The following is a 56,192-nucleotide window of genomic DNA, read 5'->3' on the forward strand; positions in this document are numbered from 1 at the left end:
GCAATCGGCGAGGCTGCAATGATCTGCCTGGTTGGTCGCCTTGACGGGTCGACCACCCTCCCCCTCCAGTCCATCTTGCCGGTGGCAAAGGCACATGATGTGCCGATCCTCGTCGATGCGGCCGGTCTTTCTCCCGGCAAGCCGGATCGTTGGATCGATAGTGGAGCTGACCTGGTCGTTTATGCCGGCGGCAAATATCTGCGCGCGCCGCAATCGACGGCGATCGTCATCGGGAAAAAGACCCTCTGCCAGGCGATCTGGTGGAATGGTGCACCGCATCAGGCTTTCGGCCGATCCATGAAGATCGGAAAGGAGGAAATGGTTGGCGCGGTCGTCGCCATCGACCGTTGGATCAATCACCGATCTGCCAGGGAAGAACGAAGCCAGTGGGTGCCGCGCCTGGAGCGGATCCGATCATATCTGTCCGCCATCCCCGGCGTGTCGACCGAGATCAAAACCTGGCCAGGCTCGGTGACCGCAACCCGGCTCAAGGTTTCATGGGATTTCGACCACATCCCCTTCGACAGCGAGGAATTGCGGCTTGCGCTGCTGAGCCAGCGACCGCGCATCCTCATCCACGACTTCTGGTCAACGAGGACCTCCACAATCCTGGACCCAATCAACCTGTCCGACAAGGAAGCCGAAATCGTCGGCGCCGCTCTGGCTGCCGCTTTTGCCGATCCCGCCAGCATCGCCCCTCCAAAATCCGAGGTCATCCCCGAAATGGATGTGTCGGGTGCCTGGCATGTCGACATCGGGTTTCTTCGTGGAACGGCCAAACACCGCCTGCAGCTTCGGCAGGTTGGCCGTTCAGTGGTTGGCACGCATCACACGGAGAACCGAACCGGCGTCGTCAGCGGCGAAGTCCATGGACGCTTCCTGCGCCTGGAAGCGGCGCATGAACAGGTCCCGATCTGGCTGTTCTATGGCTTTGAGGGCGAACTGACCGAAGACGGGTCTTTCGTAGGAAAACTCAAGTTGGGCGGCACCGCCAAAGAGCATCTCGGGCCGGTGTTCAAAGGACAGTATGGCGACGCGACCTGGCGCGCGCGACGGGCGGACGCCAATCCGGCAGCACCAAAGGAGAAGGCATCATGACCGTTCACCAATCCGAGTTGCAGGTCGAAACGGCGTTCGGCCTGAAGGGCAAGGTCGCGCTCGTGGTCGGCGGCTATGGCGCGATTGGAACCAGCATCTCGCAAGCTTTGGCTGTTGCCGGCGCGACCAGCATCGTGGCCGGACGCGACGGCGAGCGCGCCGATATGCTTGCAGGCAGGCTCCGTGACGAGGGCTGGACCGCCGAGGGCATCGGCCTCGATGCCTGCGACACTGCAGACATTCGCAAGCAAGTGGCGTCTGTAGCTCAGTTGCATGGATCGGTCGACATTCTCGTCAACTGCCTGGGTTTCAACAAGGAACAGAAGCTGCTCGAGGTGACGGAGGAAGCCTTCGACGAGGTCTATTCCAGGACGCTGCGGCCAGCGATGTTTCTGTCGCAAGCGGTCGCCACCCAGCAGGTGGCCAGTGGCCGAGGCGGCAGTCACATCCACCTGCTTTCGGTGCGCTCGGCGCTCGGCTTCCGGGGCCGGGGGTACAGCGCCTTCTGCGCGGCCAAAGGGGGGCTGGCGACCCTGCTGAAACAGCAGGCGATCGAGCTTGCGCAGCACAACATCACCGTAAACGGGGTCGCGCCCGGTGCTGTCCGCACGCACAAGAACGACAAGGCGCTGGAAGATCCCGAAACCTTTCGACGAGCAGTGGCGGTCATTCCCATCGGCCGACTGGCGACACCGGCGGATGTCGCCGGAGCCGTGCATTTCCTGGCCTCCCGGCAAGCGCGATTTGTGACCGGACAGATCCTTTATGTGGACGGCGGACTGACAGCCAGCGCGTGAGGCGGTGAGCTTCTATTCTCGGAGAAGGCCGATGAAAATTGGTGTTGTCGGAGCAGGAATCGTAGGCGCCTCCATCGCCTACCATCTGGCGAAGCAAGGAGCGAAGGTTTCGATCTTCGATCCCCTCCCTCCGGGAAGCGCGGTCTCCGGATCGTCTTTTGCCTGTCTTAACGCTTTTGGCCGATCCGGCGAGGATCTTGCCTTTCGCTTGCAGGCCATCCGTTACCATCGCGCACTGGCACGCGAGATTGGGTCGGAACACCTCCTGCACCTATGCGGCACAGCGCGTATAGCATCGGCCGGCGATCCCGCAGCCAAACTCGCCAGGGATGCGACCACCTTCGCATCTGCCGGGGGCGAAGTCCGTTCCGTAGCTGCCAAGGAGATGATCGATCTCGAGCCTCGGATCCATGCCCGCTTCGCCACGGAACGATTTCTTGTCGCAGAAGAAGGCTGGGTCGACTCAGGCGCGTTGTGCAAGCAGCTTGTGAAGACCGCCGTTGAACGTTTCGGCGCGCAATTTCGCAGCGCGCGCGTAGCGGGGATCCAGGCGTCAGACCGATGGGTGAGGTTAAGTTGGCAATCGGACCTCGAAACCTTCGATCGGGTCGTGCTTGCGGTGGGCAATGACACCAACTCACTGCTCAAACTGGCCGGTCTGCGGGAACTGCCGATCAAGACGCTGCCTGGCCCGCTCCTCGTGCTCACCACGCAAGACACAAGTGTGATCAGGCATGTCGTCTATGCGGACGGATTCCATATCCGGCCCGGTCAGGGCGGATATATAGCTGGAGTGTCAGCGCTACCGGGTGAACTCGAACCATTGAAACGCCTCGAAGGGGAACGCCTGGACCTGTTGGCGGCCGGCGCGCGCTGGCTCGACGGTTTCCTCCATGTGCCGAGAAGCTGGACGACCTGCCCGCGGCCTGTACCCGCCAGCGATCATCCAATCGTAGGGCCACGAGAGGAATGCGCCGCGATCTCCGTGGCTGCCATGCATGGTGGCGTCACGCTTGCCCCATTGATCGGGAAGATTGCGGCATCTGAGATCGTCGCGGCGCTGGGCTGGCCCCGGAGCATCGGAAGACCGCCAACACATTCCTCGCATCTGTTGAGCGAACGCGAACAGTTGCCCTCAGCCTGGCTGGCTGCAAGCGTTTGAATCCCAAAGGACCACGCACATGCAAACATCGATTAGGCATGAACTGCAAACGGCAATTGAACCCATTAGCCTTATCCGCAGCACGCCACCCACGCCCCCATGGGTCGGCGAAGCATTGATCAGGGCGTTCGGGGAGATCAGTCGAAGCGCGAAGATCGAAAGTCTCATGCGATATCACACCTTCCGTGGCAGCGAGGAGGATCGGGATATTGCCCGCCGCTGGTTGAGCGAGCGCCTTGGCCCAGCTGTCGAGACTGATCGCATCATCATGACCAACGGCACCCAAAGCGCGCTTTTTCTGGCGCTTCGATCGGTCGTCGGCATTGGGGACCACCTGCTGACCGAGGATATCAGCTACTACGGGCTACGACGTCTGGCGGCATTGCTTGGCATCACGGTCAGCGGCATCGCCATGGACGCTGATGGGGCGCTTCCCGATGCTTTTGACGAGGCCTGTCGTGACCGCCGGCCGCGTGCGCTTTTCCTGCAGCCAACCCTGCACAATCCAACATCGATTGTCATGTCACGAACGCGACGCCTTGAGCTTGCCGACGTCGCACGCAAGTACGGCGTTCCGATCATAGAAGATGATGTCTACGGAAGCTTGCCGTCGATTGCGCCAGAGCCAATTGCTTCACTTGCGCCTGATATCTGCTGGTTCGCTACCGGCCCGGCCAAATGCATGGGGCCTGGGCTTCGACTGGGTTACCTTGTCGCGCCATTCAGCGCCGACGCAGGCAAGGCTGCGGCGGCCTTCGACACGATTTCAACCTGGCACGCAAACCCGCTATCGGCAGCAATCATGTCGCGCTGGGTGATGGACGGCACGCTTGTTGGCATTCGCGATGCCGTCCGTGCTGAGATCGTTGCCCGGCAAGCGATCGCCCGCGGATGCTTGTCTGGCTTCCCCCTCGCCACCCACCCTGAGTCCGTCTTCCTCTGGATGGAACTTGCCGCCACAACCAACCAGGATCGCCTTCTCCAGCAGCTTGCCGATGTCGGCGTGATCCTACGCCCTGGCCACATGTTCTTCGTCGATCCCCACAAGTCCCACAACAGCATTCGGATCGTGATCGGCAGTCCCGACACACAGGATGAACTGTTCACGGCACTCACCAGATTGGCAAAGACGGTCAGATCGTAAACGGTCAAAGACGATGCAAACGAGCACGCCAATTTACATTGTCATGGAGATGGCATGCTTCGTGCTTATCGCCACGCTCTTGCGCATCTCGAGTGCAGAAATATCGATCTACCAGCTTACATTCCTGCGGTACGGCTCAAGCTTTCTGTTGCTGTTGCCATTTTCATTTAAATTGTGCCCGCGCATGGAAATCACGGATGTTAAGAGGCACGCACCGAGATCCCTTCTAATCTATATTTCCGCGCTCGCCTGGACGTATGCGATACACTCCATAGACGTGGGTTTGGCGCAGGCTCTCCTCTACACAAAGACGATATTGCTTGGAGCCTTAGCGGGCCGGCTCGGATCTGCCGCACCATCCCGCGTCGAGTGGATTTGCATTACCACCGGCGTCGCAGGCGTAATTCTTGCCGTGAGCCCGTCCCTCAACTCGGCACCAGTGCCGGGCGCCGCCGCCGCGTTGTTGTCCGCCCTGACGGCTTCTGTGATTGCAAGTCAGACCAGGCTCATTGGCGCCTTCCAGGCTCCCATCATGGCGACCTTGATAACGAGCGCGTTGACATGTGCGTTCGCATTGCCGCTGGCCGCAATCTCATGGCGTCCGCTGAACCTGGATGAGGTAATCCTCGTCTGCGCCATCGGGCTGCTCACGACGATCTCCCAGGCACTGCTTTTCCGGGTATTCCCAAGATCCGGATTGCCAAGAATTGCAATAATCGATCTGGGAAGAATTATATTGGCGACACTTGCGGGAGTAATATTCTTCAAGAACGCCGTTACACCAAGCTACATAGTGGGAATATTGATTATTTCACTAAGTATATTTTCTGCAATCCGGTTTTCGTGACGAAACCCGGCCCGACAGGTCGACAGTGTTGGAAGGAGATGTGCCATGAATGTACTGCAGAGCGTCGGGGCAACCCGACAGTCGCAATCCAGCAGCATATTTCGACAGGTTGCCGGCCACTATAGATACCGGCCACGCTATCCGCGCGCCCTCATAGCACACGTATCGGGCCTCTCGTCGTCCCTCGACCACAGCCTTCCTGCGGTTGACGTCGGCGCAGGAACAGGTCTTTTCACGTTCGCGCTTGCGCAGTTTCTGGTTCCACAGCGTCAGGTGGTGGGTGTCGAGCCCAGTGCAGACATGAGAGCAAACGCCGTCGCGGTTTCCCCCGCATCCGGCAGCAACGTGACGTTCGTGGACGGCTCATCCACGCATCTTCCATTTGCCGACAGGTCGCTTGCCCTGGTCACAGCCGCCTGCGCCTATCATCGGTTCTCGCGCCAGAAGTTCCTGAACGAATGCGCCAGGGTTCTCTGCCCGCAGGGACTTCTCGCAATTGTCGACTACCAACTGGTGAGTCCGCCCGGTTCCGCTGGAGACGAGATATTCTGTCTCCTCGAGAAATTCGCCCCGGTCTTCGTTCGTGGCCACAGAACCAATGAACACGGCCAGTATGAGAGCATCGACATCTCCCGGGAGGTTCTTTCCTGCCGGTCATTTTCTTCCGGCCACGCAGCACATTGGTGCAACGAGCTGGAATTTTCCGAAAATGAATTCATTGGGTATGTGAGCACCTTGTCGCCCACGCTGATCGGGATGCGCCGATTAGGACGACCCGCGGTGGAGTCTCTGTTGCGGTCTATATTCCACAGCCATGAAAGCAGTGGGCGTGTCGCAATGTCGTTCGACACGCTGGGCGTTTTCTGCGTGAACGGTGCTTGAACATCAGGCGCTGTTCAGGCGCCGGCCGTTTCACGGATGGCGCTCAGCGCCCGCCTGAGTTCCTCTCGCGTTTCCGGGCTTCCCAAGACAATGCGGATCGCGTCGACGGGCCTGTCCGGATGAAAGGCAAACATCGAACCGGGTCGAAGGATGACGCCGGCCTTGGCAGCTGCATCGATGAAAGAATCCTGGTCGTGTTGAACAGGCAGCGTCAGCCAAAGATGCAGACCGTTTGGGTGGGCCGCGTATTGGCTGCCTGCCAGGATCTCGCGCGCAATCTCCTGCCGGCCCGATGCTTCGGCGCGTACGGCGTCGAGAATACGCTTTGCGGTCCCTCCGCTTATCCACTTATCTGCCAACGCCGATGAAAGCGGCGACATATGCCAGGTCGAGGTGACCTGAAAACGCTCGAAGACGGATGCAGCGTGACTTGTGGAGGGCGCAACGAGATAGCCAGCCTTCAGCCCAGGCGAGACACATTTTGCCAGACCGGTCGCAAACCAGCAGATATCGGGTGCCAGTGCCGCGATCGGTGGTGGCGCGTCGTGCGGCAGCGCGCCATAGACGTCGTCCTCGATAATTGCAACGCCGTACTTTCTCGCAATATCGATGATCTCTCTGCGCCGTTCGAGCGACATCACCAGCGTCGTTGGATTGTGGATGGTTGGCGTCAGGAAGAGCGCCTTCGGCGATCGCGTCCGGCAAGCGTCTTCAAACGCGTCCGGCAGCGCTCCATCCCGATCCATCTCAATGCAGTCGACTTCGACATTCAGAAAACCGGCCAGACGGCGAAAGCCATAGTAGCTGAACGCCTCGACGAGGACCAAGCCACCACTGCCAACAACGGCTGCGAGCGTCAGCATCAGGGCATTCTGTGTGCCGTTGGTCGCGATGATGCGACCGATCTCAAGCCCCCCACCCATGCGATCCGACATCCAGGACGCCCCCACCTCCCGGTCTCGTTCGGTACCCGCGAACCGGTGGTATCTAAGGAGCGTGGACAGGTCATGCGCCTGGGAAATCTCCAGGAGCGCATTTTTGATCTCGTCACCGATCCAGCCCGGCGTCGGCGGAGTCGTACGAATGAGACTGATGGGTTCTGCCACCGAGAAATCTCTTTGATTGATCGTCATTGCAAGCGACCTTCAAGCTGGAGTGACAAGCTTACCGGGAGTCGACAGCAGGCTCACATCAGCCCCTGGACGGCACTTGTTATCTGATCGAGGGCATCCTTTGGCTCGGTTTCCTGGAACAGGACCTTGCGCATCGCATCTTCGATCACGGGAGTAACTTTCAGGGAATTTTCGCCGGGAAACGAGAACCAGCTCGTCATGCTCGGCAACTGGCCAACGGCCACCATCAGGTTGGGTTCGCTCTTATAGTAGTTGCCGAGGAGGCCGGGATCCTTGATCGCCAGGGTGTTGACCGGAATATAGGACGTTGATTTCGCCATCTGCGTCTGCGCGTCTGGTCCGGTGAAGAACTTGACGAAGTCCCAGGCCACCTTCTGCTTCTCGGGGTCTTTCGTGTGGATCATGATGGCGCTGCCGCCGGCCGGCAGGATTCCATTCGGCTGTGTCGAGGGAAAAGGCGCGACGCGCATTTCGAAATGCCCGGCGGCTTGCTTGGTGTAGAGGGTGATGTCCGAGCTGGATGTAACGAAAATGCCGAGCGAACCGCCGGCGAATGCCTGCTTGGCCTGATCGCGCGTCATGTCCTTCATTCCGGAACGGCCAATCTCCTTCAGGGTTTTGAAGGCCTCCAGCCCCTCGGGACCATTGAAAGCCACCTGCTTCTCGTCCGGCGTCATCATGTGGCCGCCTTGAGATTGCACCAGCGCGATGAATGTCCAGTTGGCTGTCGGGGTATAGTCGAAGAAGATGCTTCCGCTGGGAGCATCGATCTTTTTTGCCAGGTCGGAAATTCCCTGCCACGTTGTCGGCAGCTTGTCCGGATCGCCCCCGGCCTTCCTGACGAGGTCGATGTTGAAATAGACGATCGGCACAGACAGTTGGTATGGAATGCCGATTGTCTCTTCGCCCTTTTTGGCCATGCTCATCACGGATTGCGAATATCCGCGGTTCTCCCAACCGTTTTCTTGCGCGATGAAACCCTGAAGCGGCACAGCCAGGCCGCGCTCGGCGAACAACCTTACGAAACTCAGCCCCTGGAACCCGACATCCGGTACATCTCCCGTCAGAGATGACCGCAACATCAACTGCGTCATTTCGGTGTAATTCTTGACGACATCAAGCTTTACCGCAGTGCCTTTGTTCTGCTCTTCGAAAAGCTGGACCAGCTTCTCCATCGAGTCTTTGTTCACATAGGCATTGGAGTAAAGAACCCTGAGCGTGGTTTCGGAAAACGCCGGGCTCGCGCCCATGGTGGCAACGAACAGCGCCAATGCGCACTTAGAGATAGACGGGATCCTCATTTAACTCTCCAAGATGATCGAGTATGTCCTAGGGCCGTGCGGTGACGCCTCTGGTCAAGCAGTCAGGCGTGCTCAACCCCTTTGTGATCAGTCCGATCGGCCGCCCCGCAATCAGCCGTCCAACAGCTTTGAACGCTCATAGGCAGCGATCGGCTTTTCTTCGCCTGCAGCGATGTGAACAACGACCCGCTCTTGGCCGCTGTCCCAGCCCTCCCGATTGTGAAGAACCGCCCGATTGTCGAAAATGACAAGATCTTCGGCTTCCAGCGCGATGCTGAATTGTTCGCCACCGCGGAACACCTCGGCCCACAGCCGCTCCATCAGGTTCCGGCTTTCTTCCGGTGATTTGCCTTCAATCAGGGCATCGCGGCGCCGCGGCAGATAAAGCAGTGGGCGGCGCGTCTCGGAGTGCAATCTCACCAGCGGATGCGATGTTCCCTCCGCGCGCCGTTCCACGCTCACCGAAGGTCCTTCCCAGAAGTCCCAGAGTCCCTGGGAACGGTTGTGGAGACTGTGGATGGCACGCAAGGGCGCAATCTCTCGCCGTAACTCCGCAGTGAGCGACTCGTACACATGGTATGCACTCAAGAAACCCGTTCTGGGCGGGTTCGCCGGCGCCTTCTTGCAATAGAGGATGGAGTAATTCATCGGCGCCGGTTTGAACGATCCATCCGTATGCCAGATCTGGGCGACTGCGCCCTTGTCGCCGATCGGAAGACCGTCGGGTCCTACGGCGTTGGACAGGACCTTCAGCTCTGCGGGTCCCGATTGGCTCGACTTGGGTTCTTGATGATTGTGGCGGTCGTTCTGCAGGGGGCCGAAGAGCTGGGCAAATGCGACAAGCTGGTTATCGTCCATCTGCATGTTACGGAAGCGCAGGACGAGATATTGGTTCAAGGCGCGCTTGAGGGATTCAGCAATCCAAGGATTGCCCGGGTCCAAAACGTCACCGGCAGATATGCCCTGCACATCGCCTCCGATCATCTCTGGCCCTGTGACGATTTCAAATGGCCTTTCAACATCCGCTCTCAACCTGGCCGGCATTGCATTGCTCCCTGAACTGATGATGTCTGCTTCATTTGATGGCTCCGCCGGTCAGGCCTTCGACGAACCAGCGCTGGGCGGCCAGAAAAGCGATTATGAGAGGCGCGACGACGAGGGTCGACGCCGCCATGAGCGGGCCGTAATCGCTGCCGGCCTCTTCGTTCTTGAACGTCATGATGCCCAAAGGCGGCGGCATCATTTCTTCGGAACGAACGGCAATCAGCGGCCAGAACAGGTCGTTCCAATGGCTGACGACCGAGAAGATGGAAAAGGCAATGATTGCCGGCAGGGCCATCGGCACCATGACGCGCCAGACGATGGCAAACTCCGAAAGTCCATCGAGCCGTGCCGCGTGGACCACATCGTCCGGTATTGTCTTGAAGAACTGCCGCATCAGGAAGATGCCGAATGGCGATACGATGAATGGGAAGATCAGCGCAGCATAGGTGTTCAAGATGCCGAGTTGGTATCCCATGATGAATTGCGGCAGCGCCAACACCTGGTGGGGGATCAAGAGACCGATCAGCACCAGCCCGAACAGCAGATTGCGGCCCTTGAATTGGAGTTTGGCGAGTGCGTAGGCGGCCGGCGCGCACACCAGAATCTGCAGTACCAAGATAGCCAGACAAATGCCGACGCCGTTCAGCATGAATTTCGGCAGTGGAGATGCCGTCAGTGCCCGACCATAGTTCTCAACCAGATTCCAGTGTCGAGGCAGCAGAGAGAAGGAGCCACGAAAAATCTCGCCCGGCGACTTCACGGACAAGGATACCATCCAGACAAAGGGCACCGACACGAGGGCGGCCGTCGTCAGCAAAATAACGTGGCGGGCAATCGCGCCGGGCCAATCTGTTCTCATGAGTAGTGCACCCGCCTGTCCATGACGCGAGCCTGAATAAGCGTGAGTGCGATCACGATGGTCAGAAAGACGATGGTGACCGCGGCCCCATAGCCGGTGCGCAGATATTCGAAGCTTTCGCGATAGAGCGTGTAGAGCAGAACTTCTGAAGCGTTGCCTGGTCCGCCCTTGGTGAGGATCTGGACGGTATCGAATGCTTCGAAGGCACGCAGTGCGACGACGATGACGACAAACATCGTTACTGGCCCGAGCATCGGCAAGGTAACGGTGCGCAGCCGGTCGAGCCAGCTGTCTGCACCATCAATGTCCGCGGCGTCGTAGAGATCGCGCGGGATGGACTTCAGCCCGGCAAGGAAAAGTACCATGGCAAAGCCAAGGTTCTGCCAGATGGCGATCACGGCCAGAACCGGCAGAACGGTCTTCTCGTCGCGCAACCAGTTGGCAGTCGGAAGACCGAGTGCTGAAAGCGTCTGGTTGACGAGGCCGATCGTGGGATGCAGCAGCGCTTCCCAGGCAATCGCCATGGCAGCCAGCGTCGCCATGAAGGGTATGAAATGGATGGCGCGGTAAAAGGCGCGAAGCGATTTTCCGCTTTCGATCAACAGGGCGATGAAAAGCCCCAGGAAAACGGATCCCGGCACCACCATCAACACGTAGAGGATTGTGTTGGCAAGCGACGCGCGAAAGGCCTTGTCGGAGAAAAGTTCGGAAAAGTTGCGTGTCCCCACGAAGGACATGGTGCGCGCGCCGAATTGCCAGTCTGTCACGGCAATGACCAACACGCCTCCAATTGGAAGGACAAAAAGGCAGAGCAGCAAAAAGGCAGCCGGCCCCGCCAGGCAATAAGCGGACAGAGCCTCGCCAACCGCAGAAGCGGGTTTGGGCACGGGCCGAGCGCTCGGGAAGACCTCGACACTGGCCGTCATCAGGCAATCTCCCTCAGGGGCGTTACGCTGGCGGCGGGCAGCAGGCGTTCACCGCCCTTATCGAAGACCAGAAACCGGTCAGGGCGCACGCTGAGATTGACGAGTTGGCCGTGGGCAAGATGCGGAGCCCGCTCGGCCAGAAGGCGTGCCACAAGTGGCTCGCCGGCGTTCAGCGCGAGATGCACAAACAGGTCGGAACCCATATGTTCGATCAGCCGGATGGTTCCGGCGATCGCTCCTGGTTCGTTGCGGTCGCAAAGATGAAAGGCTTCCGGCCGAATGCCCAGCGTGACCTCAGCACCAATGTCGAGAGCGACATTGGTGGCGAAGCTGACTCCACCCGCCTCGATATGACCGCGCTGGCGAACCACGCCGTCGAGCATGCTGATCTTGGGACTGCCCACGAATTCGGCGACCCGGCGATCGGTCGGATTGGCATAGATTTGCTGGGGCGGAGCCACCTGCAGCAATTCGCCGTCGAGCATCACCGCGACCCGATCCGAAAGCGTCATCGCCTCGGATTGATCATGGGTAACATAGATGAAGGTGACGCCCAGCCGCCGATGCAGTTCCTTTATTTCGGAGCGCATCTGGACGCGCAGTTTTGCGTCCAGATTGGATAGAGGTTCATCCATCAGGAAGACCGCGGGATGGCGCACCATGGCGCGACCTACCGCCACGCGCTGTCGCTGGCCACCGGAAAGCTGGCCGGGCTTGCGGGTCAGGAGATGATCAATTCCAACCGCGCCGGCTGCCTGCTGGACCTCTTCCTCGATTGCAGCTTTCGCCTGTGCCGTTCCCGGAAGAAAGCGCCCAAGCAGCGGCAGGCGCTGCAAGGATGACAGTCGCCGCATCTTGAGCGGCAGACCGATGTTTTCGGCGACGGTCATATGCGGATAGAGCGCATAGGACTGGAACACCATCGCGATGTCGCGCTGCTTTGCACGCAAACCGTCGACAACGCGCCCGCCGATCGAAACGCTGCCTTTATCTTGAGGCTCCAGACCTGCCAGTATGCGCAGGAGGGTCGACTTGCCGCAGCCCGACGGCCCGAGCAAAGTGAGGAATTCACCGTCTTCGACAGCAAGGCTCAGATTGCACAGAACCTGGCTGGTTCCATATGATTTCGAGATGTCGGTGAACAGCACGCCAGACATCATGCCACCTCTGTCGTTTTGATCACGCCGGCACCGGCAGCCTCAGCCCATCCGCCATCCAGGTAGACTGCCGATCCCACCTGCGTCCGCTGAATACGCTGCAGGAGGCCGCCGGACCGGATTTCGGAAACCTGAGTGACACTCGCCAAGAGAGGCGCGACAGCCGATCGCCGAGCTAGCACTTCCGAAAGCACGCGCCCCGTCATGCTCGAAGGTGGCTGCATATCGAGAGCCTCAAGGATGGTAGGGACGACGTCGCAAATACCGGACGGCACTTTGGAGACGTGTCCACCGGCCAGGAACTTTGACCCCGCGACAATGCCGACCGAGGCCAGTTCCTTGGAGTGCAAGCCGCCATGGACGCCAAGGCCAGGCATCCTCGCATTGTCGTAGAACGTCCCGCCTACGAGACCGAACCGATCCCTGCGGTCGTCCGCGCGAAAGGCAAAATAGACATCAGGGGCCCGTTCGTGGTTCGCCATGACCAGGCTGCTTGCAAAGGTTCCCGGGACGACCCCCTCGATTTCGTTTCCGGGCGCCGTGAACACTGGACCGACCCAGGGAAATTCGCTCAGCGCGCCGACGAGCCGTGTCAGCTGTTCGCTGCTGCGGTCGGCAAGGTAGAGAGCGCCGACCTGTCCGGGCACGACAACGACGTCAACGTCCGGCGCTGGCGCGGTTCCCGGATTGAAGCCGACGTCGGAAAGACAATCGGCAACGGAGACGCGTGTATGTGCGGTAATGTGGCCATGGTCCGACAGCGCGATGATCTGTACGCCTGCGGCCCGTCCCTCGGCTTCCCACCAGTCCAGAATACGCCCAAATTCAGCATCACAGTGTTTGATCACCCGGCGGGTCGCGGCAGCACCCGTACCATTGTGGTGAGAACAGGTATCCGGCTCGCCATAGGACAGAATGGTCACGTCCGGAGTCCGCTCGGGCCACAGGTAGTCGAGAAAGATCGTGGTGATCAGCGTCTGCGCATCGAGGTCCGGCTCCCCGACAGGAGGGACCGGCGGCAGGGGCCCGTAACGTGTAACAACATCGTCTAGGACATGTTTGGGCGTGCAGGCTTCGGGAAAATGGCCGGACAAACGGACATGGCCGAAGGCCTCGGCTTTGTGGTGGAAGAGCCGCGTCGTGCCGGGCGTGTTGGAGGCTAGGACCGCAAGGCTTCGACCGGCGCGCCCAAGCAGCTCGCCCAAAGTAGGTGCGCTCATAAGCTGGCCGCCGCTTTCCCGATCCAGCCGATCCAGCAGGACCGCATCAGCCGTGTCTATATAGCGTTGCGGGTTGACGCTGCGATCGACGTATTTGTTGCCGACCATCCCATGAACGGCTGCTGTGCTTCCGGTCACGAAACTTGGGAAAGCAGTCCTGGTTTCACTTGGATAGATCGTTCGCTGCGCCGCGAGCGTCGTGCCAAGCTTCTTGAGCCGGACGAGATTTGGTGTCTGCTGATCGTCGATCAGATCCGGCCGCAGCCCATCAAAACTGACGATTACGAATTTGGTTTCTGGCATCGGCCCGAGCCTGGTTGATGGAATTTGGGCTACCGGGCCGCTGTTACGCTCCTGTGACAATCATCGAATAATTCGAACCAAATCCGTCCCAATGTGATCCCCCCGTTTTTTAGAAAGGGAACTGTTTTGCCCGAGGGACATGAATCGCTGCCGCTCAACTCTGTGCGGGCCTTCGCCGTGATCGCGCGTGAGAAGAGCGTCACGCGAGCCGCAGTCGTATTGGGCATCGCGCAAAGCGCGGTGAGCCGGCACCTGGCCGTCCTCGAAGACTATCTCGGCTCGAAACTTGTCGAGCGGCGGGGACGCAACTCCGAACTCACCGCGTTCGGGAGGCTCTTCGCCACCGCCGTCAGCGAGCCGCTCGACACCATTTATTTTACAGCGCAGCGCATGAAGCGCAGGCAGACGGATCTGAACCGAATTCTCGTCAGGACATCGCTGCCGACCTTCGCCTCGACGCTTCTCATCCCGAACATCCAGGCGTTTTCGACCGAGGCCGGCGGCGCGGTGGTCGACGTTGTCACCACGCTCTCCCAACCGACGTCAGCCGACAATTTCGACGTGCTGATTACGCGCGATCTAGCCTTGGCCGAACCTTCCGACAGATGGGTTCTGCTCAACGAGGACTTGGTTTGCGTCGGCTCTCCGCGACAAGTTGCCGGCAAGGAGATCGATATCGTGACACGCGTTCCGATCGTCTCCATCACCTCTCGTCCAGATACTCTTCCAACCTGGTTGCGGGGGATGGACATCCGCCAGGAAGACATCAAGCTGGGCGCTCGATACGACCATCACTATCTGGCGCTTCCCGCGATAGCGCACGGAAGAAGCCTTCTGGTGACCCCGGAGGTCCTTGTCCGGGATCTGATCAAGCAGGGATTGCTGGAAATCGTCAAAGGTACCCGTACGCCGAGCGGTATGCAGTATCACGCCCATGCAGTCGACCGCAGTCAAAATCTGGATCTGGCGCGAATGTTCTGCCGATGGCTCGTGCGCTTGTGCAAGGAAGACCAACCCAAGTCCAAATTGCTGGGCGCCGCATCGAAATAGTCGATGAATGGCATTCAGTTGCTAGATGGCCCAAGTTGATGGGTAAAAACAAAATGCGCAGACCGGCCTCGATATGAAGTCGAGGTCTTTGCAATGACGATACTTTCAAACCGGCTCCAGCTTGTCCGCCCATCCGAAACAAAGGCGATGACTGCGCGCGCCGCGGCTCTGAGAACCAGCGGAGTCAATGTCATTGTTCTCAGTCAGGGCGAGCCCGATTTCCCGACACCGGCGGCAATTTGCGACGCTGGAGTGCGTGCCATTGGCAAGGGTCTGACGCGCTATACTGCCGTTGCCGGCGCCACGCAGCTGCGCGAGGCAATCTGCGCCAAACTAAAGCGCGATTATGGGGTGGATTATCGTGCCGACGATGTGACTGTTGGTTGTGGCGCCAAGCAGGTCATCTTCAACGCGCTCTATGCCAGCCTTGATGCCGGTGATGAAACCATCATCCCAACTCCGTGCTGGGTTTCGTATCCGGATATGGTCGCTCTGGCGGGCGGGACTGCGGTGCTGGTACCGTGCGAGCCGGAACGCGGTTTCAAGCTCACTGCAGAAGCTCTGGCCGGCGCTATCACCGAGCGCACGAAATGGCTGATGTTGAATTCGCCATGCAACCCGACCGGCGCAGTCTATTCTTCTGATGAGCTTTCAGCGTTGGCGCAAGTCCTGCGAGACCATCCGCAGGTGCACGTGCTTTCGGACGATATTTACGAAAAACTTGTCTACGAGGTTCCTTTCGCCTCGATTCTTACAGTCGCCCCAGACCTGTTCGAGCGGACTGTGATCGTCAACGGCGTCTCGAAGGCAAGCGCGATGACGGGTTGGCGCGTCGGTTATGCCGCCGGGCCGACGCACCTTATCAAGGCCATGAACACGATCCAGGGCCAGACCTCATCGCACACAAGCTCGATCTCGCAATACGCAGCGGTCGAGGCCGTCGGCGGAGATCAGCACTATGTCGCGGATTTCGTGGCCGAGTTCCGAAAGCGCCGGGACCTTGTCGTCGGCCTGCTCGCGCGGGCGCCTGGCCTGAGCTGTTCTGTTCCGGACGGTGCCTTCTATGCCTTTCCCTCATGTGCGGGGTTGATTGGCAAGCGGACACCTCAAGGCAAGATCATTGCCAGCGACGTCGATTTCACGGACTACCTTCTCGACCAGTTCGGCGTCGCAGCCGTACCGGGATCGGCATTCCTGGCACCATCGTTTCTGCGGATCTCATATGCGTCGTCACAGACGGAACTCGATCTGGCCTGCAAACGGATAATCTATGCGTGCGAGGCACTGACGTGAGGATCCCACGATGACCAAAGCGACACGTCTACGCCGCGCAATGGCCGAGAAGGGGCTGGTCCATGTCATGGCGACCCACAGTCCGTTGTCGGCGATCCTCGCCGAGCAAGCCGGGTTCGACGGATTATGGGCATCAGGCTTCGAGCTATCGGCGCTTTATGGCCTTCCCGACATGAGCCTAATCTCGATGACCCAACATCTCGATATGCTTCGGGCCGTTGCCGGCAGAACCTCCTTGCCGATCGTCGCCGACGTCGACACCGGATACGGCAACGCGATCAACGTCATTCACACGGTCCGGGAATATGAGCGATCCGGCTCAAGCGCGATCGTCATTGAAGACAAGTCGTTCCCAAAGGTGACGAGCCTCGCGGTCGACGGCCATCACAACCTAGTGCGTGTCGAAGAATTCCAGGGCAAGATCGAAGCCGCCCTGGCGACGCGATCGGATCCTGACTTCCTGGTCATTGCACGCACAGAGGCGCTGATCGCCGGACTGGGTGAGGATGAAGCGTTGGCGCGTGCCCACGCCTATGAGCAGGCTGGTGCCGACATGATCCTTATCCACTCGAAGAGGAAAGATCCCGGCGAGATCGAGAGCTTCTCAAAAGCGTGGAACGGCGCCGCCCCGTTGGTCATTGTGCCAAACGCCTACCCTGAGCTCAATGCGGCTGACATACGTGTGCTGGGAAACATCCGCATGATAATCTATGGAAATTACGCGATCCGCGCCGCTGCCACCGCAATGAAAGAAACCTTTCTGCGCGTCATAGCGGATGGCGGCGTCCAGCAAGTCCATCGCGACTTGCTGCCCGTAGAAGATGTTTTTCACTTGCAAGGAATGGAAAGCGTTCGTTCCGATGAGCGTCGCTACCTACGCTAGCCTGGCCGCGCCGCGACGACAGAGATCTCGACCAACGTGCCGGCCGACAGCGTCGCTCCGATACACATGCGCTGCGGCCAATGTCCGGGATTGTCCCCAACCCAGCTCAGCCATTCGATATCGAAAGCCTTCTTGTCATCCAGGTTTGCCAGGAAGACCGTAACGGACAGCAAATTCCGACGGTCTGTGCCCAGTTCGCCCAACACCCGGTCTATCTTTGCGAAAGCTGCTGCGACCTGACCTTTGAGGTCGAGACTCTTGTCGTCGGAAGTCGCAACCGCCCAAACGAGATTGCCGAAGCCCGAACCGGAACTCCTGCCTGCGGCAACACCCTTCGATCGATCGATGATCAGCGCTTCACTCATCTGATTGGCTCCTGCTGGCATAGGTTCGAACTGCATCTCCGAATATCGTATCGCCAGCAACGAGCCGGTGTCCAACCAGTCTTTGGACGACACGCGTTCACCGATATCAAACTTGCCGGCTTGCCTGAGGATCCATGCGGAACGACTTGCAGGAGCCTTGAGCCAACACGTCTCCCTGGGAAGCGGTTCCAATTGGTGAGTGTGCTTTCGATAACCCGCCGATTTACACGCTTCACTGCGCTGTTCTCACACGATCCCTGCTGACCCCTTTCAATTTTCAGGAACGATCACTTTACTTGAGAGGCGTTGAACGATGGGAGGCAGAGCATGGCGAACGCATCTGGCGAGTTCACGCTGCAGCGGACCATCCGACGCCAACAGTTGCGGGAGATAGTCCCGCTAGCCGATAGCACCATCTATGAAATGGAGCGGCGTGGAGAATTTCCGCGACGCTTCGCCTTAACTCCAAGATGCGTGGTCTGGGATCTTGGCGAAATTCAAGCGTGGCTCGCGGCGCGGCGCGCAAAGCCCATTCTCAAAGCGCTCTGTCCAGACGTGAGGCAGCGGAGAATCCGTCCTGTCAAAGGTCAGGATCGAGTTGCAGGATCCACTTCGAAGGCGAAATGAACGCCAGATCAGTTTTCCGCGGCATAATTCCATCGACCATCAAGCGAATGCCCTCGGCATCACCGGGATCTTGCCAACGTCCAAGCTCGGCAAAAGCACCGTCGTCCGCTCCATCCAAACGGACCAGGCATCCTGACGTTCGCCATGGAACACCCGATGGGTCAAAGCGATGGGTCAAGCTCAAGCAGCGTCGTGGCGGGGGGCGCGAGTATCGGACCGCGTTTCTTCCCCTCAACCCAGGCATCGACGATATCTGCCCATTCCTGCAACATATGGCGGCGTTGAACCTCATATTCCGCCTTGTTGTAAACTCCGCGGGATGACCGTCCATCCTCATGGGCGAGGCACTTCTCGATCCAATCACTGTTGAAGCCGAGCTCATTCAAGAGGGTAGAACCGGTGCGCCTCAGGTCGTGAACCGTAAACGGTTCCAGAGGTAGTCCGTTCTTCTTGGCATGCTCGACTACAGAATAAGTCACTCTGTTGAAGGTCGCTCGCGACATCGGCGCGTCAGCATCGTATCGCGACGGCAAAAGATATCTCGAATTCCCCGCGCAGGTCTTAAGGGCGATCAGAATGTCCATGACTTGGCGCGAGAGATAGACATTGTGAGGCCTCGAACGCTTCATCCGCTCTTTTGGAATGGTCCAGACCGCATTCTCGAAATCCACCTCCTCCCACACCGCATCCTGAAGTTCGCTTTTCCGGACCATTGTCAGAAGGTAGAGCTTCATACCTAGCCGAATGGTCGGCAGAGTAGGAACGTGTTCGAGTTGCTTGAGCGTGATACGAATTTCGGCCGGCGATAGGGCGCGATCCCTCGGCACGAACGTCGCGATCGCGGCGGGTCCAACCTCATCCGCTGGGTTGGGCACCTTCTCTCCATGCAGGATCGCGAAGCCGTAGATCTGCTTCAGGATATCCCGCACGTGGATTGCAGTGGCTGGAGCGCCGCGCTCGACGATCTTGGCGCAGTGCGCTCGCAGGTCGTCTGGCGTGATTTCCGCAAGCAGGCGATTGCGCCACACGGGGAGGAGCTCACGTTCGAATATGGCGCGGCGCATGGCTCTGGTGCTGTCCGCCATCGAAGCATTCATCAACCATTTCTCGCCGAACTCGCCGAAGCTCTTGGCCTCTTTCAGGCGGTGTTTCTCGCGCTGCTTCTCGATTGCTGGTGAACGTCCCTCTCTGACCGCCCGCCGTGCATCCAGGCACAACTCGCGCGCCCGCGCGAGAGTGATACCATCACGCCCATACTTGCCGAGATAGACCGTCTCGCGTCGGCCATTCATCCGGTAGTCCAGCCGGAAAGATATGGCTCCAGACGGCATGACGCGGACATACATGCCGTCGCGATCGGCGACCTTGTAAATTTTTTCGCTTGGTTTCAGGGCCTTAATTGCGGCATCCGTCAGCATTGCCGTGCCACCTCCGAAAAGTACCGTCATGCGGTTTTTGGGGGCCAGTGCTGAAAAAATGCGCGTGTTCGCAATGGCTTAGGCCAAAATAAGTACCGTCACCGGCCTCATTTCCCGTGACGGTACTTTCAAAATCGGCAGCAATCAATATAGGCAAGGGCCGTCAGCTGTGACGGTACATGCGAACTATGCCCACCGATAGGTATCGATAGGCACAATCGACAAAACTATTATATTTCAGTGCGTTAAATCGAACTCCGGCGTAAAATCGGCGGCTTCCGGATAGGCCTGAATCATTCCCATTCGATGGTTCCCGGCGGCTTGCTGGTCACGTCGTAGACGACGCGATTGATGCCGCGCACTTCGTTGATGATACGGGTCGCGGCGCGGCCGAGGAATTCCATGTCATAGTGGTAGAAGTCGGCCGTCATGCCGTCGACAGAGGTTACGGCGCGCAGCGCGCAGACGAATTCGTAGGTACGGCCATCGCCCATCACGCCCACCGTCTGCACCGGCAACAGCACGGCGAAGGCCTGCCAGATGGCGTCGTAGAGGCCTGCCTTGCGGATCTCGTCCAGATAGATCGCGTCGGCCTCGCGCAGGATCTCCAGTTTTTCACGGGTAATGCCGCCCGGACAACGAATGGCCAACCCTGGCCCTGGGAACGGATGGCGGCCGATGAAGCTTTCCGGCAAGCCTAGCTCCTTGCCCAGGATGCGCACTTCGTCCTTGAACAGCTCGCGCAGCGGCTCGACAAGTTGCATCTTCATGCGATCCGGCAGGCCGCCGACATTGTGGTGCGACTTGATGGTGGACGAGGTGGCACCCGTGAAGGACACGCTCTCGATGACGTCGGGATAAAGCGTGCCCTGGGCAAGGAAATCGGCACCACCCAGCTTCTTCGCCTCTTCCTCGAACACTTCGATGAACAGGCGGCCGATGGTCTTGCGTTTCTTTTCCGGGTCGGACTCGCCTTCCAGCGCCGAGATGAAACGGTCGGATGCGTCGACCAGGATCAGAGGCAGATTGTAATGCTCGCGGAACATGGCGACGACGTCGGCCGCCTCGTTTTTTCGCATCAGGCCGTGGTCGACCAGGATACAGGTCAGCTGGTCGCCAACCGCCTCATGGATCAGCAGAGCGGCGACGGAAGAATCGACGCCGCCCGACAGTGCGCAGATGACCTTACCCTTGCCGACCTGCTTGCGGATCGCCTCGACGGCATGTTCGCGATAGGCCTTCATGGTCCAGTCGCCGGTAAGGCCGGCGATCTTGTTGACGAAGTTGCGCAACAGCTTGGCGCCGTCGGGCGTGTGCACGACTTCGGGATGGAATTGCACGGCATAGAATTTGCGCCCTTCGTCGGCGATCGCCGCGAAGGGAGCACCGGTCGATGTGCCGACAACCTTGAAGCCCGGCGGTAGCGCGGTGACGCGGTCGCCATGGCTCATCCACACCTGATGGCGGGTACCCTTGGCCCAGACGCCGTCAAACAGCGCGCATTCCTGCTCAACCTCTAGGAAGGCGCGGCCGAACTCGCGATGATGGCCGCTTTCCACCTTGCCGCCGAGCTGGGCGCACATGGTCTGTTCGCCATAGCAGATGCCGAGTACCGGAATGCCGGCGGAAAAGACCGCGTCCGGCGCGCGCGGGCTGCCGATATCGACGGTGGAATGCGGGCTGCCCGAGAGGATGACCGCCTTGGGGCGGATGCGTTTGAAGGCCTCGTCGGCCGACTGGAACGGCACGATTTCGCAATAGATGCCGGCTTCGCGCACGCGCCTGGCGATCAGCTGCGTGACCTGGCTGCCGAAGTCGATGATGAGAACGGTGTCGGGATGTGTCGTCATGGCGAGCCTTTAAAGAAAGAAGCAGTCCGGCGCAATGGGGTGCCGCGTCGCAGCCCAGTCGCGACGACCAGGCAAACCAGACCGCCTCGATCTAAAGAGTGTTCGAGCGGAGCGCGGTCTCCAGAAGCCTCACCGCATCGGCCAGCTTCTCGTCGATGACGTGAAGGTATTCGGTCCAGTCGCCGACATTCTTGAGTTCGGCGGCACCGTCCGAAATGCCGCGCAATGCTATCAGCGGAACGCCGAACAACTGGCAGGCGCGCAGGCAGGCAAAGGTCTCCATGTCGGCCATGTCCTCGGCGATCGCGTCATAGGCCGCGCCCGAGACGATGTTTGCGCCGGTCGACAGCGAGGCGCCGGCAATTCCCGGAATTTGATGCGGCAATTGCAAAACAGCCGGCAGATCCAGGAACGGCGTGATGCCCTTCGGAAAGCCGAGCGCCGAGGCGTCCATGTCGCGATAGGCGACCGAAGTTGCCTGGTAGATGCCGGTCTGCTCCAGCCGGCGCGAACCGGCCGAGCCAAGCGAGACGACAAAATCCGGCAACATCGCTTCCGCCTTCAATCGGGCGAGTTCGGCACCAAGACGGACACCGGCCTCGACCGGTCCGACACCGGTCATGTACGGCGTGAACAGACGCTTGAGATGCGGGCCATATTCGGCATCGGCAGCCATGACGAACAGGACACGCCGACCACCGAGCTTGACGGACAAGTCTGCGGATTTCTCGCTCAAGACGTTTCACCACCCTCAAGGCCAAAGAGGCCGCGACCTCGCAACGCCCCGTGTCAGTAACCTCTCGTCGTGTCAGCGGCACGACGAATTCGCTTCGGGAATCGGCTGCTCACCCTTCGATCCCCTCGCGCCCAGTCACCGTCATCATGGTGCCGGTCATGGTGGCGATCAGCCTGGCCTCGCCGTCGGCGGCGAAGGCATAGGCCTGGCCGTCTGCCACGATGATGGTGCGACCGGGCTTGGTGACGGAACCGCGAAACAGGAACCGTTCGCCCTTGCCAGGCGCCAGCAGATTCACCTTGAACTCGATGGTCAGCACGCCCGAGTTTTCCGGCATCAGCGAATAGGCCGCATAACCGCAGGCCGAATCCAACGCCGTCGAGATCACGCCGGCATGGAGGAAGCCGTGCTGCTGGGTGAGAGCCGCCGAATAAGGCATCTCGATCTCGATGATGCCGGGTGTCACCAGCGTCAGTTCGGCGCCGATGGTGGCCATGGCCTGCTGGCGCGCGAAGGAGGTCCTGACGCGCTCTTCATAATTCGGGGCGGGGACGATCTTGGCGCTCATGACAACAGCCCTGGAGACCGAAGGAATTCGGCATAGCCGGCTTATCGCAGAGGCCAGGCTCCCAGGCAATGGTTGTGCTGCATCGCAGCAAACCGATGAATGGTCAACCTGCCTTGCGCAGCGCGCAGAAATAGAAGCCGTCCGTGCCGCTCAATGCCGGCGACAGCGAGATGCCGCCCCCTACGGCAATGCGGGCCGACGCGGCATGCCCTGGGAAGCGAGACTGCCAAAGCACCGTGTGATCGATCGGCGCGAATGTGTTGTCGCGACCCAGGAAGTTCGTGACCTGCTCGTCATTCTCCTCGGGAAAGACCGAGCAGGTGACATAGACCAGCAGCCCACCCGGCTTCACGAAGGCCTTCGCGGTATCGAGGATGGCCGACTGCTCAGCCTTGCGCGCGTCGAGCTGGCGGCGCGTCAGCCGCCATTTGGCATCCGGCCGCCGCCGCCAGGTGCCGCTGCCGGTGCAGGGCGCATCGATCAACACGATGTCCATGTGGCCGGTCAGAGGCGCCAGTTCCTGCTCGCGAGCGACCACCTGAACGTTGCGGTTGTCGGAACGGCGGATGCGGTCGAAGATCGGTGCCAGCCGCTGCTTTTCGGCATCATGCGCGAAAATCTGCCCCTTGTTCTCCATCGCCGCCGACAGCGCCAACGATTTGCCGCCGGCGCCGGCGCAATAGTCGAGCACCTGCATGCCCGGCTTGGCGTCGGTCAGCTCGGCCGCGATCTGCGAGCCTTCGTCCTGCACCTCGAACCAGCCCTTCTGGAAAGCCGGCTCTGCCTGGACGTTCGGATGCCGGCCGTCGCCAGCAATCGGTGCGATGCGGATGCCTTCGGTGGCGAGATGCGCCGGTTCGGCACCTGTTTCGGCGAGCTCGGCCAGAACCTTGGCGCGCTCGGCCTTCAGCGTGTTCACCCTGAGATCGAGCGGTGGTCGCGCGGCAAGTGCCGCCCCCTCCTCCACCCAGGCCTCGCCGAAGGCTGTCTCGAGCAGCGGCACGCTCCAATCAGGACAATCGGCTCTCACCTCGCCCGGGGCATCAGCCAGCCTGCGCGCGGCGATGGTCTCAAGCTCGGCGTCGCTCAGCAGCGAAGGCGCGAACTTGTCACCCTCAAGCGCGGCATTGAGCGATTGCGCGGTCTGTCCCCATTCCAGCAGCAGCGCGCCGAAACCGGTGGCGCGCGGCGTGTCGTCGCCCAGCAGCCAGCCGGCGCTGCGCCTGCGGCGCAGGGCGTCGTAAACGATGTTGCCGATGGCCGCGCGGTCGCCGCCGCCGGCGAAGCGGTGCGACAGGCCCCAGTCCCGCAAGGCATCCGCCGCCGGGCGATGCCTGCGGCCAATATCCTCCAGCACTTCTATGGCTGCCGCCAGCCGCCCGCCCAGTCGCATTCGTCCTGCCGCAAATGATTGATTTCAACCCTGCTGTAACCGGCGCAACCCGAATGCACAAGCCGGCGAACTGGCGCAACCGGCGACGCTTTTCAACGCATCGACTTGGACATAGGCTTTCGCTTGCGATTCGCGGCTCTTGTCCACGGTTGGCAAGGGCCATTCGAGGAGGGGACTATGAAATCTTACTTGGCTGAAGTTCTGGGTACATTTCTGTTGGTGTTTATCGGCACGGCCTCGGTCGTGACCGGTGGTTTCGGTGGCGCGCTGCCGCTCGGGCAGGAAGGCATTGGACTGGCTTTCGGCATCGGCCTCATCGCCGCGGCCTATGCGATCGGACCAATCTCGGGCGCGCATCTCAACCCGGCGGTGACGCTTGGCGTATTCCTCGCTGGCCGCATGCCGGCAAAAGACGTGATCCCCTATTGGATTGCCCAGATCATCGGCGCCATCATCGCTTCGCTGGCGCTGTGGCTCATCGTTTCGGGACAAGTCGGCGGCCATACCGGCGGCTTCGGCGCCAACGGATGGGACGAGACGAAATGGGGCATCCGCTCGGCATTCCTTTGGGAGCTTATCGGAACCTTCACCTTCGTGACGGTCATTCTAGGGGTCACCAGCGGCAAGCACACGACGGCCTTCGCCGGCCTAGTCATCGGCCTGACGCTGGCGGGTCTGCATTTCGCCATCATCCCGGTGACGGGAACCTCGCTCAACCCAGCGCGCTCGATCGGCCCGGCGCTGTTCACCGGCGGCGCGGCTATCAGCCAGCTCTGGCTGTTCATCGTCGCTCCGCTGATCGGCGGCGCCATTGCTGGTATCGTCGCCAAGACCGGAATGTTCGAGAAAGACTGAAAGCAGGGCAAGCACGGCGCCTAACGGGCGCCGTCGCCAACTTTCCAAAAACAAAACAGGCGCGGAGCGATCCGCGCCTGTTCTTTTTTGTATAGCCGGCTCAGACGAGGTCGAAGCGGTCGGCGTTCATCACCTTGTTCCAGGCCGCCACGAAATCCTTCACGAACGTCCCCTTCGCGTCGGCGCTGCCGTAGACTTCGGCGAGCGCGCGCAACTGCGCGTGCGAACCGAAGATCAGGTCGACGCGCGTGCCCGTCCACCGGGCCTCGCCGGTGCCGCGGTCGCGCCCCTCGAACACGCCGTCCGTGGCAGAGGGCCGCCACTCGGTACGCATGTCGAGCAGGTTGACAAAGAAGTCATTGCTCAGCGTCTCCGGCCGTTCGGTGAACACGCCATGCGTGGACTGCCCGACATTGGCGCCGAGGACACGCAGGCCGCCGAGCAGCACGGTCATCTCCGGAGCCGTCAGGTTCAACAGCTGCGCCTTATCGACCAGCAGCGTCTCCGCCGAGAGGCGGTGAGCGCCCCGGCTGTAGTTGCGGAAACCATCGGCGACCGGTTCGAGCGGCGCGAAGGAGTGGACGTCGGTTTCATCCTGCGATGCGTCCATGCGGCCGGGCGTGAACGGCACAGTGACCGCCTGGCCCGCATCCTTGGCCGCCTTCTCGACCGCGGCGGCACCGCCGAGCACGATCAGGTCGGCGAGCGACACTTTCTTGCCGCCGGACTGCGCGGCATTGAACTCCGCCTGGATCGCTTCCAGCTTCTGCAGCACCGCGTTCAGTTCGCTCGGCTGATTGACCGCCCAGTCCTTCTGCGGCGCAAGCCGGATGCGTGCACCGTTGGCGCCACCGCGCTTGTCGGAGCCGCGGAAGGTCGAGGCCGATGCCCAAGCGGTCGACACCAGCTGCGACACCGACAGGCCGGACGCCAGGAGTTTGGCCTTTAGCGCGGCGATATCAGCTTCGTCGACCAGCGCATGATCGACCGCCGGGATCGGATCCTGCCAGGCCAGCACTTCCTTCGGCACGAGCCGGCCGAGATAACGGGCGCGGGGACCCATGTCGCGGTGCGTCAGCTTGTACCAGGCGCGTGCGAAGGCATCGGCGAACGCGTCCGGATCCTCGTAGAAGCGCCGCGAGATCTTCTCGTAGGCCGGGTCGAAACGCAGCGCGAGGTCGGTGGTCAGCATCGACGGTGCGTGGCGCTTCCCCTTGTCGTGCGCGTCCGGCACGGTGCCGGCGCCCATGCCATGCTTCGGCGTCCACTGGTGTGCGCCGGCCGGGCTCTTGGTCAGTTCCCACTCGTAGCCGAACAGGTTCCAGAAGAAGTTGTTGGTCCATTTGGTCGGCGTCGTCGTCCAGATGACTTCCAGGCCGCTGCCGATGGCGTCGCCACCCTTGCCGGTGCCGAAAGCGTTGGCCCAGCCCAGACCCTGCTGCTCGATGCCGGCGGCTTCCGGCTCCGGTCCAACCAGCTTCGCATCGCCGGCGCCGTGCGTCTTGCCGAAGGTGTGGCCGCCGGCGATCAGCGCGACGGTCTCCTCGTCATTCATCGCCATGCGCGCGAAGGTTTCGCGGATGTCCCGCGCTGCGGCCAGCGGGTCCGGCTTGCCGTTCGGCCCTTCCGGATTCACATAGATCAGGCCCATCTGCACGGCGCCGAGCGGGTTCTGCAAGTCGCGATCGCCGGAGTAACGCTCGTCGGCGAGCCAGGCGCCTTCGGGACCCCAGTAGAGCTCTTCCGGTTCCCAGACGTCGGCCCGGCCACCGGCGAAACCGAAGGTCTTGAAGCCCATAGATTCCAGCGCAACGTTACCGGCCAGGATCAAAAGGTCGGCCCAGGAGAGCTTGCGACCGTATTTCTGCTTGATCGGCCAAAGCAGCCGGCGCGCCTTGTCGAGGTTGACGTTGTCCGGCCATGAATTCAGCGGGGCAAAACGCTGCTGCCCGGCGCCGGCGCCGCCACGGCCATCGCCGATGCGGTAGGTGCCGGCGCTGTGCCAGGCCATGCGGATGAACAGCGGTCCATAGTGGCCGAAGTCGGCCGGCCACCAATCCTGCGAATCCGTCATCAGGGCCTTCACATCCGCAATGACTGCATCGAGGTCGAGGCTCTCGAATTCCTTGGCGTAGTCGAACGTCTCACCCATCGGGTCGGACAGGTTGGAATGCCGATGCAGGATCTGGATGTCCAACTGGTTCGGCCACCAGTCGTTGTTCTTCGGTCCATGGCCGCTGAACGGGCATTTGCCTGCGCTTTTGTCGTCGGTCTTCGCGTCCATTTCTTTCTCCAATCGTGAATTTCAAACGAGGCCAGGCCACAAGCCCTTTCGCGGGGCGCACGGCAGATTTCGATCTGGAGAGAGGCTGACGATGGCTGCCTCCCTCGAACTGGGTGGGTTGCCGAAGAGCTGCCGCGAGGCGCCCGCCGAATTGTGGAACGCAGGCAACCTAAGTGCTTCATTCTATAAAAGCAAATTGCCTTTTGTGTTTTTTCCGATAGGTTTTTCTTATGATAAAACTCACTCTGCGGCAGATGCAGTATTTCGAGACACTGGTCCAGACGCTGCATTTCGGGCGTGCCGCCGTCCTGTGCGGCATCAGCCAGCCGGCGCTTTCCGCGCAGATTGCCGACATGGAGGAAAAGCTCGGCTGCAAACTCTTCGACCGCTCCGGCCGCAACGCCATCCTGACGCCGGAAGCGCTTACGCTGTTGCCGCTGATCGCGCGGGCACTGGCGGCCACGCGCGACGTGGAAGAAGCTGCCATGGCGGGGCGCAAGGCGCTGGAAGGCCGCTTCCGGCTCGGCATCATCCCGACGGTGGCGCCCTATCTCCTGCCTTCGGTACTTCCGCAACTGCGGCAGCGCTATCCCGACCTGCGGCTCGAACTGCGCGAGGCGGTAACCGACACGCTGGCCGAGGAAACCGCGCTGGGCAGCCTCGACGCTTTCATCGCGGCGCTGCCGCTCGACCAGCCAGGGTTGACGGCCGAGGCGCTATTCGAGGACCGCTTCTTCCTGGCGGTACCGCGCGCGGAGCCCGATCTGGTGGCGCCGCCGGTACCGCCAGAGAGCCCGGTGCTGGAACGGCTGATGCTGCTGGAAGAAGGCCATTGCCTGCGCGATCAAGCGCTGCAACTGTGCGGCAGCGTGCGCCCCACCGCCATGGCCAACTATGGCGCAACCAGCCTGACCACGCTTCTGCAGATGGTCGGACATGGCTTCGGCGTGACACTGGTGCCGGAGATGGCGGTGGCGCCGACCGCAGCGCTGCCCGATCTTCGCGTCGTGCCCTTCACCGAGCCTATGCCGTCACGCACCGTAGCGCTGGCCTGGCGCCGCAACGGGCACCGCCAGGCGGAATGCAAGGCCTTGGCCCAAGTGCTGAAAAGCGTGCGCGAAGAACCAACGCATGTCCACCAAGTCAGCAGCTCATCTCAGGTCGCCGTCTCATAAAGCGCATCCAGATTTTGGCTGAAGCGAGTTTGACACCATGATCATGGTGCGCCGGCACGACGCCTGCCCCGGAAAGTTTCACGGCTACGCCTGACGCGCCGAAGCGCCTACACTTCAACGATTTCGCTGATCTGCACTATGGGCGCGATGTCTGTATAGTTGGCGACGTCCGCGGCGATCTCCGTGCGGTGGGGACCGAGCGCCTGTTGGAATACCCCCAGGCTCGGCGAGTAGACGTGACACACCGCGACAAACTTCGGCTCGCTTCCAGGTTCGCGACCCGCAAGGCCCTTGTCGATCTCGTAGCGCAGGCAGGCATCGCCGAGCCGTTCCCGCAGCAGCGGCATGTGGGTGGTGCGGTAGTAGTCGTGATCGAACTTCGAGCCGCCATCGGCCGGATAGTAGACGCTCATCTTGATCATGGTCAGGCTCCTGCATGAACGCCGCTCCGAGCGTCCGAGGGGGGCTTTCTAGCTCACGGACTCGCAAAGCGCATCCGGATTTTGGCTGAAGCGAGTTTGACGGGAGCGAGGTGGTTTTCGCTGTGCTTTTCGAAGCGGATTGCGGCACCGATAGAGGAAAGCGCTGAACGGCGGACGACGTCAGTCTATGAGTGCGTGACCTCGACATGGCCGCGCCGCGACAACCGCGGCTTCCCGTCAAATGACCGCTATCGCATCAACCTCTATGAGGTAGCCCGGAGACATGATCGCCACCCCCACGATCACATTCGCCGGCTTGTGATTTCCGAACAACGAAATCTGCGCCTCCTCGATGATCGGAACATGTACATCGCGGTTGTAGTCGACGATATAGATCGTGATCTTGCCGACCTGCTCAGGCCGTGCGCCCGCGGCCCGGAGCGCCCGGCCGAGATTGTCGAATGTCAGGCGAGCCTGCGCCGCAAAATCACCATGCCCCACGAGCTTGCCGTCTCTGCTCTCGGGCTGCTGGCCTGAGACGAACACCATCCTGGTCCCGGTTGCGATGACAACCTGCGTGTACATCTCGGGAACAGGCAGATCATCCGGATTGATGAGTTCGAGCGACATCAGCAACCTCCTGTTTCTTCCGACTGAAACTAGAGCGTTTCCGTTTTTCACTGAACCGCGGAAACGCTCTAACTCTTTGTTTTTACGCAATTCCAGACAGAAGACCGCTACGCACTTTTCCTGGAATTGCTCTAGGCGACAACGCCTTCCTTAGCGCCCGCCCTCAGCAGCATGCCGAACAGGTCGCGCGGCTCGTCGGGATCGGCCAGCAGGTCGAGCTCCTCATAGAGGCCGGTCGCCTGCAATTGGTCGCGCACATAACGCAGCGCCGAGAAATCCTCGGTGGCGAAACCGACGGAATCGAACAGCGTGATCTGCTTGTCACTGGAGCGACCGGCGACCTTGCCGGCCATCACCTGCCACAGCTCTATCACGGGATGGTCAGGGTCCAATTGCTGGATTTCGCCCTCGATGCGGGTCTGCGGCGGGAACTCCACGAAGATGTCGGAGCGCAGCAGGATATCACGATGCAGCTCCGTCTTGCCGGGGCAATCGCCGCCGACGGCGTTGATGTGCACGCCGGAGCCGACCATGTTGTCGGTCAGGATCGTCGCATACTGCTTGTCGGCGGTCACCGTGGTGATGACCTCGGCGCCTTCCACCGCTTCCTGGCCCGAGGAACAGATGGTGATGCCGAAACCCATGCCGGCAAGGTTCTTGGCGCAGCGGCGCGAGGCCGACGGATCGATGTCGTAGAGACGCAGCCTGTCGATACCGGTGATCGCCTTGAAGGCGATGGCCTGGAATTCCGACTGCGCGCCATTGCCGATGATGGCCATGGTGCGGGCGCCATTCGGCGCCAGATATTTGGCCGCGACCGCCGAGGTGGCGGCGGTGCGCAACGCGGTCAGGATGGTCATTTCGGTGAGCAGCATCGGATAGCCCGAGCCGACATCGGCCAGCACGCCGAAAGCGGTCACCGTCTGCAGGCCCTCACGCGTATTCTTCGGGTGGCCGTTGACGTATTTGAAGCCATAGAGCCTGCCGTCGCTGGTCGGCATCAGCTCGATGACGCCGTCATGGCTGTGCGAGGCAATACGCGGCGTCTTGTCGAACAGCTCCCAGCGACGAAAATCCTCTTCGATGTAGGCGGCTAGCTCGGTGAGAAACCGCTCGACGCCGATGGCCAGCACCAGCTTCATCATGGAATCGACGCTGACAAAGGGAACGATGTTGAGCTTGGCTGCGGTCGTCATCAGAAGCTCCTCGTCGGACGGTCCATGATGCGACGGCCCATCAGGCTCGCCGTCAGGTCGACCATCAAGGTGGCGGTACGGCCGCGTTCATCGAGGAAGGGATTGAGTTCGACGAGATCGAGGCTGGTGACCAGTCCGCTGTCGGACAACATCTCCATCACCAGATGCGCCTCACGCAAGGTAGCGCCGCCGGGCACCGTGGTGCCGACAGCCGGCGCGATCGACGGATCGAGGAAATCGACGTCGAGGCTGACATGCAGAAGGCCGTTTTCGGCAGCGACACGCGCGAGGAAGGCGCGCAGGAGCGGCGCGATACCGTGCTCGTCGATGGCGCGCATGTCGTGTACCGTCACGCCGGCCTCGTTGAGCGCCTGGCGCTCAGCCGCATCGACGCTGCGCAGGCCGAGCGTGCAGATACGCGTGGGCTCCACCCGCACGGTCAGATCCGGGAAGACGCCGGTAAAGCCAGGCAGGCCGCAGGCATAGGCAAGCGGCACGCCGTGCAGATTGCCGCTGGCGGTGGTGTCGAGCGTGTGGAAATCGGGATGCGCGTCGAGCCACAGGACAAAGAGAGGCCGGCCGGTCTCAGCGGCACGGCGGGCGATACCGGACAGCGTGCCGGCGGAGATGGCATGATCGCCGCCAAGGAAGATCGGCATCGCGTCCTTGCTGGCCTGATAGGCAGCCTCGGCAATCGCTGCCGTCCAGGCAACGATCTCCGGCAGCGCCTTCAACGCGGGATTGCGGTGAGTGATCGGCTGGGTCGCGGTAGGCTGCACCGTCCCCAGGTCTTCGACCTCATGGCCAAGCTCGATCAACGCCGGGATCAGTCCGGCCGTACGCAATGCGCTTGGCCCCATCTCGCATCCCAGAACTCCGGCGCCATCCTGCTCCGGCGCACCCAATATCCTGCAACGCATGATGTTCCTTCCCTGTTTAGATCTTTTGCGGCAATTGAAGCGCAAACGACTGGCGGAATGAACAATCTGAATTGGCAAATATTGCCCAATGCCTTATCATTTCGGCAGTATCGATTACCAATATGGTCAAACATGGATGCGCTGGACGAAAGACTGGTGACGCTGCTGCGCCATGACGGCCGCCGCTCCATCTCCGACCTTGCCGTCGATCTCGGCGTGTCTCGCGCCACCGTTCGCGCCCGCATCGAACGGCTGGAGCGCCAGGGCGAAATCCTCGGCTACACCGTCATCCTGCGGGCGGATGCGCTGGAACAGCGCGTGCGCGGCATCATGATGATCGAGGTGGAAGGCCATGCCGCCGACCGCGTGGTGCGGGCTCTCGGCGGCTTCCCGGAAATCTCGGCGGTGCACACCACCAACGGCCGCTGGGACCTGGTCGTGGAGCTCAACACCGAAACGCTGACGCAGCTCGACGCGGTGCTGCGCAAGGTGCGGCTCATTCCAGCCATCACCGGTTCCGAAACGACGCTGCTGCTGGCCACCCCGCGCTCGACGCGGGCACGGCTGTAAGCTCGATTGCGATCAGGACTTGAGGCCCAGTTCCTCGACCATGGCGTCGCGCATGATGAACTTCTGCGCCTTGCCGGTCACGGTCATCGGCAGGCTGTCCTTGAAGCGGATGTAACGCGGTACCTTGTAGTGCGAGATCTGCCCGGCGCAGAAGGCCTTCACATCCTCCTCGCTCATGGTCTCACCCGGCTTCACCACGATCCAGGCGGCGATCTCCTCGCCATATTTGGCATCCGGCACGCCGAAGACCTGCACCTCCTTCACCTTGGGATGCCGGTAAAGGAACTCCTCGACCTCGCGTGGATAGACGTTCTCGCCGCCGCGAATGACCAAATCCTTCACGCGCCCGACGATGTTGCAGAACCCCTCCTCGTCGATGGTGGCAAGGTCGCCGGTATGCATCCAGCCGTCCGGGTCGATCGCCTCTGCGGTCTTTTCCGGGTCTTCCCAATAACCCTTCATCACCGAATAGCCGCGCGTGCACAGTTCGCCGCGCTCGCCGACCGGCACCGTGCCGCCTTCGGCATCCACCACCTTGACCTCGACATGGGGATGGATGCGGCCGACCGTCGAAACACGCTTCTCCAACGGGTCGTCGACGCCGCTCTGGAAGGAAACCGGGCTCGTCTCGGTCATGCCGTAGGCGATCGTCACCTCCGACATATGCATGAGCGCGATGACCTTCTTCATCACCTCGATCGGACAGGGCGAACCGGCCATGATGCCGGTGCGCAGCGACGACAGGTCGAAGCTCTTGAAATCCGGATGGTCGAGCATGGCGACGAACATGGTCGGCACGCCGTAGAGGCCGGTGCAGCGTTCGTCGGATATTGCTTTCAGCGTCACGCCGGGATCGAAACCCTCGCCCGGGAACACCATGGTCGCGCCCTTCGACACACAGCCCATCGACCCCATCGACATGCCGAAGCAGTGGTAGAAGGGCACGGGAATGCAGAGCCGGTCATTCGCGGTCAGCCGGATGGCGGCGGTGACGAAATTGCCGTTGTTGATGATGTTGGCATGGGTGAGTGTAGCGCCCTTCGGCGCGCCTGTGGTGCCGGACGTGAACTGGATGTTGATGGCATCGTCGGGCGTCAGCGTCGCACTGATACGATCCAGCGCCGCCCGGTCGGCACCGGCGCCCATCGCCAGAACGTCGCCGAAGTTGAACATGCCGGGCGATGTCTCCTCACCCATGCGGATGACGATCTCAAGCGCCGGCAGTTTCGCCGCCGCCAGCTTGCCTGGCACGGCGACATCGATCTCGGGCGCCAGCGTCCGGATCATGCCGAGATAGTCCGAGGTCTTGAACTGCGCGGCCGTGACCAGAGCCCTGCAACCGACCCTGTTCAGCGCATATTCGAGTTCGGCCAGCCGGTAGGCCGGGTTGATGTTGACGAGGACAAGCCCGATGCGCGCGGTGGCGAACTGCGTGACCAGCCATTCCCAGCGGTTGGGCGACCAGATGCCGACACGCTCGCCCTTTCCCAGACCGAGTTTCGCCAGACCGGCGGCGAATGTGTCGACCGTCTGCGCCAGCTCATCCCAGGAAAAGCGCTTGCCCTGGCTCGGAAAAACAGCGGCATCGCGCGGACCATGAGCCCGCACCGTATCGCCCAGCAATTGCGGGATGGTCTTGTCGAGCAACGGCACGAGGCGTTCGCCCGACACATGCGAAAGCCCGTCTCGGGGCGCGATGAACACAGCACCGGCCTGCGCGGCGCGATCGAATGTCGGGCGCGTGCCTTTCAGTTCGTCGGGATTGATCGCCATGGCCACCTCCTGCGCTAGCCGGCAGAGGCTATCAGCCGGTCAACCGACAGAACATCCAGTCAAAAGTCTGATGGCGCAAGCGGCCGCGTGTCGCTGCTATGCGAGCGAGGCCGCGACCTTGGCGGTGATGTCGGCGACAAGGGCTGCATCGGCCGGCTTGCGTTCCTTCTTCGAGGCCACGAGGCAGGCCTGCGATTTCAGCACGATGCCGTCCGACAGGATTTTCAGATGGTTCGCCTTTAGCGTCGAGCCGGTCGTGGTGATGTCGACGATGATGTCAGCCGAGCCTGCTGCCGGCGCGCCTTCGGTGGCGCCCAGGCTCTCGACGATGCGATAGACCTGGATACCGTGCTTGGCGGTGAAGAATTGCTGCGTCAGCCGCCAGTATTTGGTGGCGATGCGCAGCCTGCGGCCATGGCGCTGGCGGAAGTCGGCGGCGACATCGTCGAGGTCGGCCATGGTGTCGACGTCCAACCAGATGTCCGGCACCGCCACGACCACATCGGCGTGGCCAAAGCCCAGCCGGGCCGCGATCTCGGCGCGCGATTGCCAGTCGGCCAGGTTCTCGCGCAAAAGGTCTTCGCCGGTGATGCCGAGGTCGACGGCGCCCTGTCCGATCTCGCCGGCGATTTCGGATGCCGACAGGAACGCCACCTCGATATCGTCGCGGCCGGCGATACGCGCGTGATATTTGCGGTCGTCCTCCGGCAGGCTGACGGCAAGCCCGGCCTTCGCCAGAACCTCAAGCGCCTGTTCCTTCAGCCGCCCCTTGGACGGGATCGCCAGCGTCACGGTCATGATGCGTCACCCCGTAGCGCCTCGATGCGGTCGAGCCAGACCGAGAAACCGACACCGGGAATCTGGCTTTTGGCGCCGAGCAGCGTCAGCAGGCGGTCGTAGCGCCCGCCGCCGGCCAATGGACGCTCGCCATCGGCGGAGGCTATTTCGAAGACGAGGCCGGTGTAATAATCCAGCGGACGACCGAAAGCGGCATCGTAGCGGACCGCTTCTGACGGCAGGCCATGGCCGGCGACCGCGTCCGCGCGGGCAGCGAACGTGTCGAGCGCGGCGCCCAGCGCCAGGCCAGCATCGGCGGCGAAGCGCTCCAGCGCCGCGGCCGCCTGCGCCAGCGGCACATGGATGGCCAGGAATGCCTTCAATGCCGCAAACGCCTCGTCGGACAAACGCACGGAACGCAGCTGCGCCTTCTCGACCAGCCGGCGCGCGATGTCCGCCGGTGTGCGGCCGGCGGAGGCCGAGAGACCGACCGTTTCCATGCCGCCGGCGATGTGCGCCATCAGCCCGTCGAGATCGGCGTCCAGCGCCAGCGTGGCGATAGGCGCCGGCAATTGGCCGTTGCGCGGCGGGTTGGCGAGATCGGCAAGCGCGGCTTCCAGCATCTCCTTCGAACCGAAAGCGCGGGCGAGCCGCATGCGCCAGCCGCGCGGCAGGCCGAGCGCGGCCAACACCGCTTCGAAGATAGCCTGATCGCCCAGCGTGACCGACAAGACGCGATCCGGCAGCGCCAGCGACAGCAAGGCATGGGCATCGGCAATGTTGCGGGCGTCGGCGGCGGCGGTGTCGGTATCGCCAAGGTCCTCGATGCCGGCCTGGAAAAATTCGTTACCGCCTTCGCGCCGCTGGCGGAAAACCTCGCCGAGATAGCCGTAGCGGCGCGGCGTGCCCGCCTGGCTGGCGATGTGGTCGAGGCAAACCGGAATGGTGAATTCGGGACGCAGGCAAAGCGTCTGGCCGGTCTCGCTTTCGGTCAGGAAGATGCGGCGGCGCAGATCCTCGCCGGCCATATCGAGGAACGGATCGGCCGGCTGCAGCACCGCCACTTCGACGAGACCGGCGCCGCGCCGTTCGAGCAGCGCAGCGACTTCGCCGGCGAAAGCTGGGGGCCGCGCGCTTCTCACGAGGACACTTTCTGCATCAGCTCGATGCGGTTGCCGAACGGATCGTAGATGTGGATGCGCACATAACCCGCCAGCGGCACATCGGTCGCCACGCGATAGCCGGCGTTTGTCACCGCCGCCTCCAACGCCTTCACATCGTCAACCAAGAAGGCAGGATGCGCCTTGCCGGCCGCATGAAAGTCGGGGTCGACGCCGAGATGCACTTTCACCGCGCCGCTTTCGAACCAGCAGCCACCACGCGCTGCGAGACTGTCGGGCTTCGCCAGCTCGATCAGGCCTAGAATGCCGGCATAGAAGGCGCGAGCGTCGGCCTCGCGCCCCCCCGGCATGGCAAGCTGGACATGATCGATGGCGAGCAGCGTCATTGGCGATCGGCTGCCTGCGCGGCCAGAATCTTCTTCACCTCGGCCACCAGATCGGCCTCCGGCACAGTCACTTGGCCCGGGCGCGCTTCCTTGTATTCGGCGTGGTCGGCGATCGCCGCCGCCTGCCGGGCGCCCTCGATCAGGTCCTTCAGCTGCACTTCGCCTGCATCGCGCTCGCTTGACCCCTGGATGACCGCGACGGGAGAGCCGCGGCGGTCGGCATATTTCAGCTGCGCCTTCATGCCGGCCCCGCCGAGATAGAGCTCGGCGCGAATGCCGGCCTGGCGCAACTGCGAGACCATCTTCTGGTAACGGCCGAGGCTTTCCGTGTCCCGGTCCATGACCAGCACGACGACGGGCTGGACGATGTCGGACATGTCGAGCTTGCCGAGGTTCTTCAGCGCCGTCATCAAGCGCGAGACGCCGATGGAGAAGCCGGTGGCCGGCACGGGCTCGCCACGGAAACGCGAGATCAGCCCATCATAACGACCGCCGCCGCCGACCGAGCCGAAGCGCACGATCTTGCCTTCGTCATTGGGGATTTCGGCGAGCAATTCGGCCTCGTAGACCGGGCCGGTGTAATATTCGAGGCCACGGACGATGGAGGGGTCGATCTTGACGCGGCCATCCTCATAGCCAGCGGCGGCAATCATCGCGCCGATATCTTGCAGTTCCTGCACGCCCTCTGCCCCACGTTCCGAGCCGGAGACCGCGGCCCGCATCTTGACCAGCGTATCGGTGAGATCGCCAGTGCTTGGTGCCGTCAGAAGCAGCACACGATCGGCCTGTGCATCATCCAACCCAGCGCCCTTGGTGAAATCGCCGCTTTCGTCGAGGCGGCCCTTGCCAAGCAAAGCGCGCACGCCGTCCGGCCCGACCTTGTCGAGCTTGTCGATGGCGCGCAGCACGATCAGACGGCGGCCGGCATTGTCATCGCCGCCGAGGCCGATGGCCTCCAGCACGCCGTCCAGCACCTTGCGGTTATTGACGCGGATGACATAGTCGCCGCGCGCAATACCCAGCGCTTCCATCACGTCGGCCATCATCATCGCCATTTCGGCATCCGCCGCCACGCCGGGCGTGCCGATCGTGTCGGCGTCGAACTGCATGAACTGGCGGAAGCGTCCCGGACCCGGCTTCTCGTTGCGGAACACCCAGCCGGAGCGGTAGCTGCGATAGGGTTTCGGCAGGCGGTCGTAATTCTCGGCGACGAAACGCGCCGTCGGCGCGGTCAGGTCGTAGCGCAGCGACAGCCACTGCTCATCGTCGTCCTGGAAGGAGAAGACGCCCTCGTTCGGGCGATCCTGGTCGGGCAGGAACTTGCCGAGCGCATCCGTATATTCGATCAGCGGCTGCTCGACCGGCTCGAAGCCATAGAGCTCGTAGACGCCGCGAATGGTCGCCATCATCTTGTCGACGGCGCGGATATCCTCGGCGCTGCGGTCGGCAAACCCGCGCGGCAGCCGCGCCTTCATCTTTTCCGGTTTGTCGGCCATGGCCTCAATGCTCGCTGTCAGTGGTGTCCGCGGACGGGAAATGCACCGCTTTCGCGGCGCGGTTGTCCTAGCCGATGCGGCATGGAGCGGCAAGAAGTTTGCCAAAACGGCAATGTCCCGTCGGCATGGCTGTCTTCAGCAGACGACGACGCTCAACCACCTGCCCCAGTTCGACCTCGTTCAGCACTCGTCAACCATTGCGGCACAAGGCGCCGAAAACGAACCAATTCGGCCATTATCGCGGCATCGTGCCGACATAATCCCCGCCGATAAGCAGCTGGAAACCAAGGATTTGCACCCGAAATGGCTACCGCGCGGAAAATCGACTTCCTGGACGAACCGACAATGACCGCGCAGGTAATCCCGTTGCGTCGTCCGGAGGCAATTGCGCCCGCGATCAGCCAGCACGCGGGGCCGTTCGAGGTTCCGGTAGAGGAGCGCAACAATTCCAGCGTCGGCGATGTTCTCGTCACCGGGCTGCTCGTCATCTATCCGGCACTCGCCACCATCACCGCGATCGTCATCGGCCTGATGCTGTCGCGCGGCTGACCCTCGCCTATTTCGGGCGCCGCAGCGCCTTTCGTTCAGCCTCGACCTCGGCGCGGCAATAACAACCCTCGATATGGTCGTTGACCATGCCCATCGCCTGCATGAAGGCGTAGACCGTGGTCGGACCGACGAAGCTCCAGCCGCGCTTCTTCAATTCCTTCGAAATGCGTGTCGAGACCGCGGTCGTCGGATTGGCGCGCACATGGACGATGTCGACCACCGCCGGCCGCTCTTCCGGCGCCGGCTCGAACTTCCAGAACCAGGCGGCCAGCGAGCCCGCCTCGTCGGCCAATGCGCGGGCGCGCTTGGCGTTGTTGATGGTGGAAACGATCTTGCCGCGGTGGCGGACGATGCCGGCATTGCCAAGCAGCCGTTCGACATCGGCATCGGTGAAACGCGCCACGCGGTCGAAGTCGAACCCGTCGAAGGCTTCGCGGAAGGCCTCGCGCTTGCGCAGTATGGTGAGCCAGGAGAGGCCCGACTGGAAACCTTCCAGGCAGATCTTCTCGAACAGCCGGCGATCTTCGGTGACGGGACGTCCCCATTCGCGGTCGTGATAGTGCTGGTAGTCCGGCAGGTTGCCATGCCAGGCACAGCGGGTCAGGCCGTCGGCCCCTTTGATCAGGCCATTGTTGTCGCTCATCGCAAATCCGTTCGTTAACGCGCTTTCGGCCTGCTTTACCGGCGCTTTACCAGATTCCTGAACCCACCGGTAACCACACCAAAAGGTTTACTGACAAAGCAGCATTTTAAGCAGTCCGATTCACTTTTCGCTTGCCGCCTCCAGCCAACATGTCGGTCGAAGCCGGAAGGGACACCCGATTCCGGCCAAGTGTGACGATCGAGTTGAGAGTGCGTCCATGAGAAAACTGCTTTTGCCATTGTTCGGCGCCATTGGGGCGCTGGCGGCGGCCTCCAGCCCTACCCTTGCCAGCGACCGCTACGCCGAACGACCGCCGGTGATGGTCAGCCCCGATCTTTCGGCGCCATGGGTATTGCAGCTCGGCCGTGCGCCGGGCGCGGCTCGGCAGGCCCAGGCCTATGCCGTCCAGCCGTCCATGGATCAGCCGCAGGTACGCTACCGACAGGGTCAGCCGCGCGTGCAGTATCGCCAGGTTCAACCGCAGGCGCAGCCGGACCGCATGCGCACCGCCGCCGTTCCGGCGCAGGCGGCGCGCCGCGCGGTCGCCCGCCCGCAGATCAACCCGATCTACCTGCCGCAGCAGGTCGCCTATGATGGCAAGGAGAAGACCGGCACCATCATCATCGATACCAAGCAGAACTTCCTCTATCTGGTGCAGGATGGCGGCAAGGCCCGCCGCTATGGCGTTGGCACCGGCAAGCCGGGCTTCGAATGGGCCGGCACGCACAAGGTCAGCCAGAAGCGCGAATGGCCCGACTGGCGCCCGCCGACCGAGATGATCTCGCGCGAGAAAGCCAAGGGCCGCTATCTGCCCACTTTCCTCGCCGGCGGCATGGAGAACCCGCTCGGCGCCCGCGCGCTCTATCTCGGTTCGACGCTCTACCGCATCCACGGCACCAACCAGCCCTGGACGATCGGCGGCGCGGTCTCATCGGGCTGCATCCGCATGCGCAACGAAGACGTTGTCGACCTCTACGACCGGGTGAAGGTAGGCACGACGGTCGTCGTGATGTAATATTTTCGAGTTGAGTCGGCCGAGGATACGTTTTCGGCCGCAACGGAATAACGGGGGACGGGCCTTGTGGGGACATGGCCAGTCCGGAAAGGGCAGCCGGCATTGCCGCGCTGCCCTTTCTGTTGGCGCTTTCGCTGAAAGCAGCGCGCATACGGCGCAAACCCAGGAGCCAACGGCCACAATCGACTAAGGCACGACGGAATCAGCCTCCCCCCAACGGCATTCTCCTGCTATGCCGCCCGGAAAACGCAGAAACCGGAAGTTTGCCAATGTCCACCTCCGACAGCCGCTATCTGAGGGGCGGCCCCGTTGCCCAGCGCATCATCGACAGCGTGCGCGTCGCCGCTGCCGAGGCGCGCAACGAGGGTTTTCCTCCGAAGCTGGTCTCCATCACCGTCGGCGATGTCGACGCCGTCGACGTCTATGTGCGCAACCAGCGTGCCAAGGCTGGCCTCGCCGGCATCGATTTCGAGGAGCGTCGTTTTCCGGCCGATGTCACCGCCCGCGAACTCGAGGCTGCGATCCACGGCATGAATGCCGACCCGCGGGTGACCGGCATCATCATCCAGCGCCCGGTGCCGTCGCACATACCGGTCAAGGCGCTGCAGAGCGCCGTGCATCCGCTGAAAGACGTCGAAGGCATGCACCCGGCCTCGATCGGCAACATCGTCTACAACCAGCTCGACCTCGCGCCCTGTACGGCGGCCGCCTCCGTCGAATTGCTCAAGGAGACCGGTCTCGACCTCAAGGGTCTCGAAGTCGTCGTCGTCGGCCATTCCGAGATCGTCGGCAAGCCAATCGCCTTCCTGTTGATGAGCGAAGGCGCCACCGTCACCGTCTGCCACCACATGACGCGTTCGCTGGCCGTGCATGCACGACGTGCCGACGCGCTATTCGTGGCGGTCGGCAAGCCGAGGCTGATCAAGGCCGACATGGTGAAGCCTGGCGCCGCTGTCATCGACATCGGCATCAATGCCGAGACCTTGCCCGACGGCACCAGCCGCATCGTCGGCGATGTCGACACCGAAAGCGTGAAGGAAGTCGCCTCCTGGATCACCCCGGTGCCGGGCGGCGTCGGCCCGATCACGGTGGCGATCCTGTTGCGCAACACCATGGTGGCACTCAACCGGCAGCGCGAACTCTACCGCGCCTCCTATGCCGTCGGCGACCAGCCGCAGGGCCGGATCGCGGCGGAATAAGGCAGATGGCCGCTTGCGCGGCCACCGACTTCACCGCGCCAAGAAGGACACCATCAGGTCGGGCATGCCAGCCGTAAGCACGGCCGGCGGCTGATCCTTGCGCAGCTCGACATAAAGTTGCAGCGCGCTCATCAACGCGTTCGCTACCGATTGCCTGTCGTGCACCGCGACCACGGGCAAAAGGGCAGCAACAGCATCCTCATCCTGCTCGATCCTGCGAACGCCGCGCTGCGGTTTCCCCGATCTGCGGTTGAGCATGGGGCCGAGCACCTGCTCGCGGAAGAAGGCAATCAAGCCCAGCGCTTCGAACAATTCGCCGCGTTGCAGTTTCGTCGCGCCATAGTGCAGCCATACCCAGGCACGCTCCTCGAACCATTCGGGCGAGCAGTTCGGCCACACGATTGTCGCCGCGTCCAATGCCTTGGAGACCTTGTCCTCGTGCCGCGCCCATAGAATTTTCGGCCGCTCCACGAGTGCCTTGAGATCGGAGAGGACGACGAACTTCAGATCGACATGAAGCAGCTTCGGCCCGTACAGGCAGATGATCAAACGCGGCTCGCCCACATGCTCGCCGGTAAAGGCGGAAATCAGATTTCCCAGGCCAGCGGCGATGTCGCGCCGTTCGGCCATCACCTGCGGATAAAGATCGTCCCGTACCACAGGCACGAGATCGATGTCGGAATGCTCGTCCAGGCCGCCATGAACCAGCGAGCCGCCGGCAAGCAGCGCGTCGAAGCGTTGGTCCTGCTTGAGTTCACGGAGGAGGTTTTCGAGAAAGGAAGCGTGTGTTGAAGGTAGGGTGCTGGTCATATGTTTCTCCAAGCCAGCACCCCAGAATACGTCACACCAGTCCTTCCACATTGAGCCACGACTTCAACCAAGGCGGTCCACCGCTGTTCCGAAACACCTCTCTCTATTCGGAGCGATTCTGACAGCTGAACCGGGCCGCCCGCTGGAACGGCCAGTCGCTCTCCAGCGGCGAACCGGTAAAGGTCTATGTTTCACCGACCTCGATGGATCGCGGCCCAACGCCACCGGCTATCGCTAGGCTGCCTTGCCCCGACGCAGTTCAGCCGGCTTTTCGCCGCCATAGGCCCAGTCGAGCAGCTTGACCGTGTGCACCACGGGCAGTTTCGCCGCCGAACCGATCTGGGCGATGCAGCCGATATTGCCGGTGGCGACCACTTCGGCACCGGTGGCGGCGATGTTCTTCACCTTGCGTTCGAGCAACCGGGCCGAGATTTCCGGTTGCAGGATGTTGTAGGTGCCGGCCGAGCCGCAGCACAGATGCCCTTCGCGCGGCTCTTTCACGACAAAGCCGGCGCGGGTGAGCAGGTCCTTCGGCTGGCGGGTGATCTTCTGGCCGTGCTGCATCGAACAGGCGGAATGATAGGCAACCACCGTACCCGGCTTGCGCGTTGGTTCAGGCAAATCAAGCATCGCCAGATATTCGGTGACATCCTTGGCCAATGCCGAAACGCGCGCTGCCTTCTCGGCATAGGCCGGATCGAGCCTCAGCATGAAGCCGTAATCCTTGATCGTCGTGCCGCAACCGGACGCGGTGACGACGATGGCATCGAGCCCCTCGCCTTCGATCTCGCGCGTCCATGCATCGATATTCTGCCGTGCGGAGGCGAGCGCCGCCTCCTCGTGGCCCATGTGGTGGACGAGCGAGCCGCAACAGCCTTCGCCTTTGGGCGTCACCGTCTCGACGCCGAGGCGGTTGAGCAGCGAAACCGTTGCCTCGTTGATACCCGGTTCCAGCACCTGCTGCGCGCAGCCGGCCAGCAGCGCGACTCGCCCTCGCTTCTCACTCGTCGGCACTTTCCGCGCGCCTGGCCGCGCCAGCGGCGTGGGCACCGAAGCCGGTGCCAGCTTCAGCATGGCCGCCAGCGGCTTCAATGCCTTGCTGTTTTCGAACAGGCCGGCGAAGGGCCTGCCGAACTTCGCCAGCTTCAGTGCGAAACGAAACCGCGCGGGATGAGGCAGAACAAATGCCAGCATCGAGCGGATCAGCCGCTCGGCCAGCGGACGTCGGTAGGTCTTTTCGATATGGGCGCGCGCGTGATCGACCAGATGCATGTAGTTCACGCCCGACGGACAGGTCGTCATGCAGGCGAGACAGGACAGGCAGCGGTCGACGTGAGTGACGATCTCCTTGTCGGCCGGGCGCCCGTTCTCCAGCATGTCTTTGATCAGGTAGATGCGACCGCGCGGGCTGTCGAGCTCGTTGCCCAACGTCACATAGGTCGGACAGGTGGCGGTGCAGAAACCGCAATGCACGCATTTGCGCAGGATCTTTTCCGATTCCGCGACATGCGGATCGGCGAGCTGGGCGGGCGAGAAATGGGTCTGCACGTCTTTTCTTCCTCGTGTTCCTAGCCGCCCAGCAGCCAGCTTTCGGGGTTCTTGACGGCCTCGCCCCGCTGCAGCGCCTGCAGGCCGAGAACGCAGCGCGCGATGAACCACACCAGCACGACGAACATCAGCAGCACGCCGATGAAGACGAAGAACAGCACCACGGAGATCAGCCCATACAGCAGGCCGATCCAGAAGGTTCGGATCAGGAACGTGTAGTGACTTTCCACGAACCCGCCGGTCTTGCCGCGATTGATATAGGCAAGCACGACACCGACGATCATGGTGACGCCGACGACGAGGCTGGCGAGATAGAGAATGTAGATCACCTGCGCGTTGGTCTGCCCCGGCTCCAGCCAACGATCGGTCTGACGGGGTGGGCTCTGCTGCGGCTGGCTGTCGCTCATGATATAGCTCCCTCTGCTGAGGCGGATACATTAGCAGACGCTGTTGCAGGCGCCATGCGACCGGGATTGAGGATGCCCTTCGGGTCGAACTCGGCCTTCAGCCGCGCCGACAGCGCCGCGAGCGCCGGCTGCTGCGGCTGGAACACCGGCACGGCCGCGCGGATAGCGGGCGCGGCACGGACCAGCGTGGCGTGACCGCCGCCGAAATGCCTCACCGCCGCCCGCACCAGCTCGGCTTCCGCCTCGCCCATTTCCATGCTGAGCCAGATCAGGCCGCCCTGCCAGTCGTAGAACACTTCCACCGCAGATTGCATGCGCAGCGCCATCACCATGGCATGGCTGTCGGCGGGGGCCATCGACACGCGCCAGAGCGGCTTGTCGGAACCGGCGAACGGCACACAGTCGCGTATGTCGCGCCACACAAGAAGCGACGCCTCGCCGCCGATCTCCTGCAAGGGTCCGGCTTTTCTCAGCAAGGTCTTCAGCGCTTCAACGCGATAAGCGACCGACGGGCCGAAACCCTCGACACGTAGCAGCGTCGCAGCCTCGCTGCCTAAGGTACCGTCGGCGACCCGCGCGGCAATGCGTTCGGGCAGATGCGCCGCGCTGGAGACCTCGGCACTGGAGCCGAGTGCCATCGACATGGCGGCGGCGGCGTTGTCGTCCAAAAGACCGCGCACGGCCAGCGTCACCTCAGTCTCAGCGGCCGGCAACACCTTGAAAGTGACGTCGGTCAGCACCGCCAGCGTGCCCCACGAACCGGCCATCGCCTTGGAAAGATCGTAGCCGGTGACGTTCTTGACCACCCGTCCGCCGGATTTGAAGGCCTCGCCCCGCCCCGATACGGCATGGATGCCGAGTACATGGTCGCGCGCCGCGCCTGCCTTCAGCCGGCGCGGACCGGAGAGGTTGGCGGCCAGCACGCCGCCGATCGTGCCCTTGCCCGGCTCGCCGCCGAGCAATCGACCGTAGTCCATCGGCTCGAAGGCAAGCTGCTGGCCGTTTTCAGCGAGCAGATTTTCGATCTCGGCCAATGATGTGCCGGCACGGGCCGACAGAACCAGTTCGGCCGGCTCGTACAATGTGACACCAGTGAGCTTCGACAGATCGAGCGTATGTTCGGTCTGCAACGGCCGGCCGATGCCGCGCTTGGAGCCATGACCGACGATTTCCAGCGGCGCATCCTCGGCGGCAGCCCATTGCACGGAGGAAAGCACTTCGGCGGACGAGGTTGGGGCGAAGGTGGTCATGTTGCGCTATAGCCCCCTCTCTGTCGCCGCTTCGCGGCGCCACCTCTCCCCCATTGCATGGGGGAGAGGAACCCAAGCTGGAGAAGCGCCGACGTTCCGGCAGTGATTCCTCGCCCCCGCAAAGCGGGGGAGAGGTGGCACCGCGAAGCGGTGACGGAGAGGGGGAATCTTACAGTCACTTGCATTCCCTTCCCGATTGCTCTGTCCGCGCGAAAACGAACTTGAGATCGGTGGAGACAATATCTCCAATTAGCCGGCCATCCAGAACCGCGAGAATTGTTTCACAGACGGCGCCAATGTTCTTCAGCGCGTCGCCGCTCCAGAACCTGAGAACGGAATATCCGCTAGCCCGCATAAATTCATCGCGACACTTGTCGTAACCACTGTCGACATGTTGGCTGCCATCGAGCTCGATAACCAGCTTGGCCTGCCGGCAGACAAAGTCAGCATAATAAGGCCCAAGCGGCACCTGCCTGCTGAACTTGTGGCCACCAAGTTTCTTGGCCTTCAGCTCATTCCAAAGCACAGCTTCGGCCACGTTGCCGCCGTGCCGCAACCGACGTGCCCGTGCTACGTGGTTCGGGGAGCGGCGGGGCGGGATTTGTGAAGTCCCCCTCTCCGTCTCGGGCTGCGCCCGAGCCACCTCTCCCCCGCTTTGCGGGGGCGAGGAACCCACATCCTGATGGCGGGTCGTCTCCGGAGAGGTCGTCACAGCCGGTGCTCCCGCAGCTTTTCCAGAACCGCTTCACCGCGCGGCGAAAGCCTGTAGCCGATCTCGAGGCTTTCGGTCAGGCCGAGTTCCTTCAGCTTGCGCACGTCCTGCTTGAATTTCAGCTTTTCGGCGCCGGCCGCCTGGGCCAACTCGGCAGCGGGCGTGCCCGGGCCAGTGCCGATCGCCTGCAGGATCGACGGGAAATAACCAGGCTTCGTCCGATCCCAACGCTCGAACCGCGCGGCGAGGTCGTGCCACTCTTCTTCCGATACTTCAGCTTCGCCTCGCAGGGCAACGCGCTGGTCGGGTTCGATGCCGTCGAGGGCGATCCGATAAAGCATGCGATCGCCATCCGAGCGCAGATCGACCAGCAGCCCTGCGCGGTCGACAAAGCCGGCAGCCTTTGCATCGGCGTCGGTCAGATCTCTCTCAGCTACCGGCTCGACCGCGCTGATACGCACCACGCCAATCGCCGTGCGCAGACCGGTGCCGGCTTTCACCGTCGGACGTTGCCAACGGCGGAAGGCCAGCGTGATGTCGCCGCGCGCGATCCCTTCGAGGATGGATTGCTTGAACAGCACGCCTCAAAACCTCGGAATATCGGGAAAGGCCACCTGACCGCGATGGACATGCATGCGCCCAAGCTCGGCGCAGCGGCGCAATTGCGGAAACACCTTGCCGGGGTTGAGCAAATGGTTCGGGTCGAAGGCGCATTTCACCCGCATCTGCTGGTCGAGATCGGCCTCGTTGAACATCTCCGGCATCAGGTCGCGTTTTTCGACACCGACGCCATGCTCCCCGGTCAGGACGCCACCCACCTTGACGCAGAGCCGCAATATGTCGGCGCCAAACGCTTCGGCCTTGTGCAACTCGCCTTCCTTGTTGGCGTCATAAAGGATCAGCGGGTGCAGATTGCCGTCGCCGGCATGGAAGACGTTGGCGACGCGCAGGCCATAGGTTTCGGAGAGATCGCGCATGCCGGCCAGCACCCGCGGCAATTCCTTGCGCGGAATGGTGCCGTCCATGCAGTAATAGTCCGGCGAGATGCGCCCCACCGCCGGGAAAGCCGCCTTGCGGCCGGCCCAGAAGCGCAGGCGCTCTTCTTCCGAAGTCGAAATGCGGCAGGTGGTGGAGCCGTTTTGAATGGCGATCGCCTCGACCGCGCCGATCAGGTGATCGACCTCCACCGCCGGTCCGTCGAGTTCGACAATCAGCAGCGCCTCGCATTCCAGCGGGTAGCCAGCCTGGACGAAATCTTCAGCCGCGTGGATCGCCGGGCGGTCCATCATCTCCATGCCGCCCGGAATGATGCCGGCGCCGATAATGTCGGCCACACACTGGCCGCCCTGTTCGCTGGTCGGGAAGCCGATCAGCAGGGCACGCGCAGTCTCCGGCTTCTTCAGGATGCGCACCGTCACTTCGGTGACGACGCCAAGCAGCCCCTCCGAGCCGGTCATCAGGCCAAGCAGATCGTAGCCTTCCGCGTCGAGATGCTTGCCGCCGAGGCGCACCACCTCGCCGTTCATCAGCACCATTTCGATGCCCAGCACATTGTTGGCGGTCAGCCCGTATTTCAGGCAGTGCACGCCGCCGGAATTCTCCGCGACATTGCCGCCGATCGAGCAGGCGATCTGCGAGGACGGGTCCGGCGCGTAGTAGAAGCCCTCCTGCTCCACCGCATGGGTGATGCCGAGATTGGTTACGCCCGGCTGCGCGGTCACCGTGCGGTTGGGATAGTCGATGCCGAGGATGCGATTGAAGCGGCTCATGACCAGCAAAACCGCGTCTTCCAGCGGCAGCGCGCCGCCCGACAGCGAAGTGCCGGCACCGCGCGGCACGACGCGGATGTTGCGCTCGTTGCAATATTTGAGCACCCGCGAAACCTGCGCCACCGTTTCCGGCAAAACCACGACCAGCGGCAATTGGCGATAGGCGGTCAGCCCGTCGCTTTCGAAGGCCCGCATCTCGTTGACGGCTTCGACGACGCCCTCGCCCGGCACGATCGCCTTGAGGTCGGCGATGATCGTAACGCGTCGGCCAAGCGTCGCCTCGTCCGGTTTGGGCATGGCCAGGGTGGACAAAGCGCGCTCCTTTCGCTCACTGGTAAAAGCTTTTTACCAATTCGACCGGCTGCTTGCAAATCATGCTTTGGGTCAAGGCAAGTGCCGTCGAGCCGACAGCGTTCCGCGCGGCAATCTGACGCTGGCAGAAAGGACCGGAATCGAGACGCACTATTCGCCGGCGTGGCTCGCCGGCTCGCCATGCAGGCGCTGCACGCGACGCACGCCCCACCACACCAGAAGGATCGCGACCGGCACCGAGGCGGCGGTGACCACCTCGGGCGCGAAGGCGTGACCGAAGAAGGATGCACCCTTGGCGAGATAGCCGATCAGCCCGACGACATAGTAAGAGACGGCCGCCACCGACAGGCCTTCCACGGTCTGCTGCAGGCGCAGTTGCAGCCGGGCGCGGTTGTTCATTGAGGCGAGCAAGTCGCGGTTCTGCCTTTCCACCTCGACATCGACCCAGGTGCGCAGAAGCGTGGTGGCGCGTGTGAGCTTGCGCGACAGATTGGCCTGGCGTTCCTCGACCGAGCGGCAGGTGCGCATGGCCGGCGCAACGCGGCGCTGCAGGAACCCGCCCCAGGTGTCGTAACCGGGCACCACTTCCTCGTCGAGCGCTTCGAGCCGCTCGCCCACGATGCCGTCATAGGCGCGGCTGGCGCCGAAGCGGTAGAGGCTGGAGGCCGCGTCGGCTTCCAGTTCCGCCGCCAGTTCGGTGAGGTCCGCCAACAGGGTCTGGCTGTCCCGCGTTTCGGAAACCTTCATCTCGCGCGTGATGATTGCCAGCCGGTCCTCGATGCGACGCACGCGCGCCGACAGCGACAACGCCAAAGGCAGGCCGAGCATGGCCAGCGTCCTGTAGGTTTCAATGTCGAGCAGGCGCTGCGACAAAGCACCGGTGCTGGCCGGGGTCAGCGCGCGGTTGAGCACAAGGATGCGGGTCAACCCGTCGCCGTCCTGGCGGAAGTCGGTGACGATGGCAGCCGCGCCGCGTTCGACCAGCGAGAAGCACAGGCTGGCCGGATCGAATTCATCGACCAGCTTTTCGTTGGCCGCGGTCCAGTTGCGGATTTCCAGCCGGATGCCGGAAATCACCGTGCCGGGCGGCGAAAAGCCGTTACCGAAGGGCGTGTCCTCATGCGAGCGGCCGGTCTCGTCGAGCGGACCTTCCCACAGATAGGTCGAGAACTCGGTGTGCCGTTCCCAGCGCAGCGAACCCTTGCCCCATTTCATGGCATGGTGGCGCGCCTGGCTGCCGGGCGCCGCGATGCCCAGACGGCGCGACAATTCCGAAAGCACGGCGTGGTCGACGCTGGTGCCACCCTCGGTCATGAAGGAGAGCTGCAGGAGAACGCGCGGTGTTTCGACCAGCGGGTGCGGGCGGGCGTGAACCTCGCCGAGTGCGCTGGGACGGCCTTCATGCGCGGGAAACCCCAGGACGCTGCCGATGGCGCGCGGCCTGAATTCGAGATTGGACGGATCGTCCGACACGGCAGTCCCCCAGGGTCAGGACCCTATCTTTCATGGTGCTCTAGGGGCAATCGCGGCCTTAGGCAACGAAAAGTGCCAGGGCGAGCGGACGGCGCCGCCACGGCAAGCGTTTGCGTGAATGCCATAAATTGGCTAGATTAATTGACCAGTTGGCTTGAATGCTCCTATTCTGCGCGGCAAAGGCTTTTTCTCGGGCATTTCCTTGAGCGACATCTTCTCCCGGATCGATCATTCGCGCACCGCCGACGAAGTGGTGGGGCAGATCGAGGCCTTGATCCTGGAAGGCGTGCTGCGCCCGGGCGACCGGTTGCCGGGAGAGCGTGACCTCGCGCGGCAGTTCGAAGTGTCGCGGCCGATCCTGCGCGATGCGTTGAAAGCGCTGGAGATGCGGGGCCTGCTCACCACCCGGCATGGCGGCGGCACCCATGTCGCCGACGTCATCGGCCAGGTTTTCTCCAAGCCGGTGATGGAGTTGATCTCGACGCATCGCAAGGCGGCGGCGGACTACCTCGAATACCGCCGCGAGATCGAAGGCGTCGCCGCCGAGTACGCCGCACGGCGCGCCACGCCCGACGACCTCGCGCTGCTCGATCGCATCATGGCGCGCATGGAGGAGGCGCATGGGTCCGGCGACTTCCAGCACGAAGCCGATATCGACGTCGAGTTCCACAACGCGGTCGGCGAATGCGCACACAACATCATCCTGTTGCACACGCTGCGCTCCTGTTACCGGCTGCTCTCCGACGGTGTTTTCCAGAACCGGCTGCTGGTGTTCACCCTGCCCGGCGCCCGCGAGGATCTGCTTGCCCAGCACCGCGCCATCCATGCGGCCGTGAAAGCCGGCGACCCCGCCGCCGCGCGCAAGGCGGCGATGGACCACATCACCTATGTCGAGCGCGCCATGGCGCAGGCCGAACGCAGCGGCGATTGGCAACGCGTGTCGCGGCTCAGATTGAAACAGCGCGCCGGCGAGCAGGAGACCGCCCGCAGGCGCGGCCAGAACGAGACGGGCGCGGCAACGCGCGAAAGCGGAAAGACGACCCCATGAGCATGCTTCTCACCATCGACGACCTCAAGCAGCAGGCGCGGCGGCGCGTGCCGAAGATGTTCTTCGATTATGCCGATTCAGGCTCGTGGACGGAGAGCACCTACCGAGCCAACGAGGAGGATTTCGGCAAGATCAAACTGCGCCAGCGTGTGCTGGTCGACATGGACAACCGCTCGCTCGCCTCGACCATGATCGGTGAGGCTGTGTCGATGCCGGTGGCGTTGGCGCCGACGGGCTCGACCGGCATGCAGCATGCCGACGGCGAGATGCTGGCGGCGCAGGCGGCGGAAGAATTCGGCGTGCCGTTCACGCTGTCGACCATGAGCATCTGCTCGATCGAGGATGTCGCCTCGGTGACGAAGAAGCCGTTCTGGTTCCAGCTCTATGTCATGCGCGACAAGGATTTCGTGCTCAATCTGATCGACCGCGCCAAGGCGGCGAAATGTTCGGCGCTGGTTCTGACGCTCGACCTGCAGATCCTCGCCCAGCGCCACAAGGATCTGCGCAACGGTCTGTCGGCGCCGCCCAAGATGACGCTGCCCAACATAATCGACATGGCGATCCGGCCAGGCTGGTGCCTGGGCATGCTGCGCACCAAGCGCCGCACCTTCCGCAACATCGCCGGCCACGCCAAGGGCGTCGGCGACCTCTCCTCGCTGATATCGTGGACCCACGAGCAGTTCGATCCGCGCCTGTCCTGGGCCGACGTCGAATGGATCAGGCAGCGTTGGGGCGGCAAGCTGATCCTGAAAGGCATCCTCGACAAGGAAGATGCCATCCTCGCCGCCAAGACCGGCGCCGACGCCATCATCGTTTCCAACCATGGCGGCCGGCAGCTCGATGGCGCCCCATCCTCCATCTCCGTCCTGGAAAAGATCGTCGATGCCGTCGGCGACCAGATCGAGGTGCATATGGATGGCGGCATCCGCTCGGGTCAGGATGTGCTGAAGGCGCTCTGCCTCGGCGCCAAGGGCACCTATATCGGCAGGCCGTTCCTCTACGGGTTGGGCGCCGCCGGCAAGGCGGGCGTGACCCAGGCTCTTGAAATCATCCGCAAGGAGCTGGATATGACGCTGGCGCTTTGCGGCAAGCGCGATATCAAGGATGCCAGCAGGGACATGCTTCACCGCTAAGCTCGCCATTCCAGACACCCACTCGATTTGAAAGCATCTCCTTTTTTGACCGAAGGCATTCATTTCCTCGACGCCCGCGCACCGGACGGCATGCGCCTCTACGCCATCGGCGACGTGCACGGGCGGCTTGACCTGCTCACCGCCATGCACGAACGCATCGCAGCCGAACTCGAGCGCGACCGGCCCGCCGACTGGCGCATCGTCCATCTCGGCGACTATGTCGACCGCGGCCCGGATTCGAAGGGTGTGATCGATTTCCTGATCGCCGCGCAGCAGCGCGACCCGCGCATGATCGCACTTGCCGGCAACCACGACATCGGTTTCCTCGATTTTCTTGCCATGCCCGACGCGGAAGGCTTGTTCGCGCGTTATGGCGGCCGCGAGACTGCGCTGTCCTATGGCGTCGCCATCGACTTCAGCGACCCGGCCTCGGTCGAGCAAGGCTGGAAAGATCTGGTCCGTGCCGTGTCGCCCGAACAGAGGCGGTTCCTGCACGAACTACCTTATTCGGCCTCATTCGGCGATTTCTTCTTCTGCCATGCCGGCGTAAGGCCGGGCATCGCGTTGGAACGACAGGCCCATGACGATCTGATCTGGATCCGCACCGCCTTCCACAATCATCCGGGGCTCTACGAAAAGATCATCGTGCACGGCCATACACCGCAGCCGGAAGCCGAGCTGATGCCCAACCGCGTCAATGTCGATACCGGCGCCTGGCAGACGGGCATTCTGACGGCGCTCGTCGTCGACGGCGTAGAAAAACGGGTCCTGACCGCGACGGGATAAGGTTAGCGCCGCGCCCGGCTTAGTTTGTCGAAGACATGGTCCTTGCCCCTGGCCACAGCCGTCTCAAGATCGTCGCCGAGGCCGAGGCGGGCGGCGATCGCGCTGGCCAGCATGCAGCCGGTGCCACGCATCTGGACATCGAGGCGTGGCGCCTCGAACGGCAAGGGCTGCCGGCCAATGCGGACCAGCAGATCGGCCGAGCGATCGCCATCGGCATGGCCGCCCTTGACCAATAAGGCAGGTCCGCCGGCCTCCGCCAGTTCCCGGGCGTGATGGATGATCTCGCCTTCATTCGTCGTCAGTGAAACGCCACTCAGCAAGGCGAGTTCCGGCAGATTGGGCGTCACGAGACTGCACAGCGGCATCAGCTTGCGCTTGAGACAAGCGACCGCATCGGCCGCCAGCAAGGCGCGTCCCGAACTCGATGCCAGCACCGGATCGAGCACCACGGGCAATGGCGGCCGGCTGGCAAGCACGGAGGCGACCGCATTTATGGCATCGACGGTGCCCAGCATGCCGATCTTGACCGCGACGATCGCATTGGCGGCGAAAGCCGCCCGCATCTGCGCGGCGATGAGATCGGGCGGCATCTGTTCCACCCGCTCGACGGCGTGATGCGTCTGCACGGTCACCGCCGTCACCGCGAGACAGGAACGCAGGCCGAAAGCCGAGACGGTCTCGACATCGCGGGCGATGCCGGCACCGCCGCTCGAATCCGAACCGGCGACGATCAGCACATGCTTCTCGACACTCATCGCCATCGCGCCGTCGCCGCAAGCCATTCGCGCGTGCGCGCCTCGGGGTCGGCGTTCAGCGTGATATCGGTCACCACCGCCGCGCTGTCGGCGCCTTGCGCAAAGACGCCGTCGATACGCGCGACGTTCAGCCCGCCAATGGCAACCAGCGGCAACCTGCCCGCGCGGCGCTTCCATTCCGCGATGCGATCAAGCCCCTGCGGCGCCCATTTCATCGCCTTCAGGATGGTCGGATAGACCGGCCCCAGCGCGACATAGTCCGGCTCGGCGGCGAGTGCCGTTTCCAGCTCGTCATGGTCATGGGTGCTGAGGCCCAGCTTCAGCCCGGCGCGGCGGATCGCAGCAACATCCGCGTCCGCCAGATCTTCCTGGCCGAGGTGAATGAAGTCGCAGCCCTCGTCGATGGCAAGCCGCCAGTGGTCGTTGACGATGAGCTGGCAATCGTGGCGTTCGCAGACGGCCCTGGCGGCGCGGATTTCGCCGCGCAGCGACGGCTCGGTTCCTTCCTTGACGCGCAGCTGAACCAGCTTCACGCCGAGCGGCACCAGCCGCTCAATCCAGGTGGCGGAGGGAACGATGAGGTAGAACGGGTCGAGTTTCATGAGAAGACCGCCATGCCGATAACGGGAGTGGATGGAACCGCCATATCGCGCGGTTCGAGCAGGCCAGCGAGTAATGCCTCGCGTCCTGCCTCGACGGCTTTGGCGAAGGCTCTTGCCATGGCAACCGGGTCGCCAGCCTTGGCCACCGCCGTGTTGAGCAGCACCGCGTCGTAGCCGAGCTCCATCACCGCTGCAGCGTGGGAAGGACGACCGATGCCGGCATCGACGATCAAGGGAACATCGGGAAAATGCCCGCGCAGCGAACGCAAGGTGTCAATATTCTGCGGGCCACGCGCCGAGCCGATCGGCGCGCACCACGGCATCAGCAATTTGCAGCCGGCCTCCAGCAGGCGCTCGGCGACGACAAGGTCATCGGTGGTGTAAGGGAACACCTCGAAACCTTCCTGAACCAGGATACGCGCCGCTTCGACCAGGCCGAACACATCCGGCTGCAGCGTGTCGTGATTGCCGATGATTTCGAGTTTGATCCAGCTGGTGCCGAACACGTCGCGCGCCATCCGCGCGGTGGTGATGGCTTCCTTGACGGAGTGGCAGCCGGCGGTGTTGGGCAAGACGCGGGCGCCGAGCGCCTGGATCAGCTCCCAGAATTGCCCGCCCGACTTGCCGCCCGCCGCTTCGCGCCGCAACGACACGGTGACCACCTGCGTGCCTGACGCCTTGACCGCCCCGGCCATGATCGACGGCGACGGATAAAGCGCGGTACCGAGCAGCAGGCGGGACGAGACTTCCGCGTCATAGAGTTTCAACATGGTCAGCCTCCCTTCATCGGTGACAGGATTTCGATGCGGTCGCCCTCGGCGAGCCGGCAACCGGAGCGCTCCCTGGCAGGTACTACCTCGCCATTGAGCGCGGTGGCGAGCCAGCCACCCTCATAGTCGAGTTCGGCAAGCAGCCCCGCGAGCGTGACGGCGGTAACCTCGTGGGTCTCGCCATTAACGGTGAGCTTCATGGACGAGCTCCCTTGCTGTCGGATTGTCCAGGATCACGTCGGCGGCTTGCTTGGCCATCGCCGGCGCCAGCAGGAAGCCGTGGCGGTAGAGCCCGTTGATGCTCACGCGGTTTCCGTCGCGGCTGACACGCGGCAGATTATCGGCGAAGGCCGGACGCACGCCCGCGCCGGCCTCGACCAACTCTGCCTCGCCAAAGGCCGGATGCAGCGCATAGGCGGCGCCCAGCAATTCCATGGTCGAGCGCGCGCTGACGGGCCCGTCGGCGGCGCTCTCGACCATCGTTGCGCCGACCATGAACATGTGATCCGCACGCGGAACCACATAAACCGGAAAGCGTGGATGCAGCAGCCGCACCGGGCGCGCCAACGCAACGTCGCGCGTGCGCAGCAAAAGCATCTCGCCACGCACGCCGCGCAGACCAGACGCGGATGAGCCCATGCCCGTACAATCCGCCTCGAAATCGAAGGCGCCGGGCGCTAGCACCGCGCCGTAGCCGAACTCGAAGCGTACGCCCATGCCGACCAGTTTTCCGGTTAGCGCCACCAGGGCCTTGCGCGGATCGAGATGGGCTTCGCCGGCGAAGAGCAGTCCGCGCCGAAACCGACCGGCGAGATCGGGTTCGAGCGCGGCGATCGCATCCCCATCGACGACGGAGAAGCCGCTGGTGCGCTGCACGAAACGATCGAGTTCCACCGTGTCCCGCGCAGGCGCCACCACCAGCGTGCCGGTGCGCACGACATGGCCGGGCAGCGCGGCATCCCACCAGTCGGCCGCGCCCTTCCCCAATGTCAGCACCGGCTCCTCGGCGCTTTCGCGCTCGCACCACGGCGCCAGCATGCCGCCGGCCTGCCAGGAGGCGCTGCCGGCAATGGCCCGGCGCCGTTCGACCACGATCACGCTGGCGCCGCGTAACGCCAGTTCATGCGCCAGCGTCAACCCGGCGACGCCGGCGCCGCGGACCAGCACTTTCATGGCCGGTTCGCCGGTTCCGTTTCGGCGACCTCGGCCTGATCGAGAGGCATGTAAAGCTCGCCGCCAATACGGAATTTTTCCGCCATGGCCGCCAGGCCTTCCTTTTGTGCCTCAGCGCGGATGTCGTGCGAGATGCGCATCGAGCAGAATTTCGGCCCGCACATGGAGCAGAAATGCGCCACCTTGTGCGCCTCCTTGGGCAAGGTCTCGTCGTGGAAGGCGCGCGCGGTGTCGGGGTCCAGCGACAGGTTGAACTGGTCCTCCCAGCGGAACTCGAAACGTGCCCGCGATAGCGCGTCGTCCCTCACCTTGGCCGCCGGATGGCCCTTGGCGAGATCGGCGGCGTGCGCGGCGATCTTGTAGGTGATGACGCCGATCTTGACGTCGTTGCGGTCTGGCAGGCCGAGATGTTCCTTGGGCGTGACGTAGCAGAGCATGGCCGTGCCAAACCAGCCGATCATGGCGGCGCCGATGCCGCTGGTGATGTGGTCGTAGCCCGGCGCGATGTCGGTGGTGAGTGGCCCAAGCGTGTAGAACGGCGCCTCGCCGCAGACTGCGAGCTGCTTGTCCATATTGG

Annotated in this window: 59 protein-coding genes (2 of these 59 running past the window's edge); 20 read left to right on the forward strand and 39 right to left on the reverse strand. The window is 62.6% G+C overall.

What is annotated here, in order from left to right:
- The 6 genes from AB4136_RS04970 to AB4136_RS04995 all read left to right on the forward strand — a co-directional run.
- Window positions 1-1,098, forward strand: the 3' portion of a protein-coding gene (locus tag AB4136_RS04970; RefSeq protein ID WP_065997690.1) for a hypothetical protein. 459 nt of this gene lie to the left of the window's left edge; 1,098 of the gene's 1,557 nt are visible here — the last part of the coding sequence; its start codon lies off the left edge, out of view; its stop codon occupies window positions 1,096-1,098.
- A gap of 17 nt (window positions 1,099-1,115) precedes the next feature.
- Window positions 1,116-1,895, forward strand: a complete 780-nt coding sequence (locus AB4136_RS04975) for an SDR family NAD(P)-dependent oxidoreductase (protein WP_441930378.1) — start codon at window positions 1,116-1,118, stop codon at window positions 1,893-1,895.
- A gap of 31 nt (window positions 1,896-1,926) precedes the next feature.
- The gene (locus AB4136_RS04980; protein WP_065997697.1) at window positions 1,927-3,057 is read left to right on the forward strand and encodes an NAD(P)/FAD-dependent oxidoreductase; all 1,131 of its coding nucleotides are present in this window, start codon (window positions 1,927-1,929) and stop codon (window positions 3,055-3,057) included.
- 19 nt (window positions 3,058-3,076) lie between these two features.
- Window positions 3,077-4,201, forward strand: coding sequence for an aminotransferase-like domain-containing protein (locus AB4136_RS04985; RefSeq protein ID WP_083237715.1), 1,125 nt, complete (start codon window positions 3,077-3,079; stop codon window positions 4,199-4,201).
- 61 nt (window positions 4,202-4,262) lie between these two features.
- Window positions 4,263-5,048, forward strand: coding sequence for a DMT family transporter (locus AB4136_RS04990; RefSeq protein ID WP_441930381.1), 786 nt, complete (start codon window positions 4,263-4,265; stop codon window positions 5,046-5,048).
- A 45-nt stretch (window positions 5,049-5,093) separates the two neighbouring features.
- A complete protein-coding gene (locus tag AB4136_RS04995; protein ID WP_065997702.1) occupies window positions 5,094-5,930 on the forward strand; it encodes a class I SAM-dependent methyltransferase in 837 nt (278 codons plus the stop codon).
- A 14-nt stretch (window positions 5,931-5,944) separates the two neighbouring features.
- Here the strand turns inward: AB4136_RS04995 and AB4136_RS05000 are convergent, their stop codons facing one another.
- From AB4136_RS05000 to AB4136_RS05030, 7 genes are all read right to left on the reverse strand, one after another.
- Window positions 5,945-7,063, reverse strand: a complete 1,119-nt coding sequence (locus tag AB4136_RS05000) for an aminotransferase-like domain-containing protein (RefSeq protein ID WP_083237716.1) — start codon at window positions 7,061-7,063, stop codon at window positions 5,945-5,947.
- 53 nt (window positions 7,064-7,116) lie between these two features.
- Complete coding sequence (locus AB4136_RS05005; RefSeq protein ID WP_167523848.1) at window positions 7,117-8,334, reverse strand: ABC transporter substrate-binding protein; 1,218 nt, start codon at window positions 8,332-8,334, stop codon at window positions 7,117-7,119.
- A gap of 141 nt (window positions 8,335-8,475) precedes the next feature.
- Window positions 8,476-9,408 (reverse strand): TauD/TfdA dioxygenase family protein, encoded by a 933-nt coding sequence (locus tag AB4136_RS05010; RefSeq protein WP_083237717.1) that lies wholly within the window; start codon window positions 9,406-9,408, stop codon window positions 8,476-8,478.
- 31 nt (window positions 9,409-9,439) lie between these two features.
- A complete protein-coding gene (locus AB4136_RS05015; protein WP_137901739.1) occupies window positions 9,440-10,267 on the reverse strand; it encodes a carbohydrate ABC transporter permease in 828 nt (275 codons plus the stop codon).
- On the reverse strand, window positions 10,264-11,193 hold the full coding sequence (locus AB4136_RS05020) for a carbohydrate ABC transporter permease (protein ID WP_065997714.1): 930 nt from the start codon (window positions 11,191-11,193) through the stop codon (window positions 10,264-10,266). The genes AB4136_RS05015 and AB4136_RS05020 overlap by 4 nt, the downstream gene beginning before the upstream one ends.
- Window positions 11,193-12,350 carry an ABC transporter ATP-binding protein gene (locus AB4136_RS05025; protein ID WP_065997775.1) on the reverse strand — a complete coding sequence of 386 codons (1,158 nt, stop codon included), beginning with the start codon at window positions 12,348-12,350 and terminating at the stop codon, window positions 11,193-11,195. The genes AB4136_RS05020 and AB4136_RS05025 overlap by 1 nt, the downstream gene beginning before the upstream one ends.
- Window positions 12,350-13,873, reverse strand: a complete 1,524-nt coding sequence (locus AB4136_RS05030; RefSeq protein ID WP_065997719.1) for an alkaline phosphatase family protein — start codon at window positions 13,871-13,873, stop codon at window positions 12,350-12,352. Before AB4136_RS05030 ends, AB4136_RS05025 begins: the two co-directional genes overlap by 1 nt.
- A gap of 126 nt (window positions 13,874-13,999) precedes the next feature.
- Here AB4136_RS05030 and AB4136_RS05035 point away from each other — a divergent pair, with 126 nt between their 5' ends.
- The 3 genes from AB4136_RS05035 to AB4136_RS05045 all read left to right on the forward strand — a co-directional run bounded on the left by AB4136_RS05035 (window position 14,000) and on the right by AB4136_RS05045 (window position 17,099).
- A complete protein-coding gene (locus AB4136_RS05035) occupies window positions 14,000-14,923 on the forward strand; it encodes a LysR family transcriptional regulator (RefSeq protein ID WP_017865986.1) in 924 nt (307 codons plus the stop codon).
- A 93-nt stretch (window positions 14,924-15,016) separates the two neighbouring features.
- Entirely contained in the window at window positions 15,017-16,216 is a 1,200-nt protein-coding gene (locus AB4136_RS05040; protein WP_065997721.1) for a pyridoxal phosphate-dependent aminotransferase, read from the forward strand.
- Window positions 16,217-16,226: 10 nt separating this feature from the next.
- Window positions 16,227-17,099, forward strand: a complete 873-nt coding sequence (locus AB4136_RS05045) for an isocitrate lyase/phosphoenolpyruvate mutase family protein (protein WP_065997724.1) — start codon at window positions 16,227-16,229, stop codon at window positions 17,097-17,099.
- Here the strand turns inward: AB4136_RS05045 and AB4136_RS05050 are convergent.
- Window positions 17,096-17,656: a Rid family hydrolase gene (locus AB4136_RS05050; RefSeq protein ID WP_245317488.1), complete on the reverse strand. Its 561-nt coding sequence runs from the start codon at window positions 17,654-17,656 to the stop codon at window positions 17,096-17,098. The two genes, AB4136_RS05045 and AB4136_RS05050, sit on opposite strands and share 4 nt — an antisense overlap.
- A 135-nt stretch (window positions 17,657-17,791) precedes the next feature.
- Here AB4136_RS05050 and AB4136_RS05055 point away from each other — a divergent pair, with 135 nt between their 5' ends.
- Window positions 17,792-18,091, forward strand: coding sequence for a helix-turn-helix transcriptional regulator (locus AB4136_RS05055; protein WP_083237725.1), 300 nt, complete (start codon window positions 17,792-17,794; stop codon window positions 18,089-18,091).
- On the opposite strand, the gene AB4136_RS05060 is transcribed toward AB4136_RS05055, so the two are convergent.
- The 6 genes from AB4136_RS05060 to AB4136_RS05085 form a co-directional block, all read right to left on the reverse strand.
- Window positions 18,045-18,209, reverse strand: coding sequence for a hypothetical protein (locus AB4136_RS05060; protein ID WP_167523839.1), 165 nt, complete (start codon window positions 18,207-18,209; stop codon window positions 18,045-18,047). The genes AB4136_RS05055 and AB4136_RS05060 overlap by 47 nt on opposite strands.
- A gap of 43 nt (window positions 18,210-18,252) precedes the next feature.
- Window positions 18,253-19,509 (reverse strand): tyrosine-type recombinase/integrase, encoded by a 1,257-nt coding sequence (locus AB4136_RS05065; protein WP_065997779.1) that lies wholly within the window; start codon window positions 19,507-19,509, stop codon window positions 18,253-18,255.
- A gap of 293 nt (window positions 19,510-19,802) precedes the next feature.
- The gene (guaA, locus tag AB4136_RS05070; protein WP_024924666.1) at window positions 19,803-21,359 is read right to left on the reverse strand and encodes a glutamine-hydrolyzing GMP synthase; all 1,557 of its coding nucleotides are present in this window, start codon (window positions 21,357-21,359) and stop codon (window positions 19,803-19,805) included.
- 91 nt (window positions 21,360-21,450) lie between these two features.
- Window positions 21,451-22,095, reverse strand: a complete 645-nt coding sequence (locus AB4136_RS05075; protein WP_036254379.1) for a 5'-methylthioadenosine/S-adenosylhomocysteine nucleosidase — start codon at window positions 22,093-22,095, stop codon at window positions 21,451-21,453.
- A gap of 109 nt (window positions 22,096-22,204) precedes the next feature.
- Window positions 22,205-22,663 (reverse strand): PaaI family thioesterase, encoded by a 459-nt coding sequence (locus AB4136_RS05080; protein WP_024924664.1) that lies wholly within the window; start codon window positions 22,661-22,663, stop codon window positions 22,205-22,207.
- Between the two features lie 103 nt (window positions 22,664-22,766).
- Window positions 22,767-24,056 carry an RsmB/NOP family class I SAM-dependent RNA methyltransferase gene (locus tag AB4136_RS05085; RefSeq protein ID WP_024924663.1) on the reverse strand — a complete coding sequence of 430 codons (1,290 nt, stop codon included), beginning with the start codon at window positions 24,054-24,056 and terminating at the stop codon, window positions 22,767-22,769.
- 177 nt (window positions 24,057-24,233) lie between these two features.
- On the opposite strand from AB4136_RS05085, the gene AB4136_RS05090 reads away from it, so the two are divergent.
- Window positions 24,234-24,911: an MIP family channel protein gene (locus AB4136_RS05090; RefSeq protein ID WP_024924662.1), complete on the forward strand. Its 678-nt coding sequence runs from the start codon at window positions 24,234-24,236 to the stop codon at window positions 24,909-24,911.
- Window positions 24,912-25,011: 100 nt separating this feature from the next.
- Here AB4136_RS05090 and katG read toward each other — a convergent pair whose 3' ends face one another.
- A complete protein-coding gene (gene katG, locus AB4136_RS05095; RefSeq protein ID WP_024924661.1) occupies window positions 25,012-27,195 on the reverse strand; it encodes a catalase/peroxidase HPI in 2,184 nt (727 codons plus the stop codon).
- Window positions 27,196-27,425: 230 nt separating this feature from the next.
- On the opposite strand from katG, the gene AB4136_RS05100 reads away from it, so the two are divergent.
- Window positions 27,426-28,370, forward strand: a complete 945-nt coding sequence (locus AB4136_RS05100; protein ID WP_024924660.1) for a hydrogen peroxide-inducible genes activator — start codon at window positions 27,426-27,428, stop codon at window positions 28,368-28,370.
- Window positions 28,371-28,477: 107 nt separating this feature from the next.
- Here AB4136_RS05100 and AB4136_RS05105 read toward each other — a convergent pair whose 3' ends face one another.
- The 4 genes from AB4136_RS05105 to rocF form a co-directional block, all read right to left on the reverse strand.
- A complete protein-coding gene (locus AB4136_RS05105) occupies window positions 28,478-28,792 on the reverse strand; it encodes an EthD family reductase (protein WP_024924659.1) in 315 nt (104 codons plus the stop codon).
- Between the two features lie 237 nt (window positions 28,793-29,029).
- Complete coding sequence (locus AB4136_RS05110) at window positions 29,030-29,422, reverse strand: RidA family protein (protein ID WP_024924658.1); 393 nt, start codon at window positions 29,420-29,422, stop codon at window positions 29,030-29,032.
- 131 nt (window positions 29,423-29,553) lie between these two features.
- On the reverse strand, window positions 29,554-30,618 hold the full coding sequence (locus AB4136_RS05115) for an ornithine cyclodeaminase (RefSeq protein ID WP_024924657.1): 1,065 nt from the start codon (window positions 30,616-30,618) through the stop codon (window positions 29,554-29,556).
- The gene (gene rocF, locus AB4136_RS05120) at window positions 30,618-31,538 is read right to left on the reverse strand and encodes an arginase (RefSeq protein ID WP_024924656.1); all 921 of its coding nucleotides are present in this window, start codon (window positions 31,536-31,538) and stop codon (window positions 30,618-30,620) included. Before rocF ends, AB4136_RS05115 begins: the two co-directional genes overlap by 1 nt.
- A 132-nt stretch (window positions 31,539-31,670) precedes the next feature.
- On the opposite strand from rocF, the gene AB4136_RS05125 reads away from it, so the two are divergent.
- Window positions 31,671-32,108: an Lrp/AsnC family transcriptional regulator gene (locus AB4136_RS05125; RefSeq protein WP_036254375.1), complete on the forward strand. Its 438-nt coding sequence runs from the start codon at window positions 31,671-31,673 to the stop codon at window positions 32,106-32,108.
- Between the two features lie 12 nt (window positions 32,109-32,120).
- Here AB4136_RS05125 and AB4136_RS05130 read toward each other — a convergent pair whose 3' ends face one another.
- The 5 genes from AB4136_RS05130 to hisS form a co-directional block, all read right to left on the reverse strand.
- A complete protein-coding gene (locus AB4136_RS05130; RefSeq protein ID WP_036254372.1) occupies window positions 32,121-33,881 on the reverse strand; it encodes an AMP-binding protein in 1,761 nt (586 codons plus the stop codon).
- A gap of 96 nt (window positions 33,882-33,977) precedes the next feature.
- Complete coding sequence (gene hisG, locus AB4136_RS05135; RefSeq protein ID WP_024924655.1) at window positions 33,978-34,679, reverse strand: ATP phosphoribosyltransferase; 702 nt, start codon at window positions 34,677-34,679, stop codon at window positions 33,978-33,980.
- Entirely contained in the window at window positions 34,676-35,800 is a 1,125-nt protein-coding gene (locus AB4136_RS05140; RefSeq protein WP_024924654.1) for an ATP phosphoribosyltransferase regulatory subunit, read from the reverse strand. The genes hisG and AB4136_RS05140 overlap by 4 nt, the downstream gene beginning before the upstream one ends.
- Window positions 35,797-36,165 (reverse strand): VOC family protein, encoded by a 369-nt coding sequence (locus AB4136_RS05145; RefSeq protein ID WP_024924653.1) that lies wholly within the window; start codon window positions 36,163-36,165, stop codon window positions 35,797-35,799. The genes AB4136_RS05140 and AB4136_RS05145 overlap by 4 nt, the downstream gene beginning before the upstream one ends.
- Window positions 36,162-37,661, reverse strand: a complete 1,500-nt coding sequence (gene hisS / locus AB4136_RS05150) for a histidine--tRNA ligase (protein WP_024924652.1) — start codon at window positions 37,659-37,661, stop codon at window positions 36,162-36,164. Before hisS ends, AB4136_RS05145 begins: the two co-directional genes overlap by 4 nt.
- 40 nt (window positions 37,662-37,701) lie before the next feature.
- Between hisS and AB4136_RS05155 the strand changes: the two genes are divergently transcribed.
- Window positions 37,702-38,010 (forward strand): hypothetical protein, encoded by a 309-nt coding sequence (locus tag AB4136_RS05155; RefSeq protein WP_137901740.1) that lies wholly within the window; start codon window positions 37,702-37,704, stop codon window positions 38,008-38,010.
- A complete protein-coding gene (locus tag AB4136_RS05160) occupies window positions 38,007-38,210 on the forward strand; it encodes a hypothetical protein (RefSeq protein WP_051504790.1) in 204 nt (67 codons plus the stop codon). The genes AB4136_RS05155 and AB4136_RS05160 overlap by 4 nt, the downstream gene beginning before the upstream one ends.
- A 7-nt stretch (window positions 38,211-38,217) precedes the next feature.
- On the opposite strand, the gene AB4136_RS05165 is transcribed toward AB4136_RS05160, so the two are convergent.
- Entirely contained in the window at window positions 38,218-38,853 is a 636-nt protein-coding gene (locus AB4136_RS05165) for a DNA-3-methyladenine glycosylase I (RefSeq protein WP_024924650.1), read from the reverse strand.
- 217 nt (window positions 38,854-39,070) lie between these two features.
- Here AB4136_RS05165 and AB4136_RS05170 point away from each other — a divergent pair, with 217 nt between their 5' ends.
- Both AB4136_RS05170 and AB4136_RS05175 read left to right on the forward strand, forming a co-directional pair.
- A complete protein-coding gene (locus AB4136_RS05170) occupies window positions 39,071-39,868 on the forward strand; it encodes a L,D-transpeptidase (RefSeq protein WP_024924649.1) in 798 nt (265 codons plus the stop codon).
- A gap of 269 nt (window positions 39,869-40,137) precedes the next feature.
- Entirely contained in the window at window positions 40,138-41,067 is a 930-nt protein-coding gene (locus AB4136_RS05175) for a bifunctional 5,10-methylenetetrahydrofolate dehydrogenase/5,10-methenyltetrahydrofolate cyclohydrolase (protein WP_024924648.1), read from the forward strand.
- 30 nt (window positions 41,068-41,097) lie between these two features.
- Here AB4136_RS05175 and AB4136_RS05180 read toward each other — a convergent pair whose 3' ends face one another.
- From AB4136_RS05180 to AB4136_RS05215, 8 genes are all read right to left on the reverse strand, one after another.
- A complete protein-coding gene (locus AB4136_RS05180; RefSeq protein ID WP_024924647.1) occupies window positions 41,098-41,877 on the reverse strand; it encodes a hypothetical protein in 780 nt (259 codons plus the stop codon).
- Between the two features lie 234 nt (window positions 41,878-42,111).
- Window positions 42,112-43,425: a glycolate oxidase subunit GlcF gene (glcF, locus tag AB4136_RS05185; RefSeq protein ID WP_024924646.1), complete on the reverse strand. Its 1,314-nt coding sequence runs from the start codon at window positions 43,423-43,425 to the stop codon at window positions 42,112-42,114.
- Between the two features lie 20 nt (window positions 43,426-43,445).
- Window positions 43,446-43,832 (reverse strand): DUF4870 family protein, encoded by a 387-nt coding sequence (locus AB4136_RS05190; protein WP_024924645.1) that lies wholly within the window; start codon window positions 43,830-43,832, stop codon window positions 43,446-43,448.
- Window positions 43,829-45,082 (reverse strand): glycolate oxidase subunit GlcE, encoded by a 1,254-nt coding sequence (gene glcE / locus AB4136_RS05195; protein ID WP_024924644.1) that lies wholly within the window; start codon window positions 45,080-45,082, stop codon window positions 43,829-43,831. The genes AB4136_RS05190 and glcE overlap by 4 nt, the downstream gene beginning before the upstream one ends.
- A 175-nt stretch (window positions 45,083-45,257) precedes the next feature.
- Window positions 45,258-45,725, reverse strand: coding sequence for an endonuclease domain-containing protein (locus AB4136_RS05200; protein WP_024924643.1), 468 nt, complete (start codon window positions 45,723-45,725; stop codon window positions 45,258-45,260).
- Between the two features lie 65 nt (window positions 45,726-45,790).
- Window positions 45,791-46,375 carry a hypothetical protein gene (locus AB4136_RS05205; protein WP_024924642.1) on the reverse strand — a complete coding sequence of 195 codons (585 nt, stop codon included), beginning with the start codon at window positions 46,373-46,375 and terminating at the stop codon, window positions 45,791-45,793.
- A 3-nt stretch (window positions 46,376-46,378) separates the two neighbouring features.
- On the reverse strand, window positions 46,379-47,875 hold the full coding sequence (locus AB4136_RS05210; RefSeq protein WP_024924641.1) for an FAD-linked oxidase C-terminal domain-containing protein: 1,497 nt from the start codon (window positions 47,873-47,875) through the stop codon (window positions 46,379-46,381).
- A 150-nt stretch (window positions 47,876-48,025) separates the two neighbouring features.
- Window positions 48,026-49,348: a DUF3422 family protein gene (locus tag AB4136_RS05215; protein WP_024924640.1), complete on the reverse strand. Its 1,323-nt coding sequence runs from the start codon at window positions 49,346-49,348 to the stop codon at window positions 48,026-48,028.
- Window positions 49,349-49,550: 202 nt separating this feature from the next.
- On the opposite strand from AB4136_RS05215, the gene AB4136_RS05220 reads away from it, so the two are divergent.
- From AB4136_RS05220 to AB4136_RS05230, 3 genes are all read left to right on the forward strand, one after another.
- Window positions 49,551-50,396 (forward strand): FCD domain-containing protein, encoded by an 846-nt coding sequence (locus AB4136_RS05220; protein ID WP_024924639.1) that lies wholly within the window; start codon window positions 49,551-49,553, stop codon window positions 50,394-50,396.
- Window positions 50,393-51,529 (forward strand): alpha-hydroxy acid oxidase, encoded by a 1,137-nt coding sequence (locus tag AB4136_RS05225; protein WP_024924638.1) that lies wholly within the window; start codon window positions 50,393-50,395, stop codon window positions 51,527-51,529. Before AB4136_RS05220 ends, AB4136_RS05225 begins: the two co-directional genes overlap by 4 nt.
- A gap of 90 nt (window positions 51,530-51,619) precedes the next feature.
- Window positions 51,620-52,315, forward strand: coding sequence for a metallophosphoesterase family protein (locus AB4136_RS05230; protein ID WP_051504789.1), 696 nt, complete (start codon window positions 51,620-51,622; stop codon window positions 52,313-52,315).
- 2 nt (window positions 52,316-52,317) lie between these two features.
- On the opposite strand, the gene AB4136_RS05235 is transcribed toward AB4136_RS05230, so the two are convergent.
- The 6 genes in view from AB4136_RS05235 to thiC are tightly spaced (at most 2 nt apart) and all read right to left on the reverse strand, a layout consistent with a single transcriptional unit that may run on beyond the window.
- On the reverse strand, window positions 52,318-53,076 hold the full coding sequence (locus tag AB4136_RS05235) for a hydroxymethylpyrimidine/phosphomethylpyrimidine kinase (RefSeq protein ID WP_024924636.1): 759 nt from the start codon (window positions 53,074-53,076) through the stop codon (window positions 52,318-52,320).
- Window positions 53,067-53,672 (reverse strand): thiamine phosphate synthase, encoded by a 606-nt coding sequence (locus AB4136_RS05240; RefSeq protein WP_024924635.1) that lies wholly within the window; start codon window positions 53,670-53,672, stop codon window positions 53,067-53,069. The genes AB4136_RS05235 and AB4136_RS05240 overlap by 10 nt, the downstream gene beginning before the upstream one ends.
- Window positions 53,669-54,442, reverse strand: a complete 774-nt coding sequence (locus AB4136_RS05245; RefSeq protein ID WP_024924634.1) for a thiazole synthase — start codon at window positions 54,440-54,442, stop codon at window positions 53,669-53,671. Before AB4136_RS05245 ends, AB4136_RS05240 begins: the two co-directional genes overlap by 4 nt.
- Before the next feature lie 2 nt (window positions 54,443-54,444).
- On the reverse strand, window positions 54,445-54,642 hold the full coding sequence (gene thiS, locus AB4136_RS05250) for a sulfur carrier protein ThiS (RefSeq protein ID WP_024924633.1): 198 nt from the start codon (window positions 54,640-54,642) through the stop codon (window positions 54,445-54,447).
- Entirely contained in the window at window positions 54,626-55,615 is a 990-nt protein-coding gene (gene thiO, locus AB4136_RS05255; RefSeq protein WP_024924632.1) for a glycine oxidase ThiO, read from the reverse strand. The genes thiS and thiO overlap by 17 nt, the downstream gene beginning before the upstream one ends.
- On the reverse strand, window positions 55,612-56,192 hold the end of the coding sequence (gene thiC / locus AB4136_RS05260) for a phosphomethylpyrimidine synthase ThiC (protein WP_024924631.1). It continues 1,252 nt past the right edge of the window; the window shows 581 of its 1,833 coding nt (coding positions 1,253-1,833); its start codon lies beyond the right edge, outside the window; its stop codon occupies window positions 55,612-55,614. The genes thiO and thiC overlap by 4 nt, the downstream gene beginning before the upstream one ends.

It is taken from the genome of Mesorhizobium sp. 2RAF21, from assembly GCF_052115345.1.
In the GTDB taxonomy this organism is placed as follows: domain Bacteria; phylum Pseudomonadota; class Alphaproteobacteria; order Rhizobiales; family Rhizobiaceae; genus Mesorhizobium; species Mesorhizobium terrae.

Bases quoted from the DNA above. Each gene is read 5' to 3' on its own strand.
- AB4136_RS04980 (WP_065997697.1), top strand. From the start codon at position 1,927: ATGAAAATTGGTGTTGTCGGAGCAGGAATCGTAGGCGCCTCCATCGCC.
- AB4136_RS04985 (WP_083237715.1), top strand. From the start codon at position 3,077: ATGCAAACATCGATTAGGCATGAACTGCAAACGGCAATTGAACCCATT.
- AB4136_RS04995 (WP_065997702.1), top strand. From the start codon at position 5,094: ATGAATGTACTGCAGAGCGTCGGGGCAACCCGACAGTCGCAATCCAGC.
- AB4136_RS05000 (WP_083237716.1), bottom strand. From the start codon at position 7,063: ATGACGATCAATCAAAGAGATTTCTCGGTGGCAGAACCCATCAGTCTC.
- AB4136_RS05010 (WP_083237717.1), bottom strand. From the start codon at position 9,408: ATGCCGGCCAGGTTGAGAGCGGATGTTGAAAGGCCATTTGAAATCGTC.
- AB4136_RS05015 (WP_137901739.1), bottom strand. From the start codon at position 10,267: ATGAGAACAGATTGGCCCGGCGCGATTGCCCGCCACGTTATTTTGCTG.
- AB4136_RS05020 (WP_065997714.1), bottom strand. From the start codon at position 11,193: ATGACGGCCAGTGTCGAGGTCTTCCCGAGCGCTCGGCCCGTGCCCAAA.
- AB4136_RS05025 (WP_065997775.1), bottom strand. From the start codon at position 12,350: ATGTCTGGCGTGCTGTTCACCGACATCTCGAAATCATATGGAACCAGC.
- AB4136_RS05030 (WP_065997719.1), bottom strand. From the start codon at position 13,873: ATGCCAGAAACCAAATTCGTAATCGTCAGTTTTGATGGGCTGCGGCCG.
- AB4136_RS05040 (WP_065997721.1), top strand. From the start codon at position 15,017: ATGACGATACTTTCAAACCGGCTCCAGCTTGTCCGCCCATCCGAAACA.
- AB4136_RS05045 (WP_065997724.1), top strand. From the start codon at position 16,227: ATGACCAAAGCGACACGTCTACGCCGCGCAATGGCCGAGAAGGGGCTG.
- AB4136_RS05055 (WP_083237725.1), top strand. From the start codon at position 17,792: ATGGCGAACGCATCTGGCGAGTTCACGCTGCAGCGGACCATCCGACGC.
- AB4136_RS05065 (WP_065997779.1), bottom strand. From the start codon at position 19,509: ATGCTGACGGATGCCGCAATTAAGGCCCTGAAACCAAGCGAAAAAATT.
- guaA (WP_024924666.1), bottom strand. From the start codon at position 21,359: ATGACGACACATCCCGACACCGTTCTCATCATCGACTTCGGCAGCCAG.
- AB4136_RS05080 (WP_024924664.1), bottom strand. From the start codon at position 22,663: ATGAGCGCCAAGATCGTCCCCGCCCCGAATTATGAAGAGCGCGTCAGG.
- AB4136_RS05085 (WP_024924663.1), bottom strand. From the start codon at position 24,056: ATGCGACTGGGCGGGCGGCTGGCGGCAGCCATAGAAGTGCTGGAGGAT.
- AB4136_RS05090 (WP_024924662.1), top strand. From the start codon at position 24,234: ATGAAATCTTACTTGGCTGAAGTTCTGGGTACATTTCTGTTGGTGTTT.
- katG (WP_024924661.1), bottom strand. From the start codon at position 27,195: ATGGACGCGAAGACCGACGACAAAAGCGCAGGCAAATGCCCGTTCAGC.
- AB4136_RS05100 (WP_024924660.1), top strand. From the start codon at position 27,426: ATGATAAAACTCACTCTGCGGCAGATGCAGTATTTCGAGACACTGGTC.
- AB4136_RS05105 (WP_024924659.1), bottom strand. From the start codon at position 28,792: ATGATCAAGATGAGCGTCTACTATCCGGCCGATGGCGGCTCGAAGTTC.
- AB4136_RS05110 (WP_024924658.1), bottom strand. From the start codon at position 29,422: ATGTCGCTCGAACTCATCAATCCGGATGATCTGCCTGTTCCCGAGATG.
- AB4136_RS05115 (WP_024924657.1), bottom strand. From the start codon at position 30,618: ATGACGACCGCAGCCAAGCTCAACATCGTTCCCTTTGTCAGCGTCGAT.
- rocF (WP_024924656.1), bottom strand. From the start codon at position 31,538: ATGCGTTGCAGGATATTGGGTGCGCCGGAGCAGGATGGCGCCGGAGTT.
- AB4136_RS05125 (WP_036254375.1), top strand. From the start codon at position 31,671: ATGGATGCGCTGGACGAAAGACTGGTGACGCTGCTGCGCCATGACGGC.
- AB4136_RS05130 (WP_036254372.1), bottom strand. From the start codon at position 33,881: ATGGCGATCAATCCCGACGAACTGAAAGGCACGCGCCCGACATTCGAT.
- hisG (WP_024924655.1), bottom strand. From the start codon at position 34,679: ATGACCGTGACGCTGGCGATCCCGTCCAAGGGGCGGCTGAAGGAACAG.
- AB4136_RS05145 (WP_024924653.1), bottom strand. From the start codon at position 36,165: ATGACGCTGCTCGCCATCGATCATGTCCAGCTTGCCATGCCGGGGGGG.
- hisS (WP_024924652.1), bottom strand. From the start codon at position 37,661: ATGGCCGACAAACCGGAAAAGATGAAGGCGCGGCTGCCGCGCGGGTTT.
- AB4136_RS05155 (WP_137901740.1), top strand. From the start codon at position 37,702: ATGCACCGCTTTCGCGGCGCGGTTGTCCTAGCCGATGCGGCATGGAGC.
- AB4136_RS05160 (WP_051504790.1), top strand. From the start codon at position 38,007: ATGACCGCGCAGGTAATCCCGTTGCGTCGTCCGGAGGCAATTGCGCCC.
- AB4136_RS05165 (WP_024924650.1), bottom strand. From the start codon at position 38,853: ATGAGCGACAACAATGGCCTGATCAAAGGGGCCGACGGCCTGACCCGC.
- AB4136_RS05170 (WP_024924649.1), top strand. From the start codon at position 39,071: ATGAGAAAACTGCTTTTGCCATTGTTCGGCGCCATTGGGGCGCTGGCG.
- AB4136_RS05175 (WP_024924648.1), top strand. From the start codon at position 40,138: ATGTCCACCTCCGACAGCCGCTATCTGAGGGGCGGCCCCGTTGCCCAG.
- AB4136_RS05180 (WP_024924647.1), bottom strand. From the start codon at position 41,877: ATGACCAGCACCCTACCTTCAACACACGCTTCCTTTCTCGAAAACCTC.
- AB4136_RS05190 (WP_024924645.1), bottom strand. From the start codon at position 43,832: ATGAGCGACAGCCAGCCGCAGCAGAGCCCACCCCGTCAGACCGATCGT.
- glcE (WP_024924644.1), bottom strand. From the start codon at position 45,082: ATGACCACCTTCGCCCCAACCTCGTCCGCCGAAGTGCTTTCCTCCGTG.
- AB4136_RS05225 (WP_024924638.1), top strand. From the start codon at position 50,393: ATGAGCATGCTTCTCACCATCGACGACCTCAAGCAGCAGGCGCGGCGG.
- AB4136_RS05230 (WP_051504789.1), top strand. From the start codon at position 51,620: ATGCGCCTCTACGCCATCGGCGACGTGCACGGGCGGCTTGACCTGCTC.
- AB4136_RS05235 (WP_024924636.1), bottom strand. From the start codon at position 53,076: ATGGCGATGAGTGTCGAGAAGCATGTGCTGATCGTCGCCGGTTCGGAT.
- AB4136_RS05240 (WP_024924635.1), bottom strand. From the start codon at position 53,672: ATGAAACTCGACCCGTTCTACCTCATCGTTCCCTCCGCCACCTGGATT.
- AB4136_RS05245 (WP_024924634.1), bottom strand. From the start codon at position 54,442: ATGTTGAAACTCTATGACGCGGAAGTCTCGTCCCGCCTGCTGCTCGGT.
- thiS (WP_024924633.1), bottom strand. From the start codon at position 54,642: ATGAAGCTCACCGTTAATGGCGAGACCCACGAGGTTACCGCCGTCACG.
- thiO (WP_024924632.1), bottom strand. From the start codon at position 55,615: ATGAAAGTGCTGGTCCGCGGCGCCGGCGTCGCCGGGTTGACGCTGGCG.